At 55.4% G+C, this 56,731-nt stretch carries 55 protein-coding genes (1 of these 55 cut by a window edge); 35 read left to right on the top strand and 20 right to left on the bottom strand.

Annotated elements, in window-relative coordinates; translation table 11 throughout:
* The 4 genes from HNQ59_RS13505 to HNQ59_RS13490 form a co-directional block, all read left to right on the top strand.
* On the top strand, positions 1-299 hold the 3' portion of the coding sequence (locus tag HNQ59_RS13505) for a hypothetical protein (protein WP_184040405.1). The gene continues 133 nt to the left of window position 1, outside the view; the window shows 299 of its 432 coding nt (coding positions 134-432); its start codon lies beyond the left edge, outside the window; its stop codon occupies positions 297-299.
* On the top strand, positions 296-1,405 hold the full coding sequence (locus tag HNQ59_RS13500) for a hypothetical protein (protein ID WP_184040403.1): 1,110 nt from the start codon (positions 296-298) through the stop codon (positions 1,403-1,405). The genes HNQ59_RS13505 and HNQ59_RS13500 overlap by 4 nt, the downstream gene beginning before the upstream one ends.
* A gap of 1 nt (position 1,406) precedes the next feature.
* Complete coding sequence (locus tag HNQ59_RS13495; protein ID WP_184040400.1) at positions 1,407-2,168, top strand: prepilin-type N-terminal cleavage/methylation domain-containing protein; 762 nt, start codon at positions 1,407-1,409, stop codon at positions 2,166-2,168.
* Positions 2,169-2,443: 275 nt separating this feature from the next.
* Complete coding sequence (locus tag HNQ59_RS13490; protein WP_184040397.1) at positions 2,444-3,082, top strand: type II secretion system protein; 639 nt, start codon at positions 2,444-2,446, stop codon at positions 3,080-3,082.
* Between the two features lie 135 nt (positions 3,083-3,217).
* On the opposite strand, the gene HNQ59_RS13485 is transcribed toward HNQ59_RS13490, so the two are convergent.
* Entirely contained in the window at positions 3,218-5,185 is a 1,968-nt protein-coding gene (locus HNQ59_RS13485) for a monovalent cation:proton antiporter family protein (RefSeq protein ID WP_184040394.1), read from the bottom strand.
* An 80-nt stretch (positions 5,186-5,265) separates the two neighbouring features.
* Between HNQ59_RS13485 and HNQ59_RS13480 the strand changes: the two genes are divergently transcribed.
* The 15 genes from HNQ59_RS13480 (at position 5,266) to HNQ59_RS13410 (ending at position 15,226) form a co-directional block, all read left to right on the top strand.
* Complete coding sequence (locus tag HNQ59_RS13480) at positions 5,266-6,252, top strand: KpsF/GutQ family sugar-phosphate isomerase (RefSeq protein WP_184040391.1); 987 nt, start codon at positions 5,266-5,268, stop codon at positions 6,250-6,252.
* An 8-nt stretch (positions 6,253-6,260) separates the two neighbouring features.
* Positions 6,261-6,785, top strand: coding sequence for a 3-deoxy-manno-octulosonate-8-phosphatase KdsC (kdsC, locus tag HNQ59_RS13475; RefSeq protein ID WP_184040387.1), 525 nt, complete (start codon positions 6,261-6,263; stop codon positions 6,783-6,785).
* Positions 6,782-7,360, top strand: a complete 579-nt coding sequence (gene lptC, locus HNQ59_RS13470; RefSeq protein ID WP_184040384.1) for an LPS export ABC transporter periplasmic protein LptC — start codon at positions 6,782-6,784, stop codon at positions 7,358-7,360. The genes kdsC and lptC overlap by 4 nt, the downstream gene beginning before the upstream one ends.
* A complete protein-coding gene (gene lptA, locus HNQ59_RS13465) occupies positions 7,341-7,940 on the top strand; it encodes a lipopolysaccharide transport periplasmic protein LptA (RefSeq protein ID WP_184040381.1) in 600 nt (199 codons plus the stop codon). The genes lptC and lptA overlap by 20 nt, the downstream gene beginning before the upstream one ends.
* Positions 7,941-8,663, top strand: coding sequence for an LPS export ABC transporter ATP-binding protein (gene lptB / locus HNQ59_RS13460; RefSeq protein ID WP_184040376.1), 723 nt, complete (start codon positions 7,941-7,943; stop codon positions 8,661-8,663).
* A 59-nt stretch (positions 8,664-8,722) separates the two neighbouring features.
* Positions 8,723-10,159, top strand: coding sequence for an RNA polymerase factor sigma-54 (locus tag HNQ59_RS13455; RefSeq protein WP_184040373.1), 1,437 nt, complete (start codon positions 8,723-8,725; stop codon positions 10,157-10,159).
* A gap of 19 nt (positions 10,160-10,178) precedes the next feature.
* Entirely contained in the window at positions 10,179-10,517 is a 339-nt protein-coding gene (hpf, locus tag HNQ59_RS13450; RefSeq protein ID WP_184040369.1) for a ribosome hibernation-promoting factor, HPF/YfiA family, read from the top strand.
* A 19-nt stretch (positions 10,518-10,536) separates the two neighbouring features.
* Positions 10,537-10,731: a hypothetical protein gene (locus HNQ59_RS13445; protein ID WP_184040367.1), complete on the top strand. Its 195-nt coding sequence runs from the start codon at positions 10,537-10,539 to the stop codon at positions 10,729-10,731.
* 35 nt (positions 10,732-10,766) lie between these two features.
* A complete protein-coding gene (locus HNQ59_RS13440) occupies positions 10,767-11,237 on the top strand; it encodes a PTS sugar transporter subunit IIA (protein WP_184040364.1) in 471 nt (156 codons plus the stop codon).
* Complete coding sequence (hprK, locus tag HNQ59_RS13435) at positions 11,224-12,174, top strand: HPr(Ser) kinase/phosphatase (protein ID WP_184040361.1); 951 nt, start codon at positions 11,224-11,226, stop codon at positions 12,172-12,174. The genes HNQ59_RS13440 and hprK overlap by 14 nt, the downstream gene beginning before the upstream one ends.
* Before the next feature lie 207 nt (positions 12,175-12,381).
* Positions 12,382-13,218 carry an RNase adapter RapZ gene (gene rapZ / locus HNQ59_RS13430; protein WP_184040358.1) on the top strand — a complete coding sequence of 279 codons (837 nt, stop codon included), beginning with the start codon at positions 12,382-12,384 and terminating at the stop codon, positions 13,216-13,218.
* The gene (locus HNQ59_RS13425; RefSeq protein ID WP_184040355.1) at positions 13,219-13,593 is read left to right on the top strand and encodes a NusG domain II-containing protein; all 375 of its coding nucleotides are present in this window, start codon (positions 13,219-13,221) and stop codon (positions 13,591-13,593) included.
* Positions 13,594-13,600: 7 nt separating this feature from the next.
* Complete coding sequence (locus HNQ59_RS13420; protein ID WP_343074280.1) at positions 13,601-14,092, top strand: Gx transporter family protein; 492 nt, start codon at positions 13,601-13,603, stop codon at positions 14,090-14,092.
* Positions 14,089-14,571, top strand: coding sequence for a surface-adhesin E family protein (locus HNQ59_RS13415; protein ID WP_184040349.1), 483 nt, complete (start codon positions 14,089-14,091; stop codon positions 14,569-14,571). The genes HNQ59_RS13420 and HNQ59_RS13415 overlap by 4 nt, the downstream gene beginning before the upstream one ends.
* A 1-nt stretch (position 14,572) precedes the next feature.
* Positions 14,573-15,226 (top strand): flavin prenyltransferase UbiX, encoded by a 654-nt coding sequence (locus HNQ59_RS13410; protein WP_246490998.1) that lies wholly within the window; start codon positions 14,573-14,575, stop codon positions 15,224-15,226.
* 120 nt (positions 15,227-15,346) lie between these two features.
* Here the strand turns inward: HNQ59_RS13410 and HNQ59_RS13405 are convergent, their stop codons facing one another.
* From HNQ59_RS13405 to ybaK, 4 genes are all read right to left on the bottom strand, one after another.
* Positions 15,347-15,691, bottom strand: coding sequence for a hypothetical protein (locus HNQ59_RS13405; RefSeq protein ID WP_184040346.1), 345 nt, complete (start codon positions 15,689-15,691; stop codon positions 15,347-15,349).
* Between the two features lie 48 nt (positions 15,692-15,739).
* Positions 15,740-16,219 (bottom strand): hypothetical protein, encoded by a 480-nt coding sequence (locus tag HNQ59_RS13400; protein ID WP_221320244.1) that lies wholly within the window; start codon positions 16,217-16,219, stop codon positions 15,740-15,742.
* Positions 16,220-16,504: 285 nt separating this feature from the next.
* Entirely contained in the window at positions 16,505-17,131 is a 627-nt protein-coding gene (locus tag HNQ59_RS13395) for a CoA pyrophosphatase (protein ID WP_184040342.1), read from the bottom strand.
* Positions 17,132-17,313: 182 nt separating this feature from the next.
* Positions 17,314-17,799, bottom strand: coding sequence for a Cys-tRNA(Pro) deacylase (gene ybaK / locus HNQ59_RS13390; RefSeq protein WP_184040340.1), 486 nt, complete (start codon positions 17,797-17,799; stop codon positions 17,314-17,316).
* Positions 17,800-17,970: 171 nt separating this feature from the next.
* Between ybaK and HNQ59_RS13385 the strand changes: the two genes are divergently transcribed.
* A complete protein-coding gene (locus HNQ59_RS13385; protein WP_184040338.1) occupies positions 17,971-19,095 on the top strand; it encodes a patatin-like phospholipase family protein in 1,125 nt (374 codons plus the stop codon).
* 78 nt (positions 19,096-19,173) lie between these two features.
* Here HNQ59_RS13385 and HNQ59_RS13380 read toward each other — a convergent pair whose 3' ends face one another.
* Together HNQ59_RS13380 and cysS are read right to left on the bottom strand one after the other, a co-directional pair.
* Positions 19,174-19,725, bottom strand: a complete 552-nt coding sequence (locus HNQ59_RS13380) for an NUDIX hydrolase (RefSeq protein ID WP_281397221.1) — start codon at positions 19,723-19,725, stop codon at positions 19,174-19,176.
* A complete protein-coding gene (gene cysS / locus HNQ59_RS13375) occupies positions 19,691-21,067 on the bottom strand; it encodes a cysteine--tRNA ligase (RefSeq protein ID WP_184040334.1) in 1,377 nt (458 codons plus the stop codon). Before cysS ends, HNQ59_RS13380 begins: the two co-directional genes overlap by 35 nt.
* Before the next feature lie 234 nt (positions 21,068-21,301).
* Here cysS and HNQ59_RS13370 point away from each other — a divergent pair, with 234 nt between their 5' ends.
* A complete protein-coding gene (locus tag HNQ59_RS13370) occupies positions 21,302-23,983 on the top strand; it encodes a bifunctional acetate--CoA ligase family protein/GNAT family N-acetyltransferase (RefSeq protein ID WP_184040332.1) in 2,682 nt (893 codons plus the stop codon).
* A gap of 309 nt (positions 23,984-24,292) precedes the next feature.
* Positions 24,293-24,676, top strand: coding sequence for a hypothetical protein (locus HNQ59_RS13365; protein ID WP_184040330.1), 384 nt, complete (start codon positions 24,293-24,295; stop codon positions 24,674-24,676).
* A gap of 76 nt (positions 24,677-24,752) precedes the next feature.
* On the opposite strand, the gene HNQ59_RS13360 is transcribed toward HNQ59_RS13365, so the two are convergent.
* From HNQ59_RS13360 to rraA, 4 genes are all read right to left on the bottom strand, one after another.
* Positions 24,753-25,502, bottom strand: a complete 750-nt coding sequence (locus HNQ59_RS13360) for a lysophospholipid acyltransferase family protein (protein WP_184040327.1) — start codon at positions 25,500-25,502, stop codon at positions 24,753-24,755.
* Positions 25,503-25,686: 184 nt separating this feature from the next.
* Entirely contained in the window at positions 25,687-26,214 is a 528-nt protein-coding gene (locus HNQ59_RS13355) for a DUF1993 family protein (protein ID WP_184040325.1), read from the bottom strand.
* A gap of 59 nt (positions 26,215-26,273) precedes the next feature.
* Positions 26,274-27,254 carry a GTP 3',8-cyclase MoaA gene (gene moaA / locus HNQ59_RS13350; RefSeq protein WP_184040321.1) on the bottom strand — a complete coding sequence of 327 codons (981 nt, stop codon included), beginning with the start codon at positions 27,252-27,254 and terminating at the stop codon, positions 26,274-26,276.
* An 84-nt stretch (positions 27,255-27,338) separates the two neighbouring features.
* On the bottom strand, positions 27,339-27,815 hold the full coding sequence (rraA, locus tag HNQ59_RS13345) for a ribonuclease E activity regulator RraA (RefSeq protein WP_184040318.1): 477 nt from the start codon (positions 27,813-27,815) through the stop codon (positions 27,339-27,341).
* A gap of 225 nt (positions 27,816-28,040) precedes the next feature.
* On the opposite strand from rraA, the gene HNQ59_RS13340 reads away from it, so the two are divergent.
* Complete coding sequence (locus HNQ59_RS13340) at positions 28,041-28,526, top strand: low molecular weight protein-tyrosine-phosphatase (protein WP_184040550.1); 486 nt, start codon at positions 28,041-28,043, stop codon at positions 28,524-28,526.
* Between the two features lie 5 nt (positions 28,527-28,531).
* Here the strand turns inward: HNQ59_RS13340 and HNQ59_RS13335 are convergent, their stop codons facing one another.
* The 3 genes from HNQ59_RS13335 to HNQ59_RS13325 form a co-directional block, all read right to left on the bottom strand.
* Complete coding sequence (locus HNQ59_RS13335) at positions 28,532-29,485, bottom strand: acyltransferase family protein (protein ID WP_184040315.1); 954 nt, start codon at positions 29,483-29,485, stop codon at positions 28,532-28,534.
* Between the two features lie 129 nt (positions 29,486-29,614).
* Positions 29,615-30,418: a serine O-acetyltransferase gene (gene cysE, locus HNQ59_RS13330; protein ID WP_184040312.1), complete on the bottom strand. Its 804-nt coding sequence runs from the start codon at positions 30,416-30,418 to the stop codon at positions 29,615-29,617.
* A gap of 221 nt (positions 30,419-30,639) precedes the next feature.
* Positions 30,640-31,065: a MaoC family dehydratase gene (locus HNQ59_RS13325; protein ID WP_184040309.1), complete on the bottom strand. Its 426-nt coding sequence runs from the start codon at positions 31,063-31,065 to the stop codon at positions 30,640-30,642.
* A 371-nt stretch (positions 31,066-31,436) separates the two neighbouring features.
* Here HNQ59_RS13325 and HNQ59_RS13320 point away from each other — a divergent pair, with 371 nt between their 5' ends.
* The 3 genes from HNQ59_RS13320 (at position 31,437) to HNQ59_RS13310 (ending at position 35,144) form a co-directional block, all read left to right on the top strand.
* Entirely contained in the window at positions 31,437-32,186 is a 750-nt protein-coding gene (locus HNQ59_RS13320) for an electron transfer flavoprotein subunit beta/FixA family protein (RefSeq protein WP_184040306.1), read from the top strand.
* A gap of 2 nt (positions 32,187-32,188) precedes the next feature.
* The gene (locus HNQ59_RS13315; RefSeq protein WP_184040303.1) at positions 32,189-33,127 is read left to right on the top strand and encodes an electron transfer flavoprotein subunit alpha/FixB family protein; all 939 of its coding nucleotides are present in this window, start codon (positions 32,189-32,191) and stop codon (positions 33,125-33,127) included.
* Positions 33,128-33,353: 226 nt separating this feature from the next.
* Positions 33,354-35,144, top strand: coding sequence for an acyl-CoA dehydrogenase C-terminal domain-containing protein (locus HNQ59_RS13310; protein WP_184040300.1), 1,791 nt, complete (start codon positions 33,354-33,356; stop codon positions 35,142-35,144).
* A gap of 85 nt (positions 35,145-35,229) precedes the next feature.
* Here HNQ59_RS13310 and rsgA read toward each other — a convergent pair whose 3' ends face one another.
* Positions 35,230-36,102 (bottom strand): ribosome small subunit-dependent GTPase A, encoded by an 873-nt coding sequence (gene rsgA / locus HNQ59_RS13305; RefSeq protein ID WP_184040297.1) that lies wholly within the window; start codon positions 36,100-36,102, stop codon positions 35,230-35,232.
* A 129-nt stretch (positions 36,103-36,231) separates the two neighbouring features.
* Positions 36,232-37,476, bottom strand: a complete 1,245-nt coding sequence (locus HNQ59_RS13300) for a M48 family metallopeptidase (RefSeq protein ID WP_184040294.1) — start codon at positions 37,474-37,476, stop codon at positions 36,232-36,234.
* Positions 37,477-37,549: 73 nt separating this feature from the next.
* Between HNQ59_RS13300 and orn the strand changes: the two genes are divergently transcribed.
* From orn to HNQ59_RS13265, 7 genes are all read left to right on the top strand, one after another.
* A complete protein-coding gene (orn, locus tag HNQ59_RS13295; protein ID WP_184040291.1) occupies positions 37,550-38,095 on the top strand; it encodes an oligoribonuclease in 546 nt (181 codons plus the stop codon).
* Positions 38,096-38,271: 176 nt separating this feature from the next.
* On the top strand, positions 38,272-39,849 hold the full coding sequence (gene pgi, locus HNQ59_RS13290; protein WP_246490996.1) for a glucose-6-phosphate isomerase: 1,578 nt from the start codon (positions 38,272-38,274) through the stop codon (positions 39,847-39,849).
* Positions 39,839-40,324: a CinA family protein gene (locus HNQ59_RS13285; RefSeq protein WP_184040286.1), complete on the top strand. Its 486-nt coding sequence runs from the start codon at positions 39,839-39,841 to the stop codon at positions 40,322-40,324. Before pgi ends, HNQ59_RS13285 begins: the two co-directional genes overlap by 11 nt.
* A gap of 207 nt (positions 40,325-40,531) precedes the next feature.
* Positions 40,532-42,358: a M61 family metallopeptidase gene (locus HNQ59_RS13280; RefSeq protein WP_184040283.1), complete on the top strand. Its 1,827-nt coding sequence runs from the start codon at positions 40,532-40,534 to the stop codon at positions 42,356-42,358.
* Between the two features lie 58 nt (positions 42,359-42,416).
* Entirely contained in the window at positions 42,417-45,059 is a 2,643-nt protein-coding gene (gene pepN, locus HNQ59_RS13275; RefSeq protein ID WP_184040280.1) for an aminopeptidase N, read from the top strand.
* Positions 45,060-45,484: 425 nt separating this feature from the next.
* A complete protein-coding gene (locus tag HNQ59_RS13270; protein ID WP_425491391.1) occupies positions 45,485-45,931 on the top strand; it encodes a response regulator in 447 nt (148 codons plus the stop codon).
* A gap of 1 nt (position 45,932) precedes the next feature.
* Positions 45,933-48,032, top strand: coding sequence for an EAL domain-containing protein (locus tag HNQ59_RS13265; protein WP_343074279.1), 2,100 nt, complete (start codon positions 45,933-45,935; stop codon positions 48,030-48,032).
* A 137-nt stretch (positions 48,033-48,169) separates the two neighbouring features.
* Here the strand turns inward: HNQ59_RS13265 and HNQ59_RS13260 are convergent, their stop codons facing one another.
* Positions 48,170-49,675, bottom strand: a complete 1,506-nt coding sequence (locus tag HNQ59_RS13260) for a WS/DGAT/MGAT family O-acyltransferase (RefSeq protein ID WP_184040277.1) — start codon at positions 49,673-49,675, stop codon at positions 48,170-48,172.
* Positions 49,676-50,089: 414 nt separating this feature from the next.
* Between HNQ59_RS13260 and HNQ59_RS13255 the strand changes: the two genes are divergently transcribed.
* Both HNQ59_RS13255 and HNQ59_RS13250 read left to right on the top strand, forming a co-directional pair.
* Positions 50,090-52,078 carry an SDR family oxidoreductase gene (locus HNQ59_RS13255; protein WP_184040274.1) on the top strand — a complete coding sequence of 663 codons (1,989 nt, stop codon included), beginning with the start codon at positions 50,090-50,092 and terminating at the stop codon, positions 52,076-52,078.
* A gap of 189 nt (positions 52,079-52,267) precedes the next feature.
* Positions 52,268-52,543 (top strand): polyhydroxyalkanoic acid system family protein, encoded by a 276-nt coding sequence (locus HNQ59_RS13250; RefSeq protein WP_184040271.1) that lies wholly within the window; start codon positions 52,268-52,270, stop codon positions 52,541-52,543.
* Positions 52,544-52,591: 48 nt separating this feature from the next.
* On the opposite strand, the gene HNQ59_RS13245 is transcribed toward HNQ59_RS13250, so the two are convergent.
* From HNQ59_RS13245 to HNQ59_RS13235, 3 genes are all read right to left on the bottom strand, one after another.
* On the bottom strand, positions 52,592-53,905 hold the full coding sequence (locus HNQ59_RS13245) for a T6SS immunity protein Tli4 family protein (protein ID WP_184040268.1): 1,314 nt from the start codon (positions 53,903-53,905) through the stop codon (positions 52,592-52,594).
* 2 nt (positions 53,906-53,907) lie between these two features.
* Positions 53,908-55,995 (bottom strand): esterase/lipase family protein, encoded by a 2,088-nt coding sequence (locus HNQ59_RS13240; protein WP_184040265.1) that lies wholly within the window; start codon positions 55,993-55,995, stop codon positions 53,908-53,910.
* A 13-nt stretch (positions 55,996-56,008) separates the two neighbouring features.
* Positions 56,009-56,731: DUF2345 domain-containing protein (locus tag HNQ59_RS13235; RefSeq protein ID WP_184040262.1), on the bottom strand; the 723-nt coding region annotated here is incomplete at its 5' end.

The following is a 56,731-nucleotide window of genomic DNA, read 5'->3' as shown; positions in this document are numbered from 1 at the left end:
CGCTGGAGCGGAAGGCGCTGGATGAAGGACGTGCGTTGTCCGCCCAGGGCGACGCGCCACAGGTGCAGGAAAGCTATCGGTTACGATTGGATGGCTATGTGGATCGCAAGGGCAGCCGGGCGACAGTGTGGTTGAATGGCCAGCCGGTGCCGATCGGTAGTCGATTTGATCAGGTACAGCCAACCCGGATCGATGCCGCACGGCGTGCGGTGGGCCTGCAATGGTACAAGCAATCGGTGTCCATCCAGCCAGGACAGGTGGCCGAATTGCCCCTCTCCAGCGAGCAGGTCGCCAAATGATTTCATCTGGCAAGGGTGTGGGTGGGGCTATCCAGGCCCAGGATCTCGGCGTCCTGAAGAGACACCCTTCCTGCGGTCTGTTAAGGCGTGGGCGGGCGCAACAAGGCGGCGTGCTATTGGTCGTGGCGGTGCTGCTGGCCGTGATCACGGCATCAGTATTGGTGGCCACCCTAAGGGATGCGATCAAGCGCAATAGGCAAACCACCCAGACGGTGCAGCAGTTGGCGAGTGACAAGGCGTTGGTTTTGAACGCATTGATGATAGGGGTGGTAGGTAGGCCTGGCCTCCTCATGACGCCAGATCGGACATTCAACGGAAATACCGACCAGAATTGCCTGCAAGCTGGCACTGCCTCTGGGCTGCCGGCCAGAAACGTCTGGAATGGTGTAGCTGCGGACCCAGGCGTCTTGTGTATTGGCTGGCTGCCATGGCGAGATTTGCAATCTGGTGTGGCAATCGACGGCAATGTGATCGTGCAGGGTCTGCTGACCGTGATAGTGATCTCTGGCAATCTGGTGGATGCCACAGGGGTTCCCCGCCTCAATAGCGATGCCATGCTCGCCACGCCACCACACAAATGGCTGACTGTTGTGGATGCCAAGGGTGGATTGGTGTCTAACCAGGTGGCGATCGTGCTGATCAGGCCGGGCAAGCCCTTGGGTAGTCAACGGCGGGTCGTCCAGCCCGACGGCACACCGCTGACTCGCCCGATGCTTGCAACCTATCTCGATCGTTTGCCTGGCGTGGCAGACCACACGGATATGAGTGGACGTTTTACGATAGCAGGGGAGGTGACGGACAGCACGGGTCAAGTCATCTTCAACGACCAGCTGGTGTATGTGACCGCCCAGGAATGGATGACCCTGGTGCTGACGAGGGTTGCGGCAGAGATCCGGCTTGCTGCTGATCTGGCTTATACCACGGCTTACCCAACAGCCATGCCCCCAGTCGGAGCGGCCTGGTTTCAGGCGAATGGCTGGGATGGCGTCACGAATTACAGCGCTACGGGTGATCAGATCACGCTGCGCTTCGCACGCTGTGGCGGAACATGGACGATCCAGCGGCAGGGCTCGGCAGGGGTGGTCAGCCATCAGGGAGGGTGCTGAGATGAACGGTTTTGTAGGGCATCGCAGGCCGATCCCATTGGCAAGCACCGATCAGGCAGACCAATGGCGGGTTGGGCCGCGAGGGTTCTCATTGGTGGAGCTGACCGTGGTGTTGCTGGTGCTGGGGCTGGTATTGGCTGGCATCATTGGCCCGCTTTCCGCGCAGCAAGAAGCCCGGCGGGTGGCAGATTCCCGCATCTTGTTGGAGGCAGCCAACGAAGCGCTGCTGGGATACGCCATGCAGCACGGCGGCCTGCCGTGCCCAGCACCCGGCAGCCTGGCAACCGGGTCGAATGGTGCGGGCTTGTCCCCAGCCAATTGCATCTTTGGCCCGGGTCAAGTGGCGGTGGGGGTCCTGCCGTGGGCCACGCTGGGCCTGCCAGAGAAAGATGCCTGGGGGCATCGCATCACCTATGCCCTGTCAAGCCAACTCAATGCGCAGCTTTCCAATGTGCCACAGTTCACTCTAAGTTCGTCGGGGGCAATCAATATCTACAACCGCTTGCCACAAAGCAATAGCAACCGTCAGGCATTGGGCGTGCCATTTGTGCTGGTATCGCACGGCAAGCTGGGCCTGGGCGCTTTTGACAGCACTGGCAACCAGATCGCGACAGGAACCGATGCCCGGGTGATCGAGAATTCGGATGTGGACAATGCATTCGTCAGCCAGAGCACGGCAGACGACAATTTCGATCACATCGTGCGCTGGACACCAATGGCCACCCTGATCGCCAAAATGGTGCAAAGCGGCAAGCTACCTTGAGGGGCCCGGCTCTTAGGGTGGAAACACCACCCTGCCGTTCACGAAGCCATGGCAGCGGAACCTGTCATGCGCTGACAGGAGTGCCTGGGTTGTCACCACCAGTCAGGTTTGTAACAGCAAAATGTTGTAAACAGAACAGATTGATCGTCAGATTGACTATAAATCAACAGATTGGGTGATCTTTCCAATCGCTCGATAATCCAGGGCCATCCAACCGATCGGCATGGCCTGCGCATTGCAGCGGTGACTGCAAACTGTCTGGCAAGGAGTGCCTCATGCATACCAAACAACATGGTTTTACACTGGTCGAGCTGTCCATCGTGCTGGTTGTCATTGGCTTGATTCTTGGCCTGGCCTTCAAAGGGCGGGATCTGATCGATGGCGCCCGCGTCAAGAATGCAGCCGCCTCCGTGAATAAATTCCAAGCCGCCATCAACAGCTATCAGGAGAAATACGGCGCATTGCCTGGCGACGGCTGCACCGGTACCGAAGCTGCCGTCACCTACACCGGAACAACCTGCGCAGCAGGCGGGGTGCGTGATGGGCAGCTGACCACCGCCAATGAGCTGAATGCCGCTTTGCGCTTGCTGGCCAACACCAATGCATTGGCGGAGGCAGACCTGAAAACCATCTGGAGCGGCTACTGGGTTTTGGTCACAGGGGCGAATGCGGCTCAACGCCGGGTTGCCAACACCACCTATCTGATGGCCTCCGCAACCACTGGCGGCGCACCCGCCAACGTCGATGTCCGCTACATCTGTGCGCTGGATCGGGCGATTGATGATGGCAAGGCGGATGGTGGCACTGTCCGCTCCAGCAGCAATGCGTATGGCACCCTCGCGGCACCTCAGCCGAATCTGGACTGCTACGGCCTGGCAGGAACCGCATCGATTGCCGTCCGATTGCTGCCCTGATCCGCCAGCCCGTCACCCCACACCCAGCCGGGCTGGCCCGGCTTGTCGGTGTCGTTGGGTCGGGCTGTTCCCACCATGAGCGCAGTGGGGCGGTCGCTTACATGCCTCGTGATGTATGGGGGCTGTGAATCGATACTAACCTGTCAACAACCGGTACTCCGCCTTGGCCAGCTCCTCCGGCGTCCCGAGTAACACCAGCACATCGCCAGACAGGATTTCCAACTCCGGGCTCAGTTGCAGATTCCTGACATGGCGGCGCCGGATGGCCTTGACCTCCACCAGGTTGTCCAGTTGCAGCTCATCCAGCTTTCTGCCGATGGCGCTGGCCGTGTCGGTGATCAATACACTGTGCAATCGGGGCTGGGCTTGCTCATTCGGGTCGCCTGGGTTGTCGGTTGCGCCATGGAAAAAGCCCCGGAACAGCTCATAGCGCTCTTCCCGCACCTGGCGAATCCGCGCCAACACCCGGTTGAGGGGGGTGCCAAGCATCATCAGGGTGTGTGAGGCCAGCATCAGGCTGCCCTCCATGACTTCGGAAACGACCTCGACCGCGCCCGCCTCCCGCAACTTGTCCACATCCGTTTCATCCAGCGTGCGGACGATGATCGGGATGCCAGGCCGCAGGCTTTGGACATGGCTGAGAATCCGCATGGCCATGTGGGTGTCGGCAAACGTGACGACAACGGCGCGGGCACGGGACAAGCCGGCTGCCATCAGCACCTCGCGCTTGCTGGCGTCGCCAAAGGAGATGTTGTGACCGGCAGCCGAGGCCTCTTGCACCCGTTCCGGGTCGAGATCCAGTGCATAGAAGTCGATGTTTTCCTGCTCCAGCAGCCGCGCCAGGTTTTGCCCGCTCCGCCCATAGCCACAAATCACCACATGATTGCGGGTCATCATGGCCTGTACGGCAATCTGCGTCAGCGCGACCGATTCATTGAGCCATTCGGAGCTGACAAAACGGCGTACCAACCAGTCCCGTTTCTGAATCAGGAAGGGCGCAGCCAGCATGGACAGCAACACCGCAGCCAGCAGAGGCTGCTCGATGGTCGGTGGTAGCAGGAAGTGCTCATGGGCCAGTGCGATCAGCACAAAGCCGAATTCACCCGCCTGCGCCAGCAGCAGACCGGTGCGCCAGGCGGTGGCGGGTGTCGTGCCCATCGCCCGGCTGATGCCGAAGATCAGCAGGGCCTTCAGCGGCAGCAGAATCAACAGGAAGGTCAGCAACAAGGGGACATTGTCACCGAGGGCACTGATGTCGAGGCGCATCCCGACTGTAACAAAGAACAGCCCCAATAACACGTCCCGGAAGGGTTGGATATCTTCCTCAACCTGATAGCGGTACTCGGTCTCCGCGATCAGCATGCCCGCCAGGAATGCTCCCAAGGCGAGCGACAGCCCAGCCAATGAGGTCAGATAGGCAGTGCCCAGCGAAAACAACAGCAGGTTGACGATGAACAGCTCCTTTGAGTGCTGTTTGGCAACGACGTGAAACCAGGGGCGCAGGATGCGTGGGCCAAAATAGAGCAGGATGGTCAGCACCACCGCCGCTTTCACCGCCGCCAGCCCCATGGCCTGCCAGACTCCACCGGCAGGGTTGGCCAGCGCGGGGATCAAGATCAGCAGCGGGACTACGGCGATGTCTTGGAACAGCAGTACACCGATCACCTGTTGGCCATGAGGTGTCGTCAGCTCCAGCCTTTCGTTCAGAATGGTGCTGACGATGGCGGTTGAGCTCATGGCCAGAATGCCGCCCAGCGCCACGGTGGCAGGCAGCGACAGCTTGCCGAGCAGGGCCAGCGGCAAGGTCAGCAAGATGGTGAGCACCACCTGCCCAAGCCCGAGTCCGAATACGGCACGACGTAGCGCCTTGAGCTTGGGTAAGCTGAATTCGAGGCCGATACTGAACATCAGAAAGACAATACCGAATTCTGCAAGATAGGCGGTGTCCGCACTGTCTTCCAACAGGGCGAGCGCATTGGGGCCGATGATGATACCGACCAGCAGATAGCCCAACAGGGCGGGTAGTTTCAATTGTCTGCAGGCAACAACGGCCAGAACAGATGCAGCAAGCAGAATCAGGGTAGCGGGTAGGGCGCCGTGCATGGATGGACTCTTTGTATTTAGGGGCCGTAATCGCCATGGTTCTTTGTCCGATTGATTATAACCTTTTATACTTCCGCCCCATGACACCAACGAATACACAAATTGCGAGTGTTTTGACGCTCGCCAGAAATGTGCTGGATATCGAAGCCGATGCGATTCGGGCCATGTCCGGGCGCTTGAACGGCCAGTTTGCCCATGCCATCGATCTGATGTTGGCGTGCAAGGGGCGGGTGGTGGTGAGCGGTATGGGCAAATCAGGGCATATTGGCCGCAAGATCGCGGCGACCCTGGCCAGCACCGGCACCCCAGCCTTTTTCATGCACCCAGGCGAAGCTGCCCATGGCGACCTGGGCATGATCACCGCGCAGGATGTGGTCTTGGCTTTGTCCAATTCCGGCGAGAGTGAAGAGCTGGTTGCCTTGCTGAATCCGATCAAACGTCGTGGCGTGCCACTGATCGCCATCACCGGCAACCTGCAATCGACCCTGGCACGCCAAGCCGATGTGGTGCTCGATGCTGGGGTTGAAAAGGAAGCCTGCACCCTCAATCTGGCTCCTACAGCCAGCACCTCGGCCCAGTTGGCGCTGGGTGACGCGCTGGCGGTGGTGTTGTTGGATCTGCGGGGTTTTGGCTCGGATGACTTTGCCTTGTCACATCCGGGCGGCTCGTTGGGCCGCCGCCTGTTGGTTCATGTCCGTGATGTGATGCATGCTGGTGAAGCACTGCCGGTGGTACAAGAAACGACGTTGCTGCGGGACGCATTACTGGTCATGTCTGAGAAAGGGCTGGGCCTGACAGCGGTGGTCGATGACCAGCAGCGTGTGAAGGGGGTATTCACGGATGGTGATCTGCGGCGGGTATTGAATCGTGATGTGGATCTGAAAACCACGCCGGTCAGCCAGGTCATGTCCGCCAATCCCAGACGCATTCATGCAGACAAGCTGGCCGCTGAGGCTGTGCAAATGATGCAAACTTACAAAATCACCGGCTTATTGGTGGTGAATGAATCCGATCATCTGGTCGGCGCGTTCAATATGCAGGATCTGCTGCGCGCCGGCGTCGTTTGAGGAACAACATGCAAGCAGTCTATGACCGGGCAAGCGCTGTCCGCTTGATGATTTTTGATGTCGATGGTGTGCTCACCGACGGCAAACTGTATCTGTCCGACTCCGGCGAGGAGATCAAGGCATTCAACACGCTGGATGGCCATGGCATGAAAATGTTGCGCCAAAGCGGTGTCGAGCTGGCCATCATCACTGGTCGCACCTCCAAGCTGGTGGCCCTGCGCGCGCGCAATCTGGGCATCACCCACCTGTATCAAGGTGTTGAAAACAAGCTGGATGCATTTCAAGACCTGCTTGCGCAGTTGAATCTGCGTGCCGAGCAGGCTGCCTATATGGGCGATGATGTGATCGACCTGCCGGTCATGCGCCGTTGTGGCTTGGCCTTCACCGTGCCTGCCGCACCCGCTGTGGTGAAGCGCCACGCCCACTATGTCAGTGAGCTGGCCGGGGGAAGTGGCGCGGTCCGTGAGGTGTGTGAGCTGCTGATGCAAGCGCAAGGCACATTGGACACACAACTGGCGCCGTATCTGGCATGAATGCGGATCGATCAGCCTTATGGGCGCCTTTGCTGATTACTGCAGCGCTGGCTGCGGGCACCTTCTGGCTGGATCGCGTCAGCCGCCTGCCCGACACCCAGCGGGATGCCAGTACCGGCGGCAAGCCCGATGTGACAATGGAGCGTTTCAAGGCTACGCAGACCGGAGAGAACGGCGCGGCGCAGTATCAGGTCACCGCTGCCAAGATGCAGCACTATCAGCAAGGCAACTATACCGACCTGTTCACTGTCGAAATGGTGGATATGACACCAAGACGCCCGCCGATGCGGATCGTGGCAGAGTCAGTCCGTCTCAGTCACAATGATGAGAACTATTATTTCAACGGCATTACCCACATTACACGAGAGGCCGATGCGCAACGCTCTGCCATGAAGCTGACCACCAGCAAGTTATGGGTCTGGCCTGAGCGGGGGGTATCGACAACCGATCAAGCGGTTGATATCCGTGATGACTATATGCATATCACAGCAGTGGGCATGGATCTCGACCGTAACCTCGGCACCATCAAATTGAAATCCAGAGTGAGAGCAACCTATGTCAAACCGCCTGCCTAACTACATCGCCTGCTGTCTGGCGTTGGCATTTGCCGGCATGGCGCACGCCGAGCGTGCAGACCGATCCAAACCGATCAATGTCGAAGCCGATTCCTGGTTTGGTGAAGAGAAAACCAAGGTGAGTACCTACGAAGGGAATGTCGTCATCACCCAAGGTACCTTGCTGATGCGGGCTGACAAGGCCGTGATCCGTCAGGATGCGGAAGGCAATTACCACGCGATCGCCAATGGTCGCCCACTGACCTACCGCGAGAAACGCGACGAGGCCGATGACTTCATCGAGGGCCAGGCCGACCGCATGGAATACAACGGCAAGCTCGGGCAGCTGCAGCTGTTCGGTAAAGCCAAGTTGAAGCGCGGGAATGATGAAGTCCGTGGCGACTACATCTTCTACGATCAGCTGGTCGGGACATTCAAGGTCGGGCCTGAGGCCGGCGCCAAAACGACTACACCGGGTCGCGTGCGCATGGTGTTGCAGCCCGCCCAGAAAGACAGCAAAGAGGCGCCCAAACCAGCGGATTCGACGCCTCCGACTGCGCTCAAGCCCTCATCCAGCATCAGCAAACCTCGTGAGGAATAATTGAGTCATCTGGTCGTCAACAGCCTGAAAAAGGTATACAAGTCACGAACGGTTGTCAGAGATGTGTCATTGGCCATCGATAGCGGCGAAGTGGTCGGTTTATTAGGGCCGAACGGCGCCGGCAAAACCACCAGTTTCTATATGATAGTGGGGCTGGTTCCCGCAGATGGCGGTAAGATCGAGCTGGATGGCAAGGACATCACCCACTTGCCGATTCACCGCCGGGCGAGGATGGGTTTGTCCTATCTGCCACAGGAAGCCTCGATATTCCGTAAGATGACAGTGGCACAGAACATTCAAGCCATTCTGGAATTACACGGGGGCAGCAAGTCGGAAATCGCTGCGAGACTTGATGATTTGATGCATGATCTGCACATCGCCCATTTGCGGGACTCTGCGGCCATCAGCTTGTCTGGTGGTGAACGTCGGCGTGTCGAGATTGCCCGCGCTCTGGCCAACAACCCCCGGTTCATCCTGCTGGACGAGCCCTTTGCGGGGGTTGATCCCATCGCGGTGCTCGACATCCAGAAAATCATCCGTTTCCTGAAGACACGTGGGATCGGTGTACTGATCACCGATCATAACGTTCGGGAAACATTGGGAATTTGTGATCGCGCTTACATTATTAACGAAGGTTCGGTACTCGCAGCGGGTCATCCGGATGAAATTGTTTATAATGAAAGTGTGAGGAAGGTCTACTTGGGAGAACACTTCCGGCTCTAGCCGCAGTCAGGCTTGAGCGGACGTCAGCGCGGCCAGTATGGAGCGCGTCGAATACATCTATGAAGCAATCACTCCAGCTCAAGCTCACCCAACACTTGGCGCTCACGCCACAGTTGCAACAATCCATCAAATTGCTGCAGCTCTCCACGTTGGACCTCAACCAGGAAATTGAACGGTTCCTGCAAGACAACCCCATGCTTGAGCGGGCGGACGAGCCCGAGATGCATCTGCCGGGCGATACACCTGAGTACGCGGCGGGTGAGTCCAACGCCGAGCATGCCGCTGAAACCCCGTCCACTGAAGAGCGGAGCAACACCGCTGAGGAGTTTTCATCCGATGACTGGGGCGACATCAACTACAGCAATACCCCCAGAGATGATGACGAGGACGGAGATTATTCCCAGCAGACTGCGGAGATCCCCACCCTGCGGGATCATCTGGAAGACCAACTACGCCTGCTTGCTCTGGAAATGCGTGATCGGGCCTTGGTGTCCATCCTGATCGATAATCTGGATGACGATGGGCTGCTGACCGTTTCGCTGGAAGAGGTGCTGGAGACATTGCCGCAAGAGCTGGAGGTCGAAGAGGAAGAGCTGCGCATCGCGTTGCGTCATCTTCAGAATCTTGAGCCGATCGGGGTGGGCGCACGGACGATCAGCGAGTGCCTGTTGCTGCAGATGGCACCGCTACCTACCACGCCAACTGTCAAACTTGCGCGGCAGATTTGTGAGCGTCATCTGGATTTGTTGGCTGGCAAGGATTATGTCCGGTTGAAAAAACTGCTGGGCTGCGACGAGGAGACCCTGCGTGGCGCGCAACAGCTGATCCGTAGCCTGAACCCGCGTCCAGCGGCGGAATTCGCGCAGAGTGATAATCGTTATATCGTGCCGGATGTAGTCGTCAAACAGGTGAAAGGCACCTGGGTGGCCAGCCTGAATTCTGCTGCAATGCCCCGTCTGCGTGTGAACCGCATGTACGCCAATATTTTGCAGCAACATCGTGAGAACGGGGGCTCCCAGCTGGCCATGCAGCTGCAGGAAGCCAAATGGCTGATCAAGAACGTCGAACAGCGATTCGATACCATACTGCGGGTATCGCAGGCAATTATTGACCGGCAGTACCGTTTTTTTGAACATGGCGAAGTGGCCATGCGGCCCTTGGTGTTGAGAGATATCGCGGAGGTGCTCGATCTGCACGAATCGACCATTTCCCGGGTGACTACTCAAAAATTCATGCTGACGCCTCGCGGAATTTTTGAACTAAAGTACTTCTTTGGTAGTCATGTAGAGACAGAAGCAGGCGGTGAATGCTCGGCCATCGCCATCAAAGCGCTGATCAAGCAGTTGATCGGCAGTGAAGATGCGAAAAAGCCCCTATCCGACAGCACACTCTCAGAGATGCTGGCGAAACAGGGGATCAATGTGGCCCGCCGTACCGTCGCCAAATATCGTGAAGCAATGCAGATTCCACCGGTTAACCAGCGCAAGTCCCTCTAAACGATGTAAGGAGAACCATATGAATCTCAACCTCAGTGGGCATCACCTTGAAATTACGCCAGCGATCCGGGAATACGTGATTTCCAAGCTGGATCGAGTGACGCGGCATTTCGATCACGTGATCGATGTCAATGTGATCCTGTCTGTCGACAAGCTGCAACAGAAGATTGAGGCGAACGTCCATCTACGAGGAAAAGACATCCATGTCGAAGCCATTGACGAAGACATGTATGCCGCTATTGACGCACTGATCGATAAACTGGATCGCCAGGTTCTCAAGCATAAGGAAAAGTATCAGGAACGGCGCTATGACGGCGCATTGAAGTATCAAGCTGTACCGGGGGAAGCCACGACTTGACGGTCTTGGAAGCGGCCTGATGGCCGCACTTGCAGTATCTGTTTTTTCCCCAATGGGACTGCAGCTGGTTAAAAGGGCGCATGGCGCCCTTTTTCTTCATGCTTTTCAGATGGATATCGTACTTGGCCATGCCGTTGAAAAAACGATTTGGCAGCAAGGCATATTCCACATATTGTTCAACAATGGCAACTGCGGCCAGACGGGACTACAATAGCCGCGTTTGAATAAGGCCGTATCCTGGCGGCATCTATGACACAACTGATCAAAAAAATTCTGCCAGCCGAAAACGTGTTTTTCGATCTGGACGTGGGTAGCAAAAAACGGGTCTTCGAACAAGTCGGGTTGTTGTTCGAGAACAACAACAATATTGGCCGGAGCACCGTCTTTGATGCGTTGTTTGCGCGTGAGAAGCTTGGCTCCACCGGGCTTGGTCATGGTGTCGCCGTGCCACATGGGCGCATCAAGGGCTTGCGTGATGCAGTCGGGGCGTTTGTCAAACTCAAGCAGCCGATTCCGTTTGATGCCCCGGATGGTAAGCCGGTCGGGCTGCTGTTCGTCTGGCTGGTACCGGAATCCGCGACTGACCTGCACTTGCAACTGCTGTCCGAGCTGGCAGATATGTTCAGCCATAAGCAGTTCCGGGAGACGCTTGAGCAGGCGCCTGACGCCCAGGAGGCGTACCGATTGATCATGGAATGGCAACCCTATGCCTCAAATTAGTGTCCAGCAGCTGTTTGACGACAATGCCAAGAAGCTCCATCTGACCTGGGTGGCGGGCAAGTCGGGGGCCGGTAACTTGCTGACCAACGATATTGTCCAGAAGCCGACATTGGCCTTGGTCGGGCACTTGAATTTCGTTCATCCCAATCGGGTGCAGGTCTTGGGCTTGGCCGAGATGGAGTATCTACGGACACTTGACGACCAGACGTTACGCACTTCGATCACGCATCTGTTCTCCAACCAGATGGCGGCCATGATCGTTGCCAATGATGAGCAAGTGCCACAGGTGCTGGTGGATGCCTGTGAGGCCGCGTCCGTGCCGATGTTCAGCTCGCCCGAGAAAAGCCCGTACCTGATGGATGTTTTGCGTTTCTATCTATCGAAGGCGCTGGCTGTCTCCACCGTGCTGCATGGGGTGTTTCTGGATGTGTTGGAGGTGGGCGTCCTGATCACGGGTGATTCAGCCATGGGTAAGTCTGAATTGGCGCTGGAGCTGATTTCGCGTGGACACGGCCTGGTGGCGGATGATGCTGTTGAAGTGTTCCGTGTCGCGCCAGAAATACTGGAAGGGCGTTGCCCGGCCATGTTGCGGGATTTTCTGGAGGTCAGGGGGCTGGGCATATTGAATATCAAAGCTATTTTCGGGGAGACAGCGGTACGCCCGAAAAAGACCTTGAAGCTGATGATCCATCTGCAGAAGGCCAACCCGGAAAACATGGCGATGCTGGATCGCCTGGCTTCGCATGAGGCAACACAGGACGTGCTGGGTGTGCCGGTCAGGCGGGTCGTCCTGCCAGTGGCCGCAGGGCGAAATCTGGCGGTTCTGGTCGAGGCTGCGGTGCGCAATTACATTCTGCAGTTGCGTGGCCTGGATAGTACCAAGGAATTCATCGAACGCCAGCAGCGCTATATGGAATCGGGCGAAGGCATGAATTGAGTCGGTTTGTCCGCCGTCATTGCACCACGCCAAGTCATCGTGGACATGCTATACCGGTTGAGTATGAACTCAGTGGATCAATTCTGTTCAAACCATTTTTACAGCACACCAACATCCATTTAAAAGACTGATGGCTGCAAGGTAGCGCCAAACGTGACTTTGCGGCATGATCCATCCGTCTATCGTTGAATAGTCATAGAGACATCGATGCAGCTCATCATCATCAGTGGTTTGTCAGGTTCAGGGAAAAGTGTCGCTTTGAAGGTATTGGAAGACGGCGGGTTCTACTGTATCGACAATCTCCCTACGCCCTTTTTGCCGCAAATCGCCGGTTACTTACAAGAAGACGGCCATGACAAGATCGCCATCAGTATCGATGTGCGTGGTGGGCCTAGTCTGGATGCGATACCGCAGCAGCTGGATTCACTGAAGGCGCAGGGCGTAGATGTCCGGCTGCTGTTCCTCGAAGCCAAGACAGAAACACTGGTCAAACGCTTTTCGGAAACCCGGCGCAGGCACCCCTTGGCCATTTCATCATTGACAGTGACCGAGGCCATCGGGCTGGAGCGGGAAATGCTCGCTGGTATTGGCGATCTGGGGCATCGCATCGATAGCTCTGACCTGAATGCCAATACATTGCGTAACTGGGTGAAAACCGTCGTTGAGATGGACCAGTCACGACTCACCTTGATCGTGGAGTCGTTTGGATTCAAACATGGCATACCGCTGGATGCTGATCTGGTGTTTGATGTGCGCAGCCTACCCAACCCCCATTATGTGCCGGATCTGAAACCGCTGACCGGGCGAGACGAACCCGTCATCGACTTTTTGCAAGCTCAGCCGGAAGTTCGTGAGATGTATCAGGACATCGAGCATTTCGTGGCCCGCTGGCTGCCAAGCTTCGTCAAGGATAATCGGAGCTATCTGACGATTGCGGTGGGCTGCACAGGTGGGCAGCACCGTTCGGTCTATTTCGCAGAGCAACTGGGCAAGCGGTTCAGTGAGGAGCAGCAGGTGATCGTACGCCATCGTGAGCTTTCTTGAGTGCGTTGGCTGTCGCTGATCAAACCAGGGGACTGGTTGGTCGGTTGTCTGGCTGTGCTGTTCTGTGTGTCCGTGGCGCGATGGAGTTGGTGGCAAGGCACCGCAACAGCCGTTGTGGTGCGAGCGCGGGGTGAGACAGTCGCCAGACTTGCATTGGATCAGCCACACACCTTGTCAGTTCAGGGGCCGTTGGGCCAGACCGTGATTGAAATCGCACCTGGCCGCGCCCGGATCAGCCAAGACCCGAGCCCTCGCCAGTATTGCGTCTTGAGGGGGTGGCTGACACGGGTGGGTGAGATGGCACTTTGTCTCCCGAATCAGACCAGTATTGAGCTGACAGGATTGGCACATCGCTATGACTCGCTCAACTATTGAACTATCTGTGACCCCCCGTGATCGCCACTTGGCGAGTCTGGCCGCCTCAGCGGTTCTGCTTTCCTTGCTGGAAAACGCCCTGCCTTCACCCATACCTGGGGTCAAACCCGGCTTGGCCAATATCATCGTATTATGGGTCATGTACCGCCATGGCTGGCGTGCAGCGGCCTGGGTAGCCCTGTTACGTGTTTTGGCAGGTGCATTCCTGTTCGGTAGCTTCATGACGCCGGGCTTTTTCCTGGCACTGTCTGGCAGCATGGCCAGCCTGATGATGCTGAGACTGTGCCATGTACTACCAGATCGCTGGTTCGGGCCAATCACCTACAGCACCTGTGCTGCGCTGGCGCATATTGGCGGGCAGGTATGGGTTGCGTATTGCTGGCTGGTGCCGGTGCGTGTCGTGGAAATATTGCTCCCCGTCTTGTTGGCATTTGGTTGTATATTTGGCTGGGTCAACGGGCTGATTGTCGCAAAACTGCTGAATGAACCCTCCTCATGAAAAAGTATCTGTTTTGGCTCGGTCTGCTTGCTGGTGTGGCACAGGCTGCAGAGTGGCAGGCGTTACGGCTGAATGATCCGAATCTGCATAGCATTGACCAGTCCCGCATCCTGATAGATGGCACCGTGCTGACCTATTGGCGTAAAGTGGTCTTCAGTTCGCCACAGGTGGTGCGCCAAGGGCAAGCTGCCAGCGGGTTGTTCCGTGAGCGCCTGGATTGCACGCAGCACAGCTTATTGACATTGAATTGGGTGCTGTTCGATCGCCTTGGGCAGCCCTTGGATCAATCCACTGGTGCTGACAAAGAGGCCACCACCATCATGCCTGATTCGTTGGCCGACCAGCTGGAAGTGGCAATGTGTCGTTTGATTGGCCAGAAAAGACAGCCTGTCACCACGAGCCGGCCAGATACTGCATCACCAGCACAGAGCCCGACTGTCGAGCCTGCCACACCAATCGAGAACGAGAGAAAGCCCTAGCATGCAAGCACAATATCAAGCCATGCTGCAGCAGACTCCAAGTGTCAGTGCTGCGCCAGGCAAGCGGATCGCGCTGGCATTGACCGGCGCCTCTGGCATGCCCTATGGGGCTCGATTGCTGCAGTGCCTTTTGGCGAGCGGTGCCGAAGTATGGCTGCTGTATTCACAAGTGGCGCAAGTCGTGGCTCGCCAAGAGATGGACTGGGCCTTGCCCACCCGGGCTGCGGATGTAGAAGTGGCATTGGCCAGTCAGTTTGATCATCTACCTGGGAAGTTACGGGTTTTTGGCCGAGAGGAATGGTTTGCACCTGTTGCATCAGGATCAAGCCCTGCCGATGCCATGGTGATCTGTCCCTGTACCATGGGGACACTGGCCGCAATCGCCTCCGGCATGAGTGATAACCTGATCGAGCGGGCTGCCGATGTCATGCTCAAAGAGCAGAAGAAGGTGATTGTCGTGCCGAGAGAGGCCCCGTTCTCAGTGATCCATCTGGAGAACATGCTGAAGTTGGCAAAAGCTGGTGCCGTCATCCTGCCACCTAATCCTGGCTTCTATCACCACCCGGAAAAGGTACTGGACATCATCGATTTCGTGGTTGCCCGCATACTCGACCATCTTCACATTGGAAACGATCTGATTCGACGGTGGGGCTGAGTAACGTATTGGCTGTGGCTTTTTGATATATACCAAGTCGGTATTGTTCATTGCATTCACAACAAACAACACCGCTGAGCATTGTCATGGCATGGTCAGATTGAGCGATGCCAACAGAACCTAGTTCACAGACTGGGATACAAATTCGTTGTCGATGAATTCAACAGCGATCGTACTGGTTGGTGGTGTTAAAAGATTGGTGACTTGTGTGTAATCCAGACCGTAAAACTCACGAATGGTCTGTGATAGATTGACTGAATTATGTCGCGTCAATTCATCAATTTGATTGATGACCCAACGGGCGTTGTTATACGCTTCATCAGGTGAGAGGTTGGTCAAAAACATCCGGTTATTCAAGATGAAACCAGATGCCTCCATGACTGATGTCACTTGGTTCCAGTATTGGCTGCAAAGTGCATAGCCAAACCGCTCATAGTCAAGATTAATGACAATTGCTGTTTTCATTGATGTATACAACCTACTATTTCGCTCTTTGTATATAGCACAAAATGCTCATGATTTTCGTTGAGGAAAATGGGGCAAATGGAATACCTCTCGGTACCCATGCTTGACCGCATTGACCATCGCCGCTGATAAATTGGTATTGGCAAATTTGCTGACCTGACGAGTAGCCTTTGACAGTGAGTCATAAGCCCATCCACTCATCTCAAGGGCTGAGTGGATGGGCGTCAATGTGTTTGACGCTGCTGGGGCCTGCTGCGACAGTTGATCCAAAAAATCAAGCACGCTTTGCCGTGTCGTTCCGACAAATTGATCGGATACGCTTGCCAGACGCAACTGGGCTTGAACACTCGCCAGATAATAATCACGCGAGCTTTCAAGGCTGCTCTCCAACCCGGCCAACCAGCTACGATCATAGATTGGCCACCAGTACCGAGCCATGTGGCCCCACATATCTCCGCCTTCACCGGAAAAGATATTTTCCTGGTTGGCGGCGGGAGGAGTGGATGGGCAATGGCAAGGTTTTAACATATCACACCGAATTGACACCGGCCCGACGTGAGAGCGTTATCAATATCATAAAGTTCAATCGAGAAAAATCAAACACGGTGATTTTTCTATTTTTATTCGTATTGCATTTTATTTGTTGATCAGCAGGTATTCATTGCTAAATGTTGTTGTCATTTTCAATTAACACCCGTGCTTTCCAATTTGAATAAATTGGGCGGTGCTGCTGCTTCGCCTCACCTGACAAGTGGATCAATTCAAATGCCCGAATATTCAAAAAAAATACACATTCAACTTGAGTCTAAGGTATTAAAAGCGGAGATGCCAGCCCTGTTTGTCAGGATTCTCTAAATTAATACATTTGCATAGTGAAAGCAGCATGGCTGCGGTGGCACCCCAGATGAAATGTTCCCGATAGGGTATGGCGTGATAGTGACCGTGTTGGCCGCCCAGCTGATAGGGGTGGGTCTCATAATGCGATGGATTCAAAATATGGCTGAGTGGCACTTCAAAGACGCTTTCCACCTCATGTTCATCCAGCTTCAGTGTGTAGCCAGGTCTGATCAGCCCCACAGCGGGTGTGACCAGAAAGCCGGAGATGGTGATGTACTGTGGAAGCTGGCCAAGCAGTGCCACGTAAGACGGTGAGAGGCCGATTTCCTCCTCCGCTTCTCGCAGGGCGGTGGCTTGTGCATTGGTATCAAAAGGCTCTGCCCGGCCACCGGGAAAGCTGATTTGGCCAGCATGCTTTGATAGATGCGGTGTTCGCTTGGTGAGCAGCAGTGTTGGATGGGTGGGGTGGTAGATGATGGGCACCAGGACGGCGGCAGGCACCAATGGCTGATTGACCTCGTGCAACCTGTCCCCATTGATGATACCGGGTTGTAGTGCAGAGAGGGCTTTGTCAAGCCAGTCATATAGTTCTTCAAAATTCATTTTTAAACAGTCCAGATCGGTCAATAGAGCCTGAGTACCAGGAATGCCAGACTATGTCACACCTATGCCAATCATGTACGGTATATGGGCGGTTGCTGGACATGGTATAGGCTTCGTGAGTATGAAATCTTGTGTCTGGACACCATGCAGATGGCTACGAACCTGGATCATATGAGAGACGACTAGCGGGTGGCCACGTCAACCAAGGTGGGCTTCAGGATCTGCTCCATGTGCTTTGGGTCCAAGCCCACCAGATAGCCACGCTTCCCCCCATTCACATAGATTTTGGGGAGTGTCAGGATAGAGCGCTCCATATAAACCGGCATGGGTTTTCTGGTGCCGAAAGGCGAAGTACCGCCGACCATGTACCCAGAATGGCGATTGGCCACATCTGGCGCACAAGGCGTGATGGTTTTCACACCCATGATCCGCGCAAGATTCTTGGTGGAGACTTCAAAGTCTCCATGCATGAGGACAATCAAAGGGCGCTTCTGCTCATCTTCCATGATCAGCGTTTTGATGACCGCATGTTCATCCACGCCAAGCTCCCTGCTGGAGGTGCTTGTACCGCCATGTTCCTCATACTGGTATGGGTGATGAGAGAAAACGACGTTGCGCTCCCTGAGTACGCGAATGGCCGGGGTGACTGGGAATTTTTCAGTGGACATGTTTGAAATAACGCCGTTCAAAAATGGATATTTTATCGATGGGATGGGATGTAAGGCCAGGCATCTCCATAGTTGGATGGCATATGACGTTTTTATATTGATTAATGCGCATGGAAAAATTAGAATGCTGCGCTGCAACATTTTTTAGGCGCGTCCAGCCGCAGCGAAGGTATGACTCAGCAAGAAAAAGTAAAAAACAAAAAAGCATTGATATTGGGTGGTGGTGCACCCAATGCCACCCTCATGTCAGGTGCACTACTGGCATTTGATATGCAAGGTGCTGAATTCGATGTGATTTCCTGCTCGGGGGCAGGTGCAACCATTGGATTGCTGTACACGGCACCAAAACATGGCACCCCTGCCGATGCATTACGTAGCACAATGGAGCTTGGCGTATCCGATGCCATCTACCAGGCATTCCCGGTGAACTACAAGGTATTCAACAAACCCGGGCACCAAGCGGACATGTTCCGGCAGCTCCTGGCTGCCAACCCCATGATGCAGCTATTGCAGCAACAACGTGCCGGAAATCGGTTGGCTGGTTTTGTGGATGATTGGATGAAGTTGATGATGGCGGTAGCCTGCCCGACAGATCTCAATCCCAACAGCCAAGGGCTGTGTGCCCATGTTCCATTTATCGATCACCTGGTTGATTTCGATGCGCTGCCCTCGATTCGGCCTGATCTTTATGTGAACGCCTACAACATCACCGACCGAGAAATGACAATCTGGGGTAAGGATCAAATCACCCAGAAGCACTTTCAGGCCGCCTTGTCCTATCCATTCCTATACGCGCCCTGCGAGATCGATGGCAAGAAATACTATGAAGGTGCCGTCGTGGATTGCTTGAATTACAAAGGGCTGCTGGAGGCGGAAGGGGGCAAACACGCAGATATTGACACCATCGTCGTGTTTGACGTGTTGAGCAGCGACAAATTGATCCGCGAGCCTAGAAACCTCTGGGATGCTTATACGCTATCGATCATCGCCCCCTTGGTGGACGTTGCCCGCAATGACACAGAGCTGTTCGAGCTCAAATACAATCGGGATGCCAGCGGCAAGCCGATTCGCACCTTGCTGAAAGTGCCATTCGATATTCCTGAATACCATCTGCCAGAGGTACTGGACTGGTCAAGTTACAATCTGGGCAAATTGTTCCGGATAGGCTTCAATGCGGGCTTGGCATTCTGTGAGCAGCATGCGGAGCAGCTGGATATTGTCTTTGATGACCAGATCAAGCCCATGAAAATTGGCCGCAGAACCAAACTGAGCGATCAGATGGTAGCCGTGGCCTGAAGTGAGTTCAAATGGGCTGCTTGGTGTTTCCCATTGCAGCGTGCCCCACAGGGATTGGTTCGGGTGTAGAAGCCCAGGCTACAAAACCCAGCTGCACTCCATGACATCATTACCCTGGACAATGGCTGAAAGATTTTCTTTCAGCCATTGAGGGAATTCAAATGGAATCACTGGTAGTGCCAGCACTGCCAGCTCATCGATTGAAAACCACCTGAATTCCTGGATTTCCAGTAGCTCATTGGGCTCCAGTGCGGTCGGCTCGACGTGGGTATGAGGAACCCGGACCACGTGGTATTGCTCTTCTTGGATATATGCACTATCCGGGTAACGGATGAAGCGTTTCTGCTTGGCGATGACCGGGCCGATTTTGCCATGGAGTCCCGTTTCCTCCATCAATTCACGGGCTGCGGCTTGCTCGTGGGTTTCGCCGGGTTCCAGGCCGCCGCCAGGGGTGCACCAATAGTCTGTCAGCTCTGGATGGTTGACGTGCAAAGGGGGATCGTCGTGATAACGAATCAGCAGGATGCGATTGTCCGGAGATAGGACAATCAACCGAACCGCTAAGCGGTTCGGTCGGGTTGGTGTGAAGGTTGAATCAAACACGACGCCAGGTGGTTCCTTGAGGGCCATCTTCCAATACGATACCTGCATCTTTCAGTGTATCGCGAATCCGATCTGATTCAGCCCAGTTCTTGCTTTGCCGAGCGGCCAGGCGCTGTGCGATCAACTCGTCGATTTCTGCGTTGCTGAGGCCATCTTGTGTTTCGCCACCTTGCAGGAAGTGCTGTGGGTCGCGCTCCAGAAAGCCCAGCAGGTTGGCCAGCACTTTCAGCAGCCCTGCTTCCTGTGCGGATTGGGTGCGATTGGCTTCTCCCGCCAGCTCAAACAGGATCGCGATGGCTTCCGGGGTGGCAAAGTCGTCGTTCATCGCTTCCTGGAAGCGTTTGGCGTATGGATTGCTCCAATCAATGGATACGGTAGCTGGCGGGACGTTCTTCAGCGCAGTGTAGAGGCGTGTCAGTGAGCCCTTGGCATCGTCCAGGTGTACTTGCGAGTAGTTCAGCGGGCTGCGGTAATGGGTGCGCAGCAGCAGGAAGCGCACGACTTCTGGGTCGTATTCCTTCAATACGTCACGGATGGTGAAGAAGTTGCCGAGCGATTTCGACATCTTTTCATTGTCCACATTCAGGAAGCCGTTATGCATCCAGTAGTTGGCGTAGCCGTGCCCGTGGGCGCCTTCTGATTGCGCGATTTCGTTCTCATGGTGCGGGAATTGCAGATCCTGGCCGCCGCCGTGGATGTCGAATTGTGCGCCCAGCAGCCGTTCGCTCATGGCGGAGCACTCGATATGCCACCCAGGGCGGCCTGCCCCCCAAGGGCTTTCCCAGCTGGGCTCGCCTGGTTTGGCCGCTTTCCAGAGCACAAAGTCGAGTGGGTCACGTTTGTGTGGATCGACTTCGACACGTTCGCCTGCACGCAAGTCGTCCAGTGATTTGCCGGAGAGCTTGCCATAGCCTTCGAATGAATGGACTGAATAGTAGACGTCACCGTTGTCCGCAGCGTAAGCCAATCCTTTGTCGATCAATTTCTGGATCAGCGAGAACATACCTGCAATGGATTCGTCCTCTGTTGCGCGTGGCTCGAAATCAGGGCTCTGTACGCCGAGCTTGGACAGGTCCGCATGCATGGCATCGATGAATCGGGTGGTGAGGGCTTGGATCGATTCACCGTTTTCAGCCGCTCGTTTGATGATCTTATCGTCGATGTCGGTGATGTTGCGCACATAGGTGACATTCAGACCTGATGCGCGCAGCCAGCGTTGCACCATGTCAAAAGCGGTCAACATGCGTGCGTGCCCGAGGTGACAGTAGTCATAAATCGTCATGCCGCAGACATACATTTTCACGTGGCCTGGGGTAATCGGTTTGAAGACTTCTTTCTGTCGGGTCAGCGTATTGTATAGGCTTAACATGGTGTTCCTTAATGAGCAATGGGTTTTCCGGCATGCAATCAGGGCATGGATAAACCGGAACCGATGATTCTATCAAAAGTTCGCGTGAACGCAGCCTTTGCCCATTGCATTTGCTGGATGGCCAGTAACGTGCGTCAGCAATTTCTGTAAGCACGGGCTTACTTGATCCAGATAAATATGAAGTAAAGTGTTTCTGGTACGATCCTGAACCATCTATTCAACCAGGAGCCTTGTATGGGCCCGCACTATCTGAGTTCACTGTTTGCCCCCAGGTCGGTTGCTGTGATCGGCGCCAGCGAGCGGCCCGGCTCCTTGGGTGATGTGGTGTTGCGCAATCTGTTGTCGGCACGGTTCAAGGGTGATCTGTATGCGGTCAACAAGCGGCATAAGACGGTGCATGGGTTGCCGGTTTTCCACCGTGTCGGTGAGATCAAGACAGATGTCGATCTGGCTGTGATCGCAACGCCCGCTGCGGCATTACCGGAGGTGGTTGCTGATTGTGCGAAAAAAGGTGTCAAGGCTGCGGTGATATTGTCCCAGGGCTTGAATCTGACAGATCCGTTGCATGTCAAGGGCCTCAACGATGCGCGACAGCACGCCCGTATCCATGGGTTGAGGCTGCTTGGCCCCAATCTGTTTGGCATCATGCGGCCTGAGCTGGGGTTGAATGCTTCGGATTATTCAGGGCAGATCAAACCTGGCAACCTGGCGTTGGTGTCGCAGTCCACGGCGTTGTCCACGGCGATTCTCGACTGGGCGGAAAGCAATGGCGTCGGCCTGTCGAGCGTGGTCTCACTGGGTGCGACGGTGGATGTCGATTTTGGCGAGACGCTGGATTTTCTGGTCAATGATCATCAGACGCAGGCCATTCTGCTTTATATCGAAGGTATCCGTGATGCGCGTATTTTCATGAGCGCCATGCGGGCCGCCGCACGCAGTAAGCCAGTCATCGCGATCAAGGCCGGGCGCAACGGGATGGTGTTGCAGAGCCCCTACACGCATAGTGGCGCCATGGTGGGTAGTGATGACGCATTTGAGGCCTGCATCCGTCGTGCGGGTGCGGTGCGGGTGCGTTCCGTGGCGGATCTGTTCGCGGCGGCACGGGTACTTACCTCGAATTACCGGGTGGCTGGGCCGCGACTGGCGGTGGTGACCAATGGGGCCGGGCCGGGTGTGATGGCTGCAGACCGGATGGCTGACCTGCAGGTGCGGGTCGCCAAGCTCTCTGCTGAGACTATTACAACGCTGGATCAGGCCTTGCCGCCTGCCTGGTCGGGCTCGAACCCGGTGGACATCATTGGTGATGCGCCACCTGAGCGTTTTGAGGTGGCGACGCGGGCGTGTCTGAAAGATCCTGGTGTGGATGCGGTGATGGTGATTTTTACGCCGCAGATCCACACTGATGCCGTCGCAACGGCGCAGCTGATGGTGAAATTGCGTAAGGAGTTCAGCAAGCCGCTGCTGATGGTGTGGATGGGCGAGGCCAAGGTGCATGCGGCTCGCCAAGTGTTTGTCGATAACCGTCTGGCGCACTATCGCACCCCTGAAAACGCTGTGGAGGTGTTTTTTGCGCTGGCTGTCTACCAACGTAACCAGAAGCTGTTGATGCAGGTGCCAGGGCCGCTTGCCCATCGCGAGGCCCCGCCGAGGATCGCGGAAGCCAAGGCGCTGATAGAATCGGCTTTGTCTGCGGGGCGGCGCGTGCTGCAAGGCCACGAGGCGCTGCAGCTGTTGTCCTACTTCCATGTGCCAATTGCAGCCTGCAAGCCGGCAACCAGCCAGGATGCTGCTGTGGCCGTGGCTGAGCGTATCGGCTATCCGGTGGCGATGAAGATCAATTCAATCGACATCACTTATAAAACAGATGTTGGCGGTGTGGTGTTGGGCCTCAAGAATGCCGATGCGGTGCGTGATGCCTTTCAACAGATCATGGAAGGCACACGGTTGCGCAGACCAGATGCCAGCATTCAAGGGGTGAGCATTCAACCGATGGTCAAATCACGGTTTGGGCGCGAGCTGATGGTGGGTGTGACCCATGATGCGGTGTTTGGCCCATTGATTGCATTTGGATCGGGCGGGATCACGGTGGAAATTGTCAGTGATCGGATGGTGGCGTTGCCACCGTTGAATGATTTTCTGGCTGCCAAGATGATCAAATCAACCCGGGTCAGCAAGCTGTTGGGGGAATTCCGTAATTACCCGCCTGTGCCGCTCGATGCGGTCAAAGCGGTTTTGTTGCGCGTGTCGGAAATGGTGTGCGAGCTACCCGCCATCCGCGAGATGGACATCAACCCCCTGATTGCGGACGAAAATGGCGCCATTGCACTGGACGCCCGCATCGTCCTTGCGCCCTTTACCACCCAGGGCGGCCAGTATGGGCACATGGCGATCCACCCGTATCCAACGCATCTCAGCAAAGACGCGACCGCCAAAGACGGCACGCCCGTCCATATCCGTGCCATGCGACCCGAGGATGCGGAAATGCAGCAGGTGTTTGTGCGTGCGCTATCGGAGGAATCTCGCTACAACCGCTTCATGAACACGATGAAGCAACTGCCGGACAGCCTGCTGGTTCGCCTGACCCAGCTGGATTACGCGCGTGAAATTGCCCTGATCGCCTTGATCGACCGCGATGGCGCAGAGCGCCAGATCGGGGTGTCCCGTTTTTCCGCCAACCCGGATGGCGAAAGCTGCGAGTTTGCGCTGGTGGTAGCGGACGACTGGCAAGGCAAGGGGGTCGGCACCTTGTTGATGGAGCAACTGTTTGATGCCGCACGGGACAAGGGCTTCAAACTGATGGTCGGTGAGATTTTTGCCGCGAATGGCAATATGCTCAAGCTGATGGAAAAGCTGGGTTTTGAGATTCAGCCGCATCGAGAGGACAACACGCTGAAGCTGGCTATCAAATTTTTGTAATGTGGTTGTGGAACCATGGCCGGTAACCTATGCTCAAAACGTAGGCAATCTGTACGGTGTTGATGCGGTGGTTTCCATGTCGGGTGGTCGATATATCTGGCGTGGCATATCAGGTCGTACCTGAGATTTCGATGTCGTCGTATTCTGTGCTGTGCAAATTCCAGACCAATTCATGTGAATGCGGTGCAGCACGCTGCCTTGCAACGTGTGATCAGACGCATTCACCGCTGGTCACCTGTCTTTCGCGATGCGCATCGGGGCAGCCAACTTGATGCCGGTGCGAATTCCAGTACGAGGAGGATACTCAAGATGAAGACTTACCCTCAGCAGCCTGGTGAGCATTACTACTCGCAACAGAAATATCCCTATGAAGCCGAGCAAGGCGCCGAAGAACGTTATGGCGATGCCTATGATGCGCAAAGGGAGCCGCAGTCGTCTTCCTATCCGCAAGGCGCTGCTTATGATCAGCAGGCAGATGGCAATTATGCCGAGCAGCAGCAACGCTATTACTACGAACAACAGCAGCAGCAAATGCAGCAACAGCAGTATTATGATCGCCGCATGAATGACCGACGTGCGCAGCCTGATGAGGAATATCGTGAAATGTTCCTGATGAATCTGTTCTTGAGCGGCTATGAACAGCGCCATGGGTTTGGCCGCCGCAAGGAAGACTACGACAAGTGGCTGCATTGAGCGATCAGGGATCGACCACAAAGCGCACCGTTATGGTGCGCTTTTTCATTGATGGCCCTAATTGATTCAGCCTGGATCATTCCAGGTATTTCTGTTGCCATGTCTGATATTGTTTATAGACGTGGTCGCTGAACTGCTGCTTGTCGGCAAAATCGGCAGGGTGGATGGCATCGAATACGTAATAGTTGGCACGGTTGTTCTGCGTGGTCATGAAATGGCGTAACTTGTCGAGCAACGTCCAAGGTTCCTGCCATTCGAAATCCTCCTGAGCCTCATAGTGGATGAATACCGGCAGAATCGGCACCCCAGAGCGCAAGCTGGCTTCAAATGCCCCATAGCGGAACAGCTTGAACAGACGGCGTCCTTTACAGCCACTTTCGGGATACAGACAGATATTCTTGCCCGCCTTCAGGCCATCGATCAGCGACTGCAATGCAGCCTGTCGTGATTCTGCTGATTCACGCTGTACAAACAAAGTGCCGGCGGCCACCGCGATCCGTCCGACAATCCACCAATTCGCGACCTCTGCCTTGGCCAGCGAGACCACTGGGAACAATGCCGGAATGCCGACGTCTTCAAAGGCCGAGGGATGATTGGCAATCAGGATATATTGGCGGGGCAGGGGCTTGATGTTCTTTTGATGTAAACGCAAGTCCACATTCAGTGCCCGTACAAAGGTACGGCACCACGCGTGGAACAATAGCGGATAGATACGGCTCACCAGGGTGCGAGGCAGCAGTGCAATCAAGATCATGAACAAGGTGAACATGGCCAAGTCCAGCCAGCCGATCAGCATACGTAGCCAGTGCAGAATGATCAGCATCATCCGCCCCATCCAGGGGTGGAAGAGCACAGCATCCGGTCAAGGCAGATGAACAAGGTCTTCATGGCTTGACTATAGGCAATCTTGCCTGGCTGTACTTGTGAAAACGTAGTTGCAGGCTGGTTGAGTCGGGGGCGGGATGCGCGTTTGGATGCCGCCCTTATCAATGGTCGTGGGTCACAATGAGCTACTGATCATGGAACTGAAAGCCGGTAGGGTAATGATGAAAGCCGTCAAAGTGCCCTTTACTGACCGGGATGCCAGCTTGGCGCAGAATGGCATAGGCCATCGACAGGTGAAAGAAGAAGTTGGGCAGGGCATAGTGCGCGAGGTAAACCGCTGACGGCAGCGTGTGCTCTGCCAGCCCTGCTTGGGTGACTACCTGGGTGGGCGGTGTGGCGAGGGAGTCAGGCAGGGCGGCCAGCAATGCCTGAGTAGCCGCCACACGTTGTCTGAGCCCTTGCAGATGCAGGGGGCTCGGTGGTATCTCGGGGATATCCAGACCCGCAAGTGGGTAGCAAGCCCTGAGGCAAAAGCCACAAGCGATACAGAGCTGATCCGCCAACCCAAACATATCCGGTGAAAGCCGCGCACTGAGCAGAGCCTGCTCGGTATGGAGGCCCGTAGCGATGGCGTTTTCCGCTTGCTGGATCAGCTCCAGCATGTTGTTCAGGTAGTGTTGTAAGACAGGGATGGCGGATTGGTAAGACAGCAAGGTGGGCCTCGACGTTGTCAATATGTTTCGCGGTCAACGCCAACGCCAGTCATCAGCGCCTAGCCCCCGGTCATGGACATGAACCGCAGCACTTTCTCTGGCTTTTCCTTGAACTCGTGCCGCTCGGGCTTCAGCTCGATGGCAGCGCGGATGGCGGCCTCCAGGTCGGCATCACTTGCGCCCTGGCGCAGCATGGGGCGAAACTCCATTTTCTCATCCTGCCCAAGGCACATGTACAAGGTGCCATCGACAGACAGCCGGACCCGGTTACAGGTGGCGCAGAAGTGCTGAGAGATCGGGGTGATGAACCCGATGTTGAACGAACCATCCGCACTGGCAAGGTAGCGTGCCGGGCCCGCGCCTAGCGGGACGGCGACTTCTTGTAGCTGGAATCGTTGCTTCAAGCGATTGGCGACCGGTTGCAGGTCAAGATACTGGGTATGGCGCCCGGTGTCACCCATTGGCATCGCCTCGATCAAGCGCAGGACAAAGCCATGGGCGTGACAGAATTCGACCATGGTGTCGATTTCATCATCATTGACACCCTTCATCGCCACCATATTGACCTTGATCGGTGCAAAGCCTTCCGCCTTGGCCGCCATCAGGCCTGCCATCACTTTATCGAAACTGGGCCGACCTGCAATCTGGCCAAACTTACAGGGGTTGAGCGAATCCAGGCTGACATTGAGGCGGCGAATCCCAGCTTGCTTCAGCGCCTGGGCATGGTGCGCCAATTGGGTGGCATTGGTGGACAGCGACAGATCGTCCAGCCCCGGCAGTGCAGCCAACCGCCCTGCCAAGATCGGTAGATCTTTCCGCAGCAGCGGCTCGCCACCGGTCAGCCGGACACGGCTGACGCCCAGGCGGGCAAATACGCCAATCAAGCGCTCGATCTCGTCAAAGGTCAGCCAATGCGATGGTGTTTCGAATCCTTTGAATCCCGCAGGCATGCAATAGCTGCAGCGTAGATCACAGCGGTCGGTCACAGACAGGCGTAAATAATCAATTTGCCTGCCGAATCGATCTGTCAACGCTGCCATCGCATGCCCTTTCAAAACTGAAATCCCACGCGCCTGCCACAAGGCTATACGTGCGAATGTTCAGTCGTATTCTAGGCCGATTTCTTACAGCAGGGCAGTAGCCGAAAGGACTATGCCGTCCTCGTCCACGTAGACGAATTCACCTGGCCGGAAGGTGACTGCGGCAAAGGCGACTGCGATCTGCCGATAGCCTGCACCCTGCTTGACGCTCTTGAGCGGATGGGTATTGAGCGCCCGCACGCCGATTTCCAGATCATTGATCACAGCAGAATCACGAATGCAACCGTAGACGATGATGCCTGCCCATCCATTCTTGACTGCCATGGCGGCGATCTGATCCCCCACCAAGGCACAGCGGAGCGAGCCGCCACCATCGACTACCAATACCTTGCCCTGGCCGGGCTCGCTGAGCGTGTCTTTGACGAGGACGTTGTCCTCGAACACTTTCACAGTGACGATCTCGCCTTGGAATCGGGCTGCTTTGCCATAGCGCTGGAACATTGGTGTGGCTACCTGAAGATTGGCGTGTTCATCGGTCAAGTCAGCGGTTTGAAAGGTCATGTCGGTCTCCTGGGGTTAGCTATCGATGTGTGTGGCGCAGAGGTGAATGGTTTGCATGATAAGGATGCTGCATTGCAACAGCGAAATCAATCAGATCGAACACCCCTTACATCGAGCTGGCACAGGGCGGCAGGTGGACGCGCCATGATGGTACTTGCCAAGTGTTTGATTCCTCGCTATGACGGTGGTAAGTTCAGTGCTGTTTCAATTGGGTTGTCAAATGCAATGAGTGGTATTTCAGTCTTGTTTGTTTGTATGGGGAATATTTGCCGTTCACCGACGGCAGAAGGTGTTTTCCGTTATTTTGTGGAAACCGGCGGATTGGCTCGCCGCATTCAGATCGATTCAGCTGGCACGCATGGCTACCACGCCGGCGAAGCCCCCGACCCGCGCTCATGTGCCGCAGCAGGGCGCCGGGGTTATGATTTGAGCCGACTACGCGCGCGGCAGGTCAAGACTGCCGATTTCGAGCGCTTCGATCTGGTGTTGGCCATGGACGAACAGAATTTACGGCACCTGCTGCGTATCTGCCCAGAGGGATTGCAGCACAAGGTCAAACTGTTTCTGGCGTATGCTCGCAACTTCGAAGAGCGCGAGGTGCCAGACCCTTACTACGGCAGTGGCGGTGGTTTCGAGCATGTGCTCGATCTGATCGAAGATGCCTCCGCTGGGCTGTTGAGCGATCTGCGTAAGCAATTGACCGGCACCTAGGCCGCCTAGGCGGCCCGCTGTGCCTTGGCAGGAAACCATTGGCGCTGAAAGATCAGCGCCATTTGTTTGGTGGCATAGGATGCGCCCAGAATCACCAGCAGTGAGATCATAAAGTCGATTGGAGCCCAGCCGGTGGGGTGAACGAACAAGTGGGTGTGGAGGAAGTAGATTTCCAGCACGCACGGGCCAAATGGCTTCAATGGCGCGTGGCACCAAGCCGGGAGTCTCAATGACAACAAGCCTTGCAATGCCATGATGGATAAGACCGTGATCACCATCAAGGAATTGATCGGTAGTGATAGTCCAAATTTGGCGATACCACCCACCGCCATGGCCACTGCAATGAAACTGAGCGTGTTGCGGATATTGGCTTGCCAGCTTTGATTGACATAGGCGACCCCAAAACAGAATGCGAAGGCTGTCAGCCACAGCATGTGCCCGTATGGCACGTAATGCGTCAGGAAAAAGGCCCCTGCCAGCAGGGCTGCCGTCAATATGGCGCCCATGGCACCGGGGCGGAGTAATTTGGCAAGCGCTGGGTAGCACACATAGAACACCAGTAGCAGGGTGAAGTACCACAAACCGCCACCGAATGGGCTGGGGTTGGGCAGGTGGAGCCAGTTCAGAAAGCCGGTCAATCCCAGCATGCCAATCAGCGACTGCCAGCTCAGTATGTGGTCTTCACCTTTTGCAATGAACACTACCAACAACAGTAGATTGATAGCCAATAAGTCAGGCCCGAGGCGGGTCAGCTTATTGCGGATGAACGGCCAGACCGTTGGTGATGGGCCATAGTGTTGCGCGGTGAAATAGCCGGATGCAAAACCGAACATACACAAGGCCACCGAGACAATCACCCAATAGGCAGAGGCAGGGAAGAAATGCCCGCTGGCAACGACCAGAATGGCTAATACCTTGGCGGTTTCGAAATTGCGACTGACATCTTGAGTGAAGGCCATGTGATATCCGCGTTGAATGGCTGACGAGCAGTAGTTCAAGTCAAGGTGATGCATGCACCCTGTCAAGGTGGCGGCCTGAGCGGCATGCCACCGCATTGCAGACCCTGCCCATTCAGGCTGCGGGTGTCATCAGCGGCCTCGACAGTCAAACCGTTGATTCATATCCAAGGCCGGCTCGGCGGAGTCGGCCATGCCGACGATCTTGGCGGGCACGCCCACCACAGTGACATGCGGCGGAACCGGTTCGATCACCACACTGCCTGCGCCAACCTTCGCGCCACGGCCCACTTCGATATTGCCCAGAATCTTGACGCCTGCACCGATCAACACCCCCGAGCGGATCTTGGGATGCCGATCGCCGGTTTCCTTACCCGTGCCGCCCAGTGTGACATTATGAAGGATCGAGACATTGTCTTCGATGACAGCTGTCTCGCCCACGACAAAGCCATGGCCATGATCCAACATGATCCCTCGTCCAATGTGCGCTGCCGGGTGGATATCAACAGTGAATGCTTCAGAGATACGGTTTTGCAGGAACAAGGCCAGTGTCTGGCGGCCATGTTGCCACAGCCAATGCATGATGCGATAGCTGGCCAGGGCATGAAAGCCCTTGTAATACAGCAGGGGTGTGGAAAAGGTCGTGCAGGCTGGGTCTCGGTCGAACGACGCCTGGATGTCTGCCCGCATGGCTTCACCAATTTGCGGGTCGGCATCCAGCGCTTCCCGAATCAGCTCCATCAAGGTGCGAGCATCCATCGTGCTGGTGGCGAGCTTGCTGGAGAGGTGAAAGGCGATGACATCATCCAGCGACTTGTGCCGTAGCACAGTCATATGCAGGAAGCTGGCCAGGATCGGCTCGTTGGCAACGGCTGTTTCGACTTCCTGACGGATGGTGTCCCAAATGTGGTCGGTTGAATGCTGTGATTGACTCATGACTGTTTACACTCGCTGATCGAGCCGCATACATGGGCACACCTGCACCATGCGGCATTGCTGACAAAATGGTAGAACGGAATGGAGTGAAGCAGGCGTCAATCAACATCGTGTGCAATATGCACACAGGGCGAACATCACGAGAGAAATGGAGTGGGTGGGCATGTCTTTGGGGCCGCCTGACGACGGCCAGATAACTCACAACGGAAGTGTTTGCCAGTTTACGCTGCCGGCTTGCTTGGTGCAATCGCCAGCGCTTCGCCCTCCAGGACCAACTTGTCCTTGACGTAGCAATTGGTTTCCAGCGTCACCCGTTTCTTGGCGCGATCCAGCTCCTTGACAGTGACCCGGACCTTTACCGTATCACCCAGTTTGACCGGCGCTTTGAACTTGGCTGATTGACTCAGGTAGATGGTACCAGGGCCGGGCAGGCGGGTACCCAATACCGTCGAGATCAGGCTGGCAGTCAACATGCCATGGCAGATGCGGGTGCCAAACGGTGTGGTGGCTGCATATTCTTCATCGATGTGGACGGGATTGTTGTCGCCAGTCACCCCCGCGAACATGACGATATCTGCCTCGGTGATGGTCTTGCCATATTCGGCAGTCTGGCCGATTTCCATGTCTTCAATGTAAACGGTGCTCATGTATGGATGCTTTCCTGATAGCGGTTGAGGTAGTCACTTATTGTCCGGATCGTATCTGGAAAACGCAAATGCGGGCGTTTCAAACTATCGTTTAAAACAGCAAAGTTTCAGTTGCCGATTGAAAAGCGTTGGTGTATAAATCAAACGCTTGTTTGATTTTTGTGTAAAGCACAAAAATGTTCCGTCATGCAGGCGGGCCGCACCATGACACCCTTTGGCGCTCATGATAGGCTCTAGGGTTTGTTGCCATCGGTTCTCCAATACGCAGTAGAACCGATCCCAACAAGCCCTCAATATATCGGGCGCGGCTTCCTCCCGCGCTCAGGCATTCACGGCAGCCTCTGCTGCCCTCAGATCAAAGCAGGAGAATCATGAAAGCTCTAGTCGCAGTTAAGCGCGTTGTGGATTACAACGTGAAAGTTCGCGTCAAGGCCGACGGCAGCGATGTTGATATTGCCAATGTCAAGATGTCGATGAACCCATTCGATGAAATCGCGGTGGAAGAGGCGGTCCGTCTGAAAGAAGCGGGCAAGATCACCGAGATCGTGGTGGTATCGATGGGCTCTGGCAAATGTGAAGAGCAGATTCGGACTGCCATGGCCATGGGCGCGGATCGCGGCATCCTGGTCGAGACTGATGTGGATCTGCAGCCACTGGCCGTGGCCAAGCTCTTGAAGGCGATCGTCGATAAAGAGCAGCCGCAGCTGGTGATCCTGGGTAAGCAGGCCATCGACGATGATTCCAACCAGACTGGCCAGATGCTGGCTGCGTTGACTGGCATGCCGCAAGGGACGTTTGCTTCCAAGGTCGAGCTGACAGCTGATTCGCTGAATGTGACACGCGAAATCGATGGCGGCCTGGAAACGGTCAAGCTGAATCTGCCCGCCGTAGTGACGACCGATCTGCGTCTGAATGAGCCACGTTATGTGAAGCTGCCGAACATCATGGCCGCCAAGAAAAAGCCGCTCGACAAGACCACGCCGGCTGATCTGGGTGTGGATGTCGCTCCGCGCCTGAAGACCTTGAAAGTGGCTGAGCCACCCAAGCGTTCCGCAGGGGTGAAAGTGGGCTCGGTGGCCGAGCTGGTGGCAAAACTGAAGAATGAAGCGAAGGTGATCTGAACATGGGCATCCTGGTTATTGCAGAACACGACAATGGCTCGATCAAATCCGGCACGTTGAACACCGTTGCCGCTGCTGCCAAGTTGGGCGGCGAGGTTCACCTGCTGGTGGCAGGGCAGGGCTGCGCTGCCGCTGCACAAGCGGCAGCCAAGATTGCAGGCGTTGCCAAAGTGCTGGTTGCAGATGCCGCACACTTTGCTCACGGCCTGGCCGAAAACCTGGGCGATCTGGTTGCTGGTCTGGCCAAGGGCTACAGCCATGTGCTGGCGCCCGCCACCACTTATGGCAAGAATTTCCTGCCCCGCGTGGCCGCCCTGTTGGATGTTGCTCAGTTATCCGACATCATCGCGGTTGAATCGGCAGACACTTTTGTCCGCCCGATCTACGCAGGCAACGTGTTTGCAACCGTTCAATCGGTTGACCCGATCAAAGTCATCACCGTCCGGACTACGGCTTTTGATGCGGTTGCTGCTGACGGTGGCAATGCCGCCATCGAAAACATTGCGGCTACTGCCGATGCCGGCAAATCTGCTTTCATCAGCCAAGAGCTGACCAAGTCTGATCGGCCAGAGCTGGCTGCTGCCAAGGTCATTGTGTCGGGTGGCCGTGCGCTGGGCTCGGAAGAACAGTTCAAAGCCGTGATCGAGCCCTTGGCGGACAAGCTGGGTGCAGCGGTTGGCGCCTCTCGTGCGGCTGTGGATGCCGGTTATGCACCGAACGACTATCAAGTCGGCCAGACCGGTAAGATCGTGGCACCACAGCTGTATGTGGCAGTCGGCATTTCCGGCGCGATCCAGCACTTGGCAGGGATGAAAGACTCAAAAGTCATCGTCGCGATCAATAAAGACGAAGAAGCACCGATCTTCCAGGTGGCGGATTATGGTTTGGTGGGTGATCTGTTCACCGTGGTGCCGGAGTTGATTGCAGAGTTGTCCAAATAATAATCCGGGCCCAGCAGACGCCTTTGTCAGCAGGGCCGAAGCCGGTGGGCAAGCACCCCACACTTGCCAGCTCGGCATATAAACAAAAATAAACAGGTGGAAAACGCCAGATTGCCTGGCCGTCGATACCTGATGGGCACAGGGAGTTTGAGCTGCCTGTGCCTTTTTTACGCCTTTTGCCAGTCGATGGATTGGACCCTGTACTGATTTGAAAACGGAGAGAAGCATGCCCTACACCGCGCCGATCAAAGACCAGCAATTCGTGCTGCAAGCGATTGCCGGGCTGGAAGAAGTCCTGGCCTTGCCAGGTAACGAGGACACCAGCGTTGAGCTGGTCGATGCGATCTTGGAGGAGGCCAATAAGTTTGCCTCTGCCATCCTGGCACCGTTGAACAAGCTGGGTGACAAGGGACACCAATTGGCGGATGGCGTTGTGACCACGGTTGAGGGTTTCAAGGAGGCTTATCACCAGTTCCGCGACGCGGGCTGGGTGGGCATGCGTGCACCGGTCGAGTTTGGTGGCCAAGGGTTGCCAGCTTTGGTGACCATGGCGACCGAAGAAATGTGGTGTGCGTCCAATCTCGCGTTCTCGCTGTGCCCGCTATTGACCTTGGGGGCTGTCGAGGCATTGGATCACCATGCATCGGACGAGCTGAAAGCCATCTATCTGCCCAAGATGTCCAGCGGGGAATGGCCCGGCACCATGAACCTGACCGAGCCGCAGGCCGGGTCGGATCTGGCGCAGGTGCGCAGCAAGGCGATACCACAGGCAGATGGTAGCTATCTGATCTCAGGCCAGAAAATCTTCATCACCTGGGGTGAGCATGACATGGCGGACAACATTGTCCATCTGGTGCTGGCACGCCTGCCCGATGCACCTGCTGGCGTGAAAGGGATTTCGCTGTTCGTAGTGCCCAAATTCCTGGTGAATGCCGATGGTAGCCTGGGCAAGCGCAACGATGCCTACTGTGTGTCGATCGAACATAAGCTGGGCATTCATGGCTCGCCCACTTGTGTGATGAGCTATGGCGACAATGGTGGTGCGGTGGGTTACTTGGTGGGTGAGGCTAACAAGGGCTTGGCCTACATGTTCACCATGATGAACCATGCCCGCCTGGGCGTGGGTGTGGAGGGGATGGCGATCTCAGAGCGTGCTTATCAAAAAGCCGTGGCCTATGCCAAAGACCGCATCCAGTCTCGTGAGCTGGGCTCGGACAACTCTGCGCCTGCGGCCATCATCCGCCACCCGGATGTGCGCCGCATGCTGATGACCATGCGCGCATATATCGAGGGCATGCGTGCCTTGACCTATTTCGGCGGTGCGGCGCTTGATAAAGCCGCCAAGCACCCAGATGCGGCGGAGCGCCAGAAGAATCAATATCTGATCAATTTCTTGATTCCGATCATCAAAGGCTGGAATACCGAAGTGGCCAATGTGGTCACCTCGCTGGGCGTGCAGGTACATGGTGGCATGGGCTTCATTGAGGAGACCGGTGCCGCCCAGCATATGCGTGATGCCCGGATCACCGCCATCTATGAAGGCACGACTGGTATTCATGGCATGGATTTGATTGGCCGTAAACTTGCCTCGGAAAAAGGCTTGACCTGCTTTACCTTGTTGCAGGAAATCGATGCAACCCTGGTCGCGCTGGGGCAGGAGAATGATCCGACGCTGGCTGCGATTCAGCGTGGGGTGAAACAGGCTGCGTTGGCCGCCAAAGAGTCAGCGGATTTCCTACTCGCCAGATTCGATCAACAGCCCAAGCAAGCGGCAGCGGGCTCGGTTCCTTTCCTGATGTTGATGGGCGTGACCTTGGCGGGTTGGTTGCTGGCCAAGTCAGCATTGATTGCCAAGCAGCAGCTGGCCGCAGGGGGCGCAGACGAAGCTTTCTGCCAGAACAAGCTGATTACGGCGCGTTTCTTCGCTGAACACATTGCCAGCCAAGCCTTGGCATACGGCTATGAGATCACGCAAGGTGCGGAAAGCACGCTGGCCTTGCCGGACGACCAGTTCTGATCCTGGTCCGGTAAGGGGGGCGTTGGCCAGGGCATTGCCTCGGCCAACGCAGTGTTCTTGAGGGGGGCCAGGCCGGCATCCCTATTTATTTCTTGTCGATCAACTGTCGGAGCTTCCGATACAACATGACCCGGCGCTCAGTGAGTGTGCCGGTTGCCAGCGCCTGTGAAATCGCGCAATTGGGCTCGGAGAGGTGACGGCAGTTGGCGAAACGACATTCACCGATGTAGGGGCGGAGCTCCGGAAAGCAGTGGGCCAGCTGATCGCCTGACACATGGGTCAGACCGAATTCCTGCATGCCGGGCGAGTCGATGATGGCGCTTTCCGCATCAAGCGGATACAGCGTGGCATGGGTGGTGGTGTGCTTGCCGGAATCCAGCGCCAGCGATATATCACCCGTGCGAGCCTGGGCGGCGGGCAGCAAGGCATTGATCAAGGTCGATTTGCCCATGCCGGATTGCCCAATCAACACCGTGGTATGCCCTGTCAGCAGGGGCTGTAGCGATGCGACACTCTGTTTGGCGGACAATGGCAGCAGCCGATAGCCCAGGGTTTCATAGAGTGCCAGCTGTGCTTTGGCCGTTTCCGCCTCTGGCAGGTCGCATTTGTTGAGCACAATCAATGGCTGGATATCGGTAGCTTCGCAAGCAACCAGACAGCGCCCCAGGAATTCCTCACTGAAGCTCGGGAAGGGAGCGACCACGATCACCACTTGGCTGACATTGGCTGCGATCAATTTTTCCCGCCAATCATCTGCTCGATACAGCAGGCTCTGGCGTGGCAGAACCTGTTCGATAACAGCCTGCTGCTGGTTGCTGATCCTGACCGTTACTTTGTCACCACAAGCCAGATCGGTTCGTTTGCCGCGGGTGGTGCATTCGTAGATCTGCTGGTCAACCAGCACGCGGAATGAGCGGCCATGGCTCGCAACGATTTGGCCTTCGGCGGTTTGGGTCATGCATGCTACCTAGGATGGGAATGGTGCATTGTATCAAGGCATGTGGCTGTGTCAGGTAAAAACAGGTGGCGGGTCGGCGCAATGGGCTGGTAATCGGCCCACTGGCGCAGCCACCAGTGGGCCGACCGATCAAATCTGCTGCGCTTGCAGGTGGGCAATGCGGATGGATGCGGGCGGGTGTGAGTCGTAGAAGGTGGAGTGCAGCGGGTCGGGTGTCAACGTCGAGGCATTGTCCCGGTACATTTTTACCAGCGCGCTGATCAGATCCTTGGCATCAGCCTGCGCCGCCGCATATCGGTCAGCTTCAAATTCGTGCTTGCGTGAATAGAGGCTACCCAATGGTGTCAGCGGGAACAGGAAAACCGGTGCTGCAATGAAAAACAGCAGCAAGGCCAATGCCGTCCCTTGGCTGGCTACGCCCAGTCCCTGATAAAACCAGGGCTGCTGCATCAATACGCCAAGCACATAGAACATGGCCAGGCTGGAAAAGAAGCTCCAGACGATCCGTTTGATGATATGGCGATGTTTGAAGTGCCCCAACTCGTGCGCCAGCACGGCCTCGATCTCGGCTGGTTCCAATTGGGTCAACAAGGTGTCGAAGAACACGATGCGCTTGCTCTTGCCGAAGCCTGTGAAATAGGCATTGCCATGTGCGCTGCGCTTGGAGCCATCCATCATGAATAAACCATTGCTGGTGAAGCCACATTTAGTCAGCAGTGCTTCGATGCGAGCCTTGATCGGGCCCTCTTCCAGTGGTGAGAATTTGTTGAACAAGGGTGCAATCCAAGTGGGATAGACCGCCAACAGGACGAGCTGGAAGGCAGTCCAGACCACCCACACATATAACCACCAGTGATCGCCCATCTTGCCCATCAGCCACAATACGGCATACAGCAAGGGGATGCCCAAGGCCAGGCCGAGGAGGGATTGTTTGATCAGATCCGTGATGTACGTCGCCAGGGTGGTGCGGTTGAAACCGAACCGGGCTTCGATCACGAAAGTGGCATACATTGACAATGGCCAGCCGATGAGGCTGCTGATGAACGATACTGAAAGCAACATGGCAATGCCCTGCCAGAGGGTCTGCCCCAGCTCGGCCAGCCAGAACTGATGCAGCGCTTCGATGCCGCCGCCCAGCGTAAAGACAAGCAATACGCCTGCGTCGATCAGGGTGCTGATCATGCCGAGCCGTGTCTTGGCTTGTGTGTAGTCGGCTGCTTTCTGATGGTCTGCCAGTGGGATCTGGCTGGCAAACGCGTCAGGTACCTGCCCGCGATGTTGGCCAATGTGCCGGATGTGGCGCCAGGAAAGCCACAAACGGAGCATGGTTGTGAGTACAATCGCGGCGATGAAAATGGACGTAAATGTGGACATGCGTGAAAACGGGTGTCAATGACGTTTGAATGGGAACTGTGCGAGAATCAACTCGCGTTAGAAGGAAATGAGTATGCCACAAGATCAAAACCGCCTCATCTGGGTCGATATGGAAATGACGGGCCTGGTGCCGGAATCGGACAAAGTATTGGAGCTGGCCGTCGTGATTACCGACAGTGAGCTGAATACAGTGGCGGAAGGCCCGGTGTTGGTCGTGCACCAGGACAATGCCGTGCTGGATGCGATGGACGACTGGAACAAGAATACCCATGGCCGATCGGGCTTGATCGATCGGGTCAAGGCATCGGTATTGAACGAGGCGCAGGTAGAAGCGCAGATGATTGCGTTCCTGCAGGAGCATGTCCCGAGTGGGGTGAGCCCGATGTGTGGTAACTCCATCTGCCAGGATCGACGCTTCATGGCACGCTGGATGCCTCGCCTGGAAACCTATTTCCACTATCGTAATCTGGATGTATCGACGCTCAAGGAGTTGGTGAAGCGCTGGAAACCCGAGGTGGCCAAAGGCTTGAAGAAACACGGCAAGCACGAGGCGTTGGCGGATATCTATGAATCAATCGAAGAATTGAAATACTACCGCGAGCATTTCATCAAGCTCTGATCCGTCGTACCAGCAAGGCGGGGCACCCCGCCTTGAGCCATCAATAAATGACCAGCAGGCCAAGACCTGCTGGCAAGAAAAATACTCTGGGAACTATGAAAGACTTATTCAAATCGCCGCAAGCGAGAGCTTGGCTCGCGTTATGGCGGCACCAACAGCAGATGGCGCGTATTCACATGCGTGATCTGTTCGATGCAGACCCTGGCCGATTCGAGCGGTTTTCGCTGGAGTGCGGCCCGATCTTTCTGGATTACTCGAAAAACCGGATCACGGAGGATACGCTCAGGCTGCTGACTGAGCTGGCTGAAAGTGTTGATCTGGCTGACTGGATGCTGCGCATGCGTCGCGGAGATCACATCAATGTCAGCGAGAATCGGGCTGTGCTGCACACTGCTTTGCGCAATCGTGGCAATGAGCCGGTCCTGGTCGATGGCCAGGATGTCATGCCTGCGGTGCGCGAAGTGCTGCAAAAAATGCGACGCTTTTCGGAAAGTGTCCGGCAAGGTGAATGGCTGGGTTTCACGGGCCAGCGCATCACCGATATCGTCAATATCGGCATCGGTGGCTCGGACCTGGGGCCGATGTTGGTGGCGCGGGCGTTGCGTCCATATGGCTCGGTCGGGATTCGCACCCACTTCGTCTCCAATGTCGATGGTGGTCATTTGTCTGAAACCCTGGTCAAACTTGACCCCGCCACCACTCTGTTCGTGGTGACCTCAAAATCATTCACCACACCGGAAACCCTGCTGAATGCCACGTCTGCCCGCAGTTGGTTGGTGCGTCGGCTGGGCAGTGAGGCGGCGGTGGCCAGGCATTTCGTGGCCGTTTCTACCAATACCCAGGCAGTGACTGCGTTTGGTATCGATCCGGCGCACATGTTCGAATTCTGGGATTGGGTTGGCGGGCGTTATTCCCTGTGGTCGGCGGTCGGCTTGACGGTGGCTATCCAGATCGGCATGGATCATTTCGAAGCCATGTTGGCTGGCGCTCATGAGATGGATCAGCATTTCTTCTCGCAGCCATTCGAGCGCAACATCCCAGTGCTGCTGGCCTTATTGGGGATCTGGTACAACACCTGCTTTGGCGCGCATACCCATGCGGTGATTCCATATGATCAAAGCCTGGCGAGGCTGCCCGCCCATCTGCAACAGCTGGATATGGAGTCGAATGGCAAACGTGTGACACGTGACGGCTTCACGCTGGATTTCGACACTGGTCCGGTCATCTGGGGAGAGGCGGGTGTGAACTGCCAGCATGCGTTTTTCCAATTGCTGCATCAAGGGACGCGGCTGATCCCGGCGGATTTCATCGTGCCGATGAAGACGTTATACCCCCTGGGCAACCACCATGACATCCTGATTGCCAATTGCCTGGCGCAGACGCAGGCCCTGATGCGTGGCAAGTCCGAGCAGGAAGCGCGCCAGGAGCTGGCCGCACAAGGGCTGTCAGGTGAGGCATTGGCACAATTGTTGCCACACAAGGTGTTTCCGGGCAATCAGCCCTCCAACACCATCATGTTGGACAAGATGACACCGCATGCCTTGGGCAGCCTGATTGCCATGTATGAGCACAAGGTATTCGTGCAGGGTGTGATCTGGGGGCTGAACTCATTTGATCAATGGGGCGTGGAGTATGGCAAACAGCTGGCGCAGCGCATCATTCCACAGCTGGCGGACGAGGTGGATACTCATGAGCACGATGCATCGACCCGAGGTTTGATCGCTCGCTATCGGCGTCTTGGGCATGGTCGATAACGCACTGTATGAGTTGGCAGCGGTGCTGGGTGCCCGCTTGCGTGAGCAGGGGCTGTGGCTGGTGACAGCCGAATCCTGCACCGGAGGCTGGATCGGAGAAGTGCTGACGGCGGTGCCGGGCAGCTCGGCCTGGTTCGACCGGGGATTCATCACCTATAGCAATCGGGCCAAAACACAGCTGCTGGGCGTGCCCGAGGCGGTGTTGTCCAGTCACGGCGCAGTCAGTGCTGAAACTGTACAGGCAATGGTAGCTGGCGCATTGGATGGCGCACAGGCGGATCTGGCGGTGGCAGTGAGTGGCATTGCCGGGCCAGATGGCGGCACGCCGGAAAAGCCTGTCGGAACAGTGTGGCTGGCCTGGCAGCGGAAAGGCCTGCCTGCCGTGGCCAATGTCCATCGATTTGACGGGGATCGGCAGGCGGTGCGACGGGCTGCGGTGGAGGCCGCATTGCGAGGGCTGATGGAGTTGCTGTGAGCATCGGCCATGTCGAGGAAATGGGGGGGGACCACCCCCATTTTGCTTGCTTGATTCCATTCATATTTTTAAAAACAAGATGTTGTTGGTTGGTGTAGTAGCCGCTAGGTAGCTGGGACGTAGCACACAAGCATTTCTGAGTTAAACTAGACGTTTTACCCTAAATCCACCCGGCAACTCGCCACGAGTGGGCGGCCCGATACACGCATGAAAACATCCCCGATTCGCTACCGCATTGAGTGCGCCAATCCAGAAGCGCATCTGTTCCACATCACGCAGACCATTCCCGAGCCCAGTAAAAGCGGGCAACGACTTTCGTTGCCAGCCTGGATTCCCGGTAGTTACCTGATCCGTGAATTTGCACGCCACATTGTCCGGATCGACGCCAGCGTCAATGGCAAGCCGGTCCCTTTGACCAAGCTCGACAAGCACACCTGGCTGGTGGCCCCGACCAAAGGGGTGCTGACAGTCACATATGAGGTGTATGCCTTTGATCTGTCGGTACGTGGAGCCTATTTCGATCAGACCCGCGCATTCTTCAATGGCACCAGTGTGTTCCTGTGCGTTGAAGGGCAGGAGCATACCCCCTGCGAGGTAGAGATCGTGCCACCCGAGGGCAAGGCGTATAAGAGCTGGCGCGTGGCGACGGCATTGCGCCCCCAGGGGGCCAAGCGTTATGGCTTTGGCACCTATGAGGCGGCAGATTACGATGAGTTGATCGACCACCCGGTCGAGATCAGCGATTTCACCTTGGTCAGTTTCAAGGCCTGCGGGGTGCCACACGATTTCGTGCTGTCGGGTCGTCACGATGCCGATATGAAACGCTTGGCCAAAGACATCAAAAAGATTTGCGAGTATCAGATCAAGCTGTTTGGTGAGCCCGCGCCATTTGATCGTTATGTCTTCATGACCATGTTGACCGGCGATGGCTATGGCGGCCTGGAGCATCGTGCATCCACTGCGCTGATGGCTGCGCGGGCAGACATGCCGATCGCGGGAGATGATGGCCAATCTGCGGGCTATCGGCAGTTTCTGGGTTTGGTCAGCCACGAATACTTCCATAGCTGGAACGTCAAGCGCATCAAACCGCAGGTTTTCGCCCCCTACAACCTGGCTCAGGAAGGCTATACCCGCCTGCTGTGGGCCATGGAAGGAGTAACCTCCTATTACGATGATCTGGTGCTGTTGCGAGCCGGTGTGATCACCGAAGCCCAGTATCTTGAATTGGTGGCCAAGACGGTTACCGGCGTGATGCGTGGGGCCGGGCGCCTTAAGCAGAATCTGGAGGAGTCCAGCTTTGATGCGTGGGTGAAATACTACCGTCAGGATGAAAATTCACCGAACAGCTTGGTCAGTTATTACACGAAAGGGTCGATGATGGCCCTGGCGCTGGACTTGACCATCCGCGACAAATCATCGGGCCAGAAATCGCTGGATGATGTGATGCGGGCATTGTGGCAGCTGTACCTGACCCGTGGCGAAGGCATCGGTGAGGCAGAATGGGAGCATGTGGCCTGCGAGATCACCGGGCTGGATCTGAAGCCATTCTTTGATCATGCGCTGCGATCGACAGGCGATTTGCCATTGCCGGCACTCCTGAAGAAATTCGGTGTCCAGATGACAATGCGTGCCGCCGAGTCTGGTGGTGACAAAGGTGGCAGTCCCAGCACCAAGTCAGACGAGACCTTGGCGAAGCGCCCGGTACTGGGCGCCCGGTCAAGCACCGAACAAGGGTTTGCCAAGCTGACGCATGTGCTGGACGATGGCGCGGCGCAAGCGGCAGGACTATCCGCAGGCGACCTGATCGTGGCCGTGGAGGGCCTGAAGGTGTCTGGCAATCTGGATGCCCTGATCGAACGCCGCCAAGTTGGTGACAAAGTGACGATCCACGCCTTCCGTCGTGATGAATTGATGAGTTTCACCGTCAAATTACGCGCTCCGGCACCGGACACCTGCGTCCTGCAATTGGATGACAAACCAGGCAAAGCCCAGCTGGCTGCGCGTCACGCCTGGCTGAGTGGGCGTACAAACTGAATAAATGAGAGAGCAGGCGGCTGACCAGCCGCCGAAGAACGAAAGCAGGATTGAGAACATGCAAAACGATGCCCCACAAACGATCTACCTGAAGGATTACACGCCGCCGCCGTTTTTGATCGACCGGGTCGATCTGAAATTCGACGTATACGATGACCACACCGAAGTGCATTCGCGCATGGTGCTGAATCGCAATGACGCACACCCCCATGCTGATGCCCCGCTGGTGCTGGATGGTGAAGAGCTGACCCTGGTTCAGCTCAAGTTGGACGGCGAGGTATTGGATGCCTCGCGCTATCTGATCGAGGGAAACACGCTGACGCTGGCCGCTTTGCCATCCAGCTGTATTTTGGAGGTAGTGACTCATATTCAGCCACGACTGAATACCGCGTTGTCGGGGCTGTATGAATCCAATCACAATCTGTTCACCCAATGTGAGGCAGAGGGCTTCCGCCGTATCACCTATTTCCTTGACCGCCCAGATGTCATGGCGCGTTATACCACCACCATCACCGCAGACAAGCAACGTTTTCCAGTGTTGCTCTCCAATGGCAACCTGGTTGGACATGGCAATGTCGACAAACAGCGCCACTGGGTGAAATGGGTAGACCCTTTTCGCAAGCCCAGCTACCTGTTTGCGCTGGTTGCAGGCAAGCTGGTCAAATTGGAAGACCATTTCAAGACCCAGTCTGGCAAAGATGTCAAACTGGAAATCTATGTCGAGCCGGGCAATGTCGATAAATGTCACCATGCGATGGTGTCGGTGAAGAAATCCATGAAGTGGGATGAGGAGGTCTACGGCCTGGAATACGATCTTGATAGCTATATGATCGTTGCGGTCGGTGATTTCAATATGGGCGCCATGGAGAACAAGGGCCTCAACATCTTCAATACCAAGTACGTGCTGGCCAAGCCAGATACTGCGACTGACATCGATTACGCTGGTATCGAGGCAGTGATTGCCCATGAATATTTCCACAACTGGACGGGCAATCGTGTCACCTGCCGTGACTGGTTTCAACTGTCATTGAAAGAAGGCCTGACCGTCTTCCGTGATCAGATGTTCTCTGGTGACATGGGCAGCCATGCCGTGGAGCGTATCGACCAGGTCCGCACGTTGCGTACCCTGCAGTTTCCCGAGGACGCGGGCCCGATGGCCCACCCTGTGCGCCCAGCTTCCTATATCGAAATCAACAATTTCTACACGGTGACCGTGTATGAAAAAGGCTCTGAAGTGGTGCGCATGTACCATACCCTGCTGGGTGCTGCGGGATTCCGCAAGGGAATGGACCTGTACTTCCGCCGCCACGATGGCCAGGCGGTGACCACGGACGACTTCCTGGCCGCCATGGCAGATGCCAATGAGACCGACCTGACCCAATTCAAATATTGGTACAGCCAAGCCGGCACGCCGATCGTCAAAGCCATCGGCACCTATGATGAGCAGGCCCATACCTACACGTTGACTTTGAAGCAAAGCTGCCCGGCCACTCCGGACATGCAGGAAAAGCAGCCGTTCCTCATCCCCGTGGCCATGGGGTTGTTGAGCCCACAAGGCCACGAGCTGCCACTGCAGTTGGAAGGGGAGACCCAGGCTGCCGGCACCTCGCGTGTGTTGCGCTTTACCGAGTCAGAACAACGATTTGTGTTCGTCAATGTGCCCGCCAAACCTGTGCCGTCGCTGTTCCGTGGGTTCTCAGCGCCGGTGAAGCTCGATTACGAGTGGCATGATGATGAATTGACTTTCCTGATGGCGCATGACGGTGATGATTTCAACCGCTGGGAAGCCAGCCAGACACTGACATTGCGTTTGATCCTGCGCCTGGTGGCAGATCATCAGGCAGGGCGTGAGTTGGCCGTTCCGACCTCGGTCATCGAGGCGTTCCGCGTGACCCTGCTGAGTGAGACACTAGACAAATCATTGATCGCCCTGGCGTTGACCCTGCCCGCAGAAAGCTACATCGGCGACCAGATGGCGGTGGTCGATCCCGATGCCATCCACATGGTACGTGACTTCGTCCGCACTCAACTGGCCTTGGCTTTGCGCGATGACTGGCTGAAGGTGTTCCGCGCCAACGATGTGAAAGGCGAGTATCGTTTCGAGCAGAAGGCAATCAGCCAACGTGCGCTGAAAAACCTCTGCCTGACCTACTTGCTGCAACTTGATGAGCACGAGATGCGCGAACTGTGCGTGGCCCAGGCCAATTCCGCCAATAACATGACCGATACCATGGGCGCGTTGTCGGTATTGACGCATATCGCCTGCCCACAGCGTGAGCCGACGCTATCGGCCTTCTATGAGCGCTGGCAAGGCGAGGCGCTGGTGGTGGATAAATGGTTGACCTTGCAGGCATCGTCCACCCTGCCCGACACCTTGTCCCGCGTGCAGCAGTTGTTGAGCCATCCGGCGTTCACGCTCAAGAATCCGAACAAGGTGCGCTCACTGCTGGGTGCATTTGCCTCGAACCAAGTTTGTTTCCACGACAAGTCAGGGGCGGGTTATCGCTTCTTCGCTGATCAGGTGCTGGCGTTGGACAAGCTGAATCCGCAAATCGCAGCGCGGATGTCAGGGGCGTTCAATCGTTGGAAGCGCTTTGATGGTGCACGTCAGGCGCTGATGAAAGCGGAACTCACCCGCATGGTCGAGACGGATGGTTTGTCGAAAGACGTCTACGAAATCGTCAGCAAGGCTCTTGCCTGATCATCACCTGGCCCATCATTCGGTAGGTGTGTTGTGCCGCTGGTTTGTGGCAGCGGCACAAATGCAGCGATGCCGGGCAAGGGCTCGTGCCGACAGCGCCTTGGTCGGCCATGCCGGGTGACTGCTCCACCTGGTGGGGCTGATTGGGTGCCTGCACGGCCCGATGTCTGTGTTGTGTGGTGATGATCTGCGCGTTTGCTGTTACGACGATGGGGAACAGGCGCGTCGAGTATCACCTTGCCGCCGGCTTGCATGCGTATCAAGCTGCCAGCTCAACGGCTGAAATGAAATGCACATGGCGCGCCCGGTCTTTATTGGGCGACGCGACAGGATAGACTCATATCGGATCAATGGAGGCTGGCGGAGTGCAGGGAAGTCAGCTATTAACTAATCAGGGGCAGAACGTTATTCAAGGCGGAATCCTGATGCGAAACCAAGTCATTTTGCTGGTCGAAGACAATCCAGACGATGAGATGCTGGCATTGCGCGCTTTCAAGAAGAACAATATCAGCAATGAGATCGTCGTGGCCCGCGATGGGGTGGAGGCGTTGGACTATCTGTTTGGTACAGGTGCTCATGCCGACCGTACCGAGTCGGTGCACCCAGCCTTGATTCTGCTGGATCTCAAATTGCCCAAGCTGGATGGCCTGGGTGTCCTCAAGGCATTGCGAGAAGATGCGCGTACCCAACTGATCCCGGTCGTGGTGTTGACCACCTCAAAAGAAGAGGATGACTTGTTGAAGTGCTATTCGTTGGGCGCCAACAGCTACATCCGTAAACCAGTTGATTTCAATCAATTCATTGATGCCGTTCGCCAGGTTGGCCTGTACTGGCTGGTATTGAACGAATCGTTGCCAGTTGTAGGGAGATAGCGTGTCCGAATTGCGGGTGCTGGTCGTCGAAGACTCGGAAGACGATGCGTTATTGATGTTGTTGCAACTGAAGCGTGGCGGATATCAGGTCACCCATCGCAGGGTCGATACGCCCGATGCAATGCTGCAGGCATTGGCCGACCAGTGGGATCTGGTCATGTCTGATTACACCATGCCACGGTTCAGCTGTCCGGCTGCGCTGACCTTGTTCACAGAGGCTGGTCTGGACTGCCCGTTCATCGTGGTCACCGGTACCATTGGCGAAGAGTCTGCGGTGGCGCTGATGAAAATGGGGGTCAGCGATTTTGTCCTCAAGACCAATCTGCCTCGATTATCCAGTGTGGTGGAGCGTGAGCTGCGAGAGGCTGAGCTTCGGCGTGCAAAAAAACGGGCTGAAGAAGCGCTGCGGATCAGTGAAGAGCGCTACAAATTGGCCATGGCTGGCGCCAATGATGGCCTGTGGGACTGGAATGTAGTCGATGACTCCATGTATTTCTCGTCGCGGTGGAAACACATGCTCGGTTATGAAGACCCCGAAATCGGGGAGTCGGTCGATGAATGGCAGAGTCGATTGCACCCTGCCGAGCGGCAGTCGTTTCGCACCAAACTCATCAGCCATTTGAAAGGCCTGACACCACATTTCGAAATTGAACACCGCATGTTGCATAAGACATCTGGCTATCGCTGGATGTTGACCCGTGGCTTGGCTGTGCGAGATGAATATGGCCGCGCCTATCGGATGGCGGGCTCGCAGACGGATATCACCGAGCGGAAGCGGGCAGAGGAGCAATTGCTGCATGACGCATTCCACGACGGCTTGACCGGCCTGCCCAATCGAGCGCTATTCAGCGACCTGCTCGCCTTTTCATTAGAGCACCGCCAGCGTAATGACGCGTATCTGTCTGCCGTGCTGTTCCTGAACATGGAACGTTTCCGCTACGTGAATGACAGTTTTGGACATCGGATCGGTGACCAGTTCCTGATCGAGATCGCCTCCCGAATCCGCTCGGTATTGCGGCCTGGTGATGCAGCCGCAAGGTTTGGTGGGGATGAATTTGCAGTACTGATGGACGATGTGCGCGACCCGGCAGAGGCCACACGTTTTGCCGAAATATTGCAAAGCGTGTTGGGTCGGCCATTGGGCTTGGGCGGGCATGAGTTCTTCCCTGGTTGCAGTATCGGGGTGACGTTCAGCAGCGGAGGGTATATCAGCCCGGAGGATATGCTGCGTGATGCTGATACAGCTATGCATCGGGCCAGAAAGCGCGGCAAGAAGAAAATGGAGGTATTTGATGCCACCATGCATGACAGCGCCGTCACAACCTTGCAACTGGAGCATGAGTTGCGGCGTGCGGTCGAGCGGCGTGAATTCAAGGTGTTCTATCAGCCGATCGTTGACCTCAAGACAGGCCGGCTGGCCAGCTTCGAGGCATTGATCCGGTGGCCCAAGGCTTCCGGTATGCTGGTTTCGCCCAATGAATTCATTCCGCTGGCCGAAGAGCTGGGGCTGATTGTCGAAATCGGTAAGCAGGTGCTGGAAATGGCCTGCATCCAAATGGTGACTTGGCAGCGTACCTTCCCAGGTCATCAGCTGATTCCGGTCAGTGTCAATTTGTCCGGCAAGCAATTCAGCCAGCCGGATCTGGTGGAGGAGATTGAAGGGGTGATTGGGGAGACTGGTTTGTCTGCCTCTCACCTGAAGCTGGAAATCACCGAAACCATGCTGATGGAGAATCCTGAATCTGCCAGGCTGATGTTGACGCGGTTGCGTGAGAAGAACATCAAGGTGCTGATGGATGATTTTGGTACAGGTTATTCATCGCTGTCTTATCTGCACCGCTTCCCTTGCGATACCTTGAAGATAGATGGTTCCTTTGTCAGCAGGATCACAGAAGAGATCGAGGGCAAGGAAATTGTCCGGATCATCGTCATGTTGGCGCACAACCTGGGGATGAATGTCATTGCCGAATGCGTTGAAACGGCTGAGCACCTCGAAGTGTTGCGCGAGCTGAATTGTGATCTTGCCCAGGGCTATTACTTTGCCCGCCCGCTGGATGCCGAAGCCGCAACGGAGCTGATTCGCACCAATCCCACCTGGTAAGGTTGGTGGCTCAGATCGCTGACCTGCCAGTCGATTCGGGCTGCACCCGACACCATGTCAGCGTACTCTTGCAGCAGGCTGAGGCGGCAGCCTATGCTGCTGTGATCGTGCCGCCCCTATTTGTCCACGGCTTCGAGTTATTTGCCTTGGCTGACCGCCTCCAGTACCGATTCCAGCTCCTGAACGGTAATCCAGTCATGGATCTCCTGCTCGATGACCACAGGGGAGAGTGGTTGCTCCCATGAGTTCAACAACGTGCCATACAATAGTTTGTCAAATTCACTCTGCAGGCGGTTGACGATATTTTCTGGATCAGGCACCAGATGGCTGTCAGCAATGACACCAAAGCGGATCTGTCCGTTATAGCTCAGAATGCTGACCCCCATGCCGATCTCACCGGACGAGGGCACCCAGAACATGATGTCCTTCAATTGACTGCCGATCATGAAGATCGGCTCTTTGGGGCCGGGTACATTGGTCATCACTGCCGATGCTTTTTTGGTCAGCAGATCGAACGAAAATTGTTGCACCACATTCGGCAAGGCACCTGCCACGCCCAGCAAGCCCAGTGCGACAACAGCTTCATGTGAGTGTTTCAGCTCTTCCATGCGACGCTTCAGCTCGTACAGGCGCGCAAAGGGGTTGGCGATGCCGATCGGCAACGATAGCGCTACCAGCCCGAAGTAATTGCCCAGGCGATCCATCTTGTTGGTGGGGCGCATATTGACCGGGACAAATGCGCGGATATCCTGACCATCCACCACGTCGCCGCGTGACAGCAGGTAATTACGCAACGCGCCTGCCACGCTGGCCAGCAGCACATCGTTGATGGTGCAGTCGAGCGCCTTGCCGATCAGCTTGACCTCGTTCAGATCCAATGGCTCGGCCCAGACGCATCGTTTGCGATCAGTCAGCTCGCCCTTGAGACTGGTGTGAGGGTCGTTGGACATGCTGAGCACCTTTGCAGCATCTGAGGTGATACCCAGGCCCAGGCTGGTGTATTTCATCAGCTTTGAGGGTGATTTGACCAAGTCGATGGTTCCCTCGATCACATCCCAGTAGAACTTGACTGCGCCCGTCACTGCACCTGCAAAAGGGCGATACAAGCGATTCCACAGGTCTCCATCCTGCTCGTCATCCTGTGCTTTCCGTTTTCTCCTGGTGGCTACGGCACCATCTGTCATGCCCAGCAATACCTGGATCAAGGCAATACCGTCTGCATAGCAATGGTGAATCCTGGCGACCAGTGCCGTTCCGCCTTCAAAGTCCTCAACCAGGTGGAAATGCCACAGTGGGTGCCGATCATCCAGCTTGCTGCTGGCTAGCTCCGAGACGAAATCCTGCAGATCGGCATGCGTGGCCCGGTCGGTCAACGAGACTCGGCTGACATGGTTATCAAGGTGGAAATCAAGCGCATCCTCCCAGTAATACGACGTGCCGCTGCCAACAGGGCATTGACGGAATCGACGGTATTTCAGAAAGCGGGTTTCCAGCAGCTGTTTGAATTCATCAATAGGCAGTGGGGATTCGAATATCAGAATGCCCACGATCATCATCAGATTGGTCCGCCTGTCCATGCGCAGCCAGGCGGTATCGACGGCAGACATACTCCGCTTTTCCGGACCATTGAGGTTCCAGATCATTTTGACTCCATCAAGTAGGCTAAGAAACAAGCTCATCTCAAAAGGCCACATGTCTGCTGGGTAATTGAAGTTTAGGCGCGCTTGACATCAAATTTCACATTTCTCACCGTGAAATATCCTGTGTAGGGCCTGGCCGCTGTAAGGGCCACCAGGCAAGCTGCGACAGCGAAGGCCTGCTGCCTGATACAGACAAGGGCTTGATGAGTTATTTTCGAAAAAGAGTATACCTAAACATTTTTGATGGATGGGATAATAATATTTTTCGGTTTGTCGTGTCATAATGATTGCAGTGATGTTTGATATACATCATTGCTTTTAATGAATAATATCGTATTTATTTAAATAGTAAACTGATTGGATAGTTGTACTGGGTTGGTTGAATAGAAGTCAATTGAAATATTCCTGGGAGAAAATATGTCGTACTTCGTGACGGGAGCTACAGGCTTCATTGGGAGACATTTGATTCCGCTATTGATGGCCCGCTCGCAGGACACCATCTACGTTCTTGTACGCGAATCGTCACAGAGCAAGCTGGAGGAGCTCAAAGCAAAATGGGGCGATACCCAAGGCCAGATCGTGCCGGTGATCGGTGATGTCACGCAGCCCCAGTTGGGGATCAAGACCACTGAACTCAAAAGGCTTAAAGGCAAGGTCAAGCACCTGATGCACTTGGCGGCCATCTACGATCTCAAAGCCTCGGCGGAGGAACAGCAACAGGCCAATGTGGAAGGCACGCGGAATGCCGCCCATTTTGCCGAGGGGGTGAAAGCCGGGTGCTTCCATCTGGTCAGCTCGATAGCCGCTGCGGGGCTGTATGAGGGAATCTTCCGTGAAGATATGTTCGATGAGGCGGAGAATCTGCAACATCCCTATTTCCGCACCAAACATGATTCCGAAGCCATCATCCGCAAGGAATACAAGGGCGCATGGCGTATCTACCGCCCTGGCTTGGTGGTGGGGGACTCCAAAACCGGTGAAATCGACAAGATCGATGGGCCATACTATTTTTTCAAGTTGATCCAGAAATACCGCAGATTGCTCCCCCCTTGGATGCCCACGATCGGTATCGATGGCGGACGTATCAACCTGGTGCCAGTGGATTTCGTCGTCAAGGCCATCGACCACATCGCCCATGTGGAAGGGCAGCATGGCAAGTGCTTCCACCTGACCGATCCTGAGCCGTATCGTGTTGGGGAGATTCTTGACATCTTTGCCCGCGCCGCCCATGCGCCACATATTGCTGTGCGGCTGAACACAGCCTTGTTCGGCTTCATTCCGCCTATGATCAAGCAAGGCATGATGATGCTGACCCCGATCCGGCGCATTCGGGATGTTGTGATGCGTGACCTGGGGCTGCCGCCAGACATCATGCGGTTTGTGAATTATCCAGCGCGGTTTGACAATCGTGATGCGGCAGCATTGTTGAAACCAGCAGGCATCAAGGTGCCGAGGCTGGAAGATTATGCCTGGGTGCTATGGGATTATTGGGAACGTCATCTGGATCCTGATCTGCACATTGATCGCTCTTTACACGGCGCTGCCAAAGGCAAGACGGTGCTCATCACCGGCGGCTCACAAGGGATCGGGTTGGCCGCTGCACTGAAGATCGCGCAAGCAGGTGGAAAGCTGATCCTGGTGGCGCGTGACCCCGAGAAACTCGCGCTGGCCAAAGCGGAAATCGAAGCATTGGGTGCGACGGTGGCAACCTATGGCTGCGATTTGTCCAATCTGGACGAGATTGATGCCATGCTCAAGCAAGTATTGGATGACCACGGTGGGGTGGATATCCTGATCAATAACGCGGGGCGCTCGATCCGGCGTGGGATCGAGCATTCTTATGACCGTTTCCATGATTACCAGCGCACCATGCAGCTCAACTACTTTGGCTGCCTGCGACTGACGATGGGGCTGTTGCCACACATGGTGGCGCGTAAGAAAGGCCATGTCATCAATATCTCATCCATCGGCGTGCTGACCAATGCGCCACGCTTCTCGGCCTATGTTGCCTCTAAAGCAGCGTTGGATGCATTCACCCGTTGCGCGGCATCTGAATTTGCCGATAAGGGGATCGAGTTCACTACCATCAATATGCCACTGGTGAAGACCGCGATGACCGCACCGACCAAGCTCTATCAGAACGTGCCAATGGCCACACCGGATGAAGCGGCAGATCTGGTCGCACAAGCCATCATCTATCGCCCCCAGCGGATCGCAACCAAGTTGGGGATCTTTGCTCAAGTGGTGCATGCACTTTTACCCAAAGTCAGCCAAGTCATCATGAACACCTCATATCGGATGTTCGGTGAATCAGATGCCGCATTGGGCAAGCAGGAGGGGGGCAGTGCCAGTATGACGCCGGATCAGATTGCCTTTACGCAGATCATGAAGGGTATCTATATGTGACCGTAAGGACGCATGTCCCAGCCCCGGCTTGTCCGGGGTTGAATCCCACCTGTTTTCCCACCAAAATACAAAGCGAGACCGCCGACAGCTTATTGTCGAATATGTGCAGCAACGACATGTCAGCGGCGATCAAACCGCCACGACCATTGGGTTCGTGGTCAGATCCACACCTATCAAGACGCTGAATACATGGCACACATTTCAATCGAACGACAACACCAGCTGCCACTGGAAAAAGCCCGACAACTCGTTCAACAAGCAGCAGAACAATTGAAGAAAGATGTCGGCCTGGATTACCGCTGGTCGGGCGATGCCCTGCACTTCGACCGACCCGGTGTCTCAGGTCAGTTCCAAGTCAACGACAAGCACGTCAAAGTCGATGTAAAGCTGGGCCTGCTGCTGTCTGGCTTGAAGGGTAAGATCGAGCAGGAGCTGGCGCAGTATCTGGACCAATATTTGAAATAGACCATGGGCCGGTGCAACCCCATTGCTGATGGGGTATGACCATGATGCCTACTCCGGCTGACTGTCCTCTGGGGCGGATACCAAGCGCCAGACGGTTGGCCAATTTGTCTGCACTGGCCGTTTGCCAAACAGGTTGGGCTTGCCCAGCAGGATCACAGCTGGCAGCAGCTCGCCTTGCTCAAATACACGATTGTGCCCACCCTCGACATCCTCATTGCGCTCACTACACCGCCAGGTGCCGGTTCGCGGGCAGGGCTGGCCGCTGGCAACCAAGGTGTCGATGGGAAACAGGTCTGCTGCGTCCGACTGCTGTTTGGTGCCTGCTGCTGTGACCGGTCTAAGGCGCAGACTGCCCACGATCTCGTCGAACAGCTTCATAGCGGCTTCATCACTCAAACTGGATTGAATCTTGCTTGGCCCGGTATTAGCTGGATTGAAGCCACTCTCTAGCGATATTTGGATCTGTGGGTACATGACTGATTCAGGCTTGCCGGGCGTTTCCCACGTGAATTGCTGAAAACGCCCGCCGCGCTCTCCTGGCGCAGTGATCAATACTTCCTCCCCTGGCAGTTCGCTCACCGGGTGCTCGCCTTTACGTAAGGTGCTGACCCCCGTGGCAAGTGAGGCAAACATCCCCAGCAACGAGCCTTGGGCTTTGCTCCAACGTGCCAACAGTCCTTCTTCCAGTTTTGAGTAATTGGAGTCACTGGAAAGGCTGAGGTAAAAATCTGGGTGATGCTTGAGTTGAAACCGTGCTTTGATGGATTCCTGTATTTCCACACCTTCATTCTTCTCAAATTGCCCAGCTACTAGTCCATGGCGTATACATAAACCGTCTTTTGCGGGCAATTCATGCTCCGCTCTATATTCGATTTTTGGGAGCACCTTTCTCAATTCATTGACAGTGTTTTCAAACCGACTGCGACTGGCATAGGTGCTGAGCTTATAATGAACACCTTCATGCCAGGCATGCCCTTCCAGAATATATGCCACATTGCTGAAATCATGTTCCCAATATGCCACAATATTGCCAGATTTGGTTTCGTTAAATAGCTTTAGTCGAGATGGGTCTTTTCGATGTGGGCTTTGGTCAAGATTTTTCCGCATGTCATTTAAATCTGAATCAAATTGCTGGCGTGTTTTTATATTGGTCTCAAGTTTGTAACCGGCAAATTTTTCAGCCCAATTGCCAACAAGGTTTATTTCCTTGGGAAGATCAATCAAATATCGGCCAAGGCAAACGGTCTGTTTTTCCATATTGTCAGTTATTCCTTTGTTGATAGGAGCAGCTTGCAATGAGGTTGAAGGAAACCAAATCAAGCCACATAGGTATAGCCCAAGGCGGAAGTAATTTTTTCTCATGACTATTCCCCTCTATTTGGTAACGGTACGGTGCTGGCTATTTTTCCGATAGAGTAAAGTACCGTTCTTCTAATATCATCAAGGCATTTATCTTTCTCATTTTCTGCCTTTTTGTAAGAAGACGCATGCTCCGGGCCTTTGATGAGGAAAATTTGTTTTAATAAAAAGCGTTCATCAACTTGGTCTATACCCTGTCCCTGTCCGGGATCGGGCTTTTTGCCCTCGGCTTCTGTAGCTTGGCACTCGGTTGAGGTGGCATTGGGCAGACTAGCCCCGTCGGTGGAATTGGATTGATTTTTGCCTTGTAGAGGACCGTGTTTGTCAGCTTCGCAAGAGCAAGAGGGCGTCCTATTCTTGAATAACGAAGAAAATGAATTTTCTGGAACAACCACATCGCCATCGCACGTCTTACACTCACAGATGTTGAATTTAAAGAGATGACCTGGATTATCTGGAAGCGAAACCGTTAGTGCGCCGAGATGGTTGGATTTCGGCAGAATTAAACCATCTTTTAATTGTTGTTCAGTCAACTTGAATGGTAGTTCACTTGCAAACCAAGTTAGCACTCCATATGCTTTTTTTTCTTTGTCAACCCCAAAGTGCATGTAGCTGTTTGGGTGAAATAATCTCTTTGATTCACCTGTGTTAGGTTCTAGTCTTTTTTCATTGTGGTACTTTGTGAAATTTCCATAATAGGATGGATGCAATTTTTCATGAAACTCTTCAGCTATAGCAAGTTGCATGAGATAGGAATCCCAATCTGATATTTTGAGTTGCTCACCCTCCGCATTATGATGAGCCGACTTGGCTGGATTGATCAGCGACTGATCTACCATACGCCACCATGCCGTTTCTTGCCTATAAATCTCGTCGTAAGGGCAACGAATTGGCAGGTTGACTGTGGTTTCCTTGCACCTGTCCCTCTTCTCATTCTTCTTCTGCATTGTCGCCCGCAGCTCTAGCCAAGGCTTCCCGTTGTTGTAGTGTCTGTTGGGTAATAGCTCCAGCGCACCAGGTGAGTTGGCCATGACGCAGGTGATGTCTTCTGCACTCCAACCGATGACTTTGGCGGTAAAGAAACTTTCGATAATGCCGAGGCCTTTTCCAAGAACTTCAGTACCAGCTCGCAGTCGGCGATAGATTACTGGCGCACCATTGACAGGCATCACCCCGTGTACTACGCCCAGAATCAGATCCCCCACTCCAGGTAATTGTTGGCAGCGTCTTGCCACGAATCCACCCATGGAGTGGGTGATCAGAATGACGCCTGGTACTTTGAATGGGCAACTGCCCTTTGTCTCACTGGATTCGTACCTAGCCTTGATTTCGAGGATTCTACTTTCCAAGCGTTTGGCAGATTGTTCACATGACTCCAACCAATTGAAGCCGACTGCATGAACTGGAAAGTAAAAACCACGTAAATGCTTATGCTCATCTACACTCAATGGCGTAAAAGACTTCTCGTTTTGTGGGCCCCATTTCAGGAAGTCCTTGTAGGTTTTTTGTTCCTTCGATGAGCTGGGTGTGCCTGTTTGGTCACCGCCTAATACGATATCCCACTCTGCTCCCACCTCTTGGCAAATACGATCGTGCAACGTGTTGTTTGATGGGTTCTCCGACGGGAGGCTTGAGAAGTAGAAGCTATTCAACTGAGCTTCCAGATACATCATGAAGTCTCCATAACTGTCCCAATGCACCTCGCCCCAGCCGCGTATTTTTGCCTCCTCTTCATTGATCTGAAGATTTTCGTCGGGAATATGAAGCCAGCCTCTGGGATCAACCTCCGTCTGGCTGGGTACCATGCTTTCCTGCCTACTCTTGGCTGATTGGAACCAGCGGGAAAAACCCTCAAGTAAGCCCTCGATCGGGTCATTGGGTGGTCGCCAAACCAGCTTCTGTGTGTCTTTGCTACGTAGATTGGTACCCATGACACCAGGCAGCAAAATGATCGGAATGGCGATATCGCTTTGGATGGTACAAGCAGCCCGAGTAGTAAAACTGCTGGAGCTGGTCATGGATTTGTAGTTGGGCCGGCCATTCTTTTCGAAGCTGGTTTTGATATTCCGGACGGGAGGGTCTCTGTCTGTCATGGTTTACAAATACCTAAACGGTGATGGGTTCGTCCTGATCGGGTGCAGGGGCAATTGACGGGTCGGGCTGTGAAGATATGCGCTCGGTTGATATGCTGTCTGGTGCGGGCTGTTGCCTGCTTGGCTGCTGTTCGCCCGATGTTGTTGCATTGGTTGCCTGGGTCGCTGCAACTGGGTGTTTGGTACTGCCATCTGGACGTGGCAGGAGGGTCAGTGTCAGCTCTTGCATGAGCTGATCCTCAATGAGCTGCGTGTGACCTTTCTCGTCGGTGATGCCTTCAATGACCTCGCCATTTTCCTTGGTGATTCGGTAAGGCTGATTCTTGACTGGCTGGCCATCGGTATAACGCAAAATAAAGCGTTCATCCATGCTGGTCTGGCTCTTGGGCAGTGTGTGTGTCAGTGCAGCTACGCTGCTTGGCCCCTCAAAGCTTTTGCGAGCGGTCTTGAAGGCGAGATCACCTGGAGCACCGAGCTCGATCTGGCCATTGGCGATCTTGATGTATGCCCCGCCGGAAGTGAGCAGGATGCCCTTGCCCGCATCGATGCGCACCATGTCATCGACGGAATAGAGATACATCGACTTGGCCGAGCCGATTTCGGCTTCGCCATCCTGCGCCTGCACAGTCAGCTTGCCACTCGCGGCAATCAGCTTCATGCCGACCCTGTGGGTGAACAGACTGATCCCCTGCAGCGCCTTCTGGACCAGGGCCCGCCCGGCACTGAGCTGTACATT

Origin of the sequence: Chitinivorax tropicus (assembly GCF_014202905.1) — a bacterium.
Lineage (GTDB): Bacteria > Pseudomonadota > Gammaproteobacteria > Burkholderiales > SCOH01 > Chitinivorax > Chitinivorax tropicus.
Note: the sequence above shows the minus strand (reverse complement) of the source record. Positions and strands in the feature narration are given on the sequence as shown.

What these genes read in the sequence shown, in the direction of transcription:
- HNQ59_RS13500 (WP_184040403.1), top strand. Translation starts at nt 296, where the DNA reads ATGATTTCATCTGGCAAGGGTGTGGGTGGGGCTATCCAGGCCCAGGAT.
- HNQ59_RS13495 (WP_184040400.1), top strand. Translation starts at nt 1,407, where the DNA reads ATGAACGGTTTTGTAGGGCATCGCAGGCCGATCCCATTGGCAAGCACC.
- HNQ59_RS13490 (WP_184040397.1), top strand. Translation starts at nt 2,444, where the DNA reads ATGCATACCAAACAACATGGTTTTACACTGGTCGAGCTGTCCATCGTG.
- HNQ59_RS13485 (WP_184040394.1), bottom strand. Translation starts at nt 5,185, where the DNA reads ATGCACGGCGCCCTACCCGCTACCCTGATTCTGCTTGCTGCATCTGTT.
- HNQ59_RS13480 (WP_184040391.1), top strand. Translation starts at nt 5,266, where the DNA reads ATGACACCAACGAATACACAAATTGCGAGTGTTTTGACGCTCGCCAGA.
- kdsC (WP_184040387.1), top strand. Translation starts at nt 6,261, where the DNA reads ATGCAAGCAGTCTATGACCGGGCAAGCGCTGTCCGCTTGATGATTTTT.
- lptC (WP_184040384.1), top strand. Translation starts at nt 6,782, where the DNA reads ATGAATGCGGATCGATCAGCCTTATGGGCGCCTTTGCTGATTACTGCA.
- lptA (WP_184040381.1), top strand. Translation starts at nt 7,341, where the DNA reads ATGTCAAACCGCCTGCCTAACTACATCGCCTGCTGTCTGGCGTTGGCA.
- HNQ59_RS13455 (WP_184040373.1), top strand. Translation starts at nt 8,723, where the DNA reads ATGAAGCAATCACTCCAGCTCAAGCTCACCCAACACTTGGCGCTCACG.
- hpf (WP_184040369.1), top strand. Translation starts at nt 10,179, where the DNA reads ATGAATCTCAACCTCAGTGGGCATCACCTTGAAATTACGCCAGCGATC.
- HNQ59_RS13445 (WP_184040367.1), top strand. Translation starts at nt 10,537, where the DNA reads ATGGCCGCACTTGCAGTATCTGTTTTTTCCCCAATGGGACTGCAGCTG.
- HNQ59_RS13440 (WP_184040364.1), top strand. Translation starts at nt 10,767, where the DNA reads ATGACACAACTGATCAAAAAAATTCTGCCAGCCGAAAACGTGTTTTTC.
- hprK (WP_184040361.1), top strand. Translation starts at nt 11,224, where the DNA reads ATGCCTCAAATTAGTGTCCAGCAGCTGTTTGACGACAATGCCAAGAAG.
- rapZ (WP_184040358.1), top strand. Translation starts at nt 12,382, where the DNA reads ATGCAGCTCATCATCATCAGTGGTTTGTCAGGTTCAGGGAAAAGTGTC.
- HNQ59_RS13415 (WP_184040349.1), top strand. Translation starts at nt 14,089, where the DNA reads ATGAAAAAGTATCTGTTTTGGCTCGGTCTGCTTGCTGGTGTGGCACAG.
- HNQ59_RS13410 (WP_246490998.1), top strand. Translation starts at nt 14,573, where the DNA reads ATGCAAGCACAATATCAAGCCATGCTGCAGCAGACTCCAAGTGTCAGT.
- HNQ59_RS13405 (WP_184040346.1), bottom strand. Translation starts at nt 15,691, where the DNA reads ATGAAAACAGCAATTGTCATTAATCTTGACTATGAGCGGTTTGGCTAT.
- HNQ59_RS13400 (WP_221320244.1), bottom strand. Translation starts at nt 16,219, where the DNA reads ATGTTAAAACCTTGCCATTGCCCATCCACTCCTCCCGCCGCCAACCAG.
- HNQ59_RS13395 (WP_184040342.1), bottom strand. Translation starts at nt 17,131, where the DNA reads ATGAATTTTGAAGAACTATATGACTGGCTTGACAAAGCCCTCTCTGCA.
- ybaK (WP_184040340.1), bottom strand. Translation starts at nt 17,799, where the DNA reads ATGTCCACTGAAAAATTCCCAGTCACCCCGGCCATTCGCGTACTCAGG.
- HNQ59_RS13385 (WP_184040338.1), top strand. Translation starts at nt 17,971, where the DNA reads ATGACTCAGCAAGAAAAAGTAAAAAACAAAAAAGCATTGATATTGGGT.
- HNQ59_RS13380 (WP_281397221.1), bottom strand. Translation starts at nt 19,725, where the DNA reads ATGGCCCTCAAGGAACCACCTGGCGTCGTGTTTGATTCAACCTTCACA.
- cysS (WP_184040334.1), bottom strand. Translation starts at nt 21,067, where the DNA reads ATGTTAAGCCTATACAATACGCTGACCCGACAGAAAGAAGTCTTCAAA.
- HNQ59_RS13370 (WP_184040332.1), top strand. Translation starts at nt 21,302, where the DNA reads ATGGGCCCGCACTATCTGAGTTCACTGTTTGCCCCCAGGTCGGTTGCT.
- HNQ59_RS13365 (WP_184040330.1), top strand. Translation starts at nt 24,293, where the DNA reads ATGAAGACTTACCCTCAGCAGCCTGGTGAGCATTACTACTCGCAACAG.
- HNQ59_RS13360 (WP_184040327.1), bottom strand. Translation starts at nt 25,502, where the DNA reads ATGATGCTGATCATTCTGCACTGGCTACGTATGCTGATCGGCTGGCTG.
- moaA (WP_184040321.1), bottom strand. Translation starts at nt 27,254, where the DNA reads ATGGCAGCGTTGACAGATCGATTCGGCAGGCAAATTGATTATTTACGC.
- rraA (WP_184040318.1), bottom strand. Translation starts at nt 27,815, where the DNA reads ATGACCTTTCAAACCGCTGACTTGACCGATGAACACGCCAATCTTCAG.
- HNQ59_RS13340 (WP_184040550.1), top strand. Translation starts at nt 28,041, where the DNA reads ATGAGTGGTATTTCAGTCTTGTTTGTTTGTATGGGGAATATTTGCCGT.
- HNQ59_RS13335 (WP_184040315.1), bottom strand. Translation starts at nt 29,485, where the DNA reads ATGGCCTTCACTCAAGATGTCAGTCGCAATTTCGAAACCGCCAAGGTA.
- cysE (WP_184040312.1), bottom strand. Translation starts at nt 30,418, where the DNA reads ATGAGTCAATCACAGCATTCAACCGACCACATTTGGGACACCATCCGT.
- HNQ59_RS13325 (WP_184040309.1), bottom strand. Translation starts at nt 31,065, where the DNA reads ATGAGCACCGTTTACATTGAAGACATGGAAATCGGCCAGACTGCCGAA.
- HNQ59_RS13320 (WP_184040306.1), top strand. Translation starts at nt 31,437, where the DNA reads ATGAAAGCTCTAGTCGCAGTTAAGCGCGTTGTGGATTACAACGTGAAA.
- HNQ59_RS13315 (WP_184040303.1), top strand. Translation starts at nt 32,189, where the DNA reads ATGGGCATCCTGGTTATTGCAGAACACGACAATGGCTCGATCAAATCC.
- HNQ59_RS13310 (WP_184040300.1), top strand. Translation starts at nt 33,354, where the DNA reads ATGCCCTACACCGCGCCGATCAAAGACCAGCAATTCGTGCTGCAAGCG.
- rsgA (WP_184040297.1), bottom strand. Translation starts at nt 36,102, where the DNA reads ATGACCCAAACCGCCGAAGGCCAAATCGTTGCGAGCCATGGCCGCTCA.
- HNQ59_RS13300 (WP_184040294.1), bottom strand. Translation starts at nt 37,476, where the DNA reads ATGTCCACATTTACGTCCATTTTCATCGCCGCGATTGTACTCACAACC.
- orn (WP_184040291.1), top strand. Translation starts at nt 37,550, where the DNA reads ATGCCACAAGATCAAAACCGCCTCATCTGGGTCGATATGGAAATGACG.
- pgi (WP_246490996.1), top strand. Translation starts at nt 38,272, where the DNA reads ATGCGTGATCTGTTCGATGCAGACCCTGGCCGATTCGAGCGGTTTTCG.
- HNQ59_RS13285 (WP_184040286.1), top strand. Translation starts at nt 39,839, where the DNA reads ATGGTCGATAACGCACTGTATGAGTTGGCAGCGGTGCTGGGTGCCCGC.
- HNQ59_RS13280 (WP_184040283.1), top strand. Translation starts at nt 40,532, where the DNA reads ATGAAAACATCCCCGATTCGCTACCGCATTGAGTGCGCCAATCCAGAA.
- pepN (WP_184040280.1), top strand. Translation starts at nt 42,417, where the DNA reads ATGCAAAACGATGCCCCACAAACGATCTACCTGAAGGATTACACGCCG.
- HNQ59_RS13270 (WP_425491391.1), top strand. Translation starts at nt 45,485, where the DNA reads ATGCGAAACCAAGTCATTTTGCTGGTCGAAGACAATCCAGACGATGAG.
- HNQ59_RS13260 (WP_184040277.1), bottom strand. Translation starts at nt 49,675, where the DNA reads ATGATCTGGAACCTCAATGGTCCGGAAAAGCGGAGTATGTCTGCCGTC.
- HNQ59_RS13255 (WP_184040274.1), top strand. Translation starts at nt 50,090, where the DNA reads ATGTCGTACTTCGTGACGGGAGCTACAGGCTTCATTGGGAGACATTTG.
- HNQ59_RS13250 (WP_184040271.1), top strand. Translation starts at nt 52,268, where the DNA reads ATGGCACACATTTCAATCGAACGACAACACCAGCTGCCACTGGAAAAA.
- HNQ59_RS13245 (WP_184040268.1), bottom strand. Translation starts at nt 53,905, where the DNA reads ATGAGAAAAAATTACTTCCGCCTTGGGCTATACCTATGTGGCTTGATT.
- HNQ59_RS13240 (WP_184040265.1), bottom strand. Translation starts at nt 55,995, where the DNA reads ATGACAGACAGAGACCCTCCCGTCCGGAATATCAAAACCAGCTTCGAA.